At 50.9% G+C, this 57,671-nt stretch carries 43 protein-coding genes (2 of these 43 cut by a window edge); 6 read left to right on the forward strand and 37 right to left on the reverse strand.

The genetic code is table 11. The annotated features are described in order from the left end of the window. Positions 1–59, forward strand: partial view of a GlsB/YeaQ/YmgE family stress response membrane protein gene (locus AC6B99_RS05105; protein WP_056033793.1) — the final stretch only. It extends 196 nt beyond the left edge of the window; only the last 59 of its 255 coding nucleotides appear in the window; the start codon falls outside the window, past its left edge; the stop codon is at positions 57–59. A gap of 406 nt (positions 60–465) precedes the next feature. Next, positions 466–834, forward strand: a complete 369-nt coding sequence (locus AC6B99_RS05110) for a helix-turn-helix domain-containing protein (protein ID WP_056033790.1) — start codon at positions 466–468, stop codon at positions 832–834. A gap of 10 nt (positions 835–844) precedes the next feature. Here the strand turns inward: AC6B99_RS05110 and AC6B99_RS05115 are convergent, their stop codons facing one another. From AC6B99_RS05115 to AC6B99_RS05200, 18 genes are all read right to left on the reverse strand, one after another. Then, entirely contained in the window at positions 845–1,927 is a 1,083-nt protein-coding gene (locus AC6B99_RS05115; RefSeq protein ID WP_494862481.1) for a hypothetical protein, read from the reverse strand. A gap of 108 nt (positions 1,928–2,035) precedes the next feature. Then, positions 2,036–4,165 (reverse strand): S-layer homology domain-containing protein, encoded by a 2,130-nt coding sequence (locus tag AC6B99_RS05120; protein ID WP_155973035.1) that lies wholly within the window; start codon positions 4,163–4,165, stop codon positions 2,036–2,038. Positions 4,166–4,400: 235 nt separating this feature from the next. Then, the gene (locus AC6B99_RS05125) at positions 4,401–5,732 is read right to left on the reverse strand and encodes a UDP-glucose dehydrogenase family protein (RefSeq protein ID WP_496662909.1); all 1,332 of its coding nucleotides are present in this window, start codon (positions 5,730–5,732) and stop codon (positions 4,401–4,403) included. 38 nt (positions 5,733–5,770) lie between these two features. Next, on the reverse strand, positions 5,771–7,525 hold the full coding sequence (locus AC6B99_RS05130; protein ID WP_496662910.1) for a phospho-sugar mutase: 1,755 nt from the start codon (positions 7,523–7,525) through the stop codon (positions 5,771–5,773). Positions 7,526–7,538: 13 nt separating this feature from the next. Beyond that, a complete protein-coding gene (locus AC6B99_RS05135; protein WP_056033776.1) occupies positions 7,539–8,972 on the reverse strand; it encodes a sugar phosphate nucleotidyltransferase in 1,434 nt (477 codons plus the stop codon). 325 nt (positions 8,973–9,297) lie between these two features. Next, a complete protein-coding gene (locus AC6B99_RS05140; protein WP_056033773.1) occupies positions 9,298–10,287 on the reverse strand; it encodes a glycosyltransferase in 990 nt (329 codons plus the stop codon). 27 nt (positions 10,288–10,314) lie between these two features. Next, positions 10,315–11,622: an oligosaccharide flippase family protein gene (locus AC6B99_RS05145; protein ID WP_494862485.1), complete on the reverse strand. Its 1,308-nt coding sequence runs from the start codon at positions 11,620–11,622 to the stop codon at positions 10,315–10,317. 1 nt (position 11,623) lies between these two features. After that, complete coding sequence (locus AC6B99_RS05150; protein WP_056033766.1) at positions 11,624–12,961, reverse strand: UDP-N-acetylglucosamine 1-carboxyvinyltransferase; 1,338 nt, start codon at positions 12,959–12,961, stop codon at positions 11,624–11,626. A 200-nt stretch (positions 12,962–13,161) separates the two neighbouring features. Continuing rightward, positions 13,162–14,037 (reverse strand): UDP-N-acetylmuramate dehydrogenase, encoded by an 876-nt coding sequence (gene murB / locus AC6B99_RS05155; protein ID WP_494881761.1) that lies wholly within the window; start codon positions 14,035–14,037, stop codon positions 13,162–13,164. Between the two features lie 35 nt (positions 14,038–14,072). Continuing rightward, complete coding sequence (locus tag AC6B99_RS05160) at positions 14,073–15,374, reverse strand: glycosyltransferase (protein ID WP_496662911.1); 1,302 nt, start codon at positions 15,372–15,374, stop codon at positions 14,073–14,075. Continuing rightward, complete coding sequence (locus AC6B99_RS05165; protein ID WP_056033758.1) at positions 15,367–16,524, reverse strand: glycosyltransferase; 1,158 nt, start codon at positions 16,522–16,524, stop codon at positions 15,367–15,369. The genes AC6B99_RS05160 and AC6B99_RS05165 overlap by 8 nt, the downstream gene beginning before the upstream one ends. Then, on the reverse strand, positions 16,524–18,023 hold the full coding sequence (locus AC6B99_RS05170) for an O-antigen ligase family protein (RefSeq protein WP_496662912.1): 1,500 nt from the start codon (positions 18,021–18,023) through the stop codon (positions 16,524–16,526). The genes AC6B99_RS05165 and AC6B99_RS05170 overlap by 1 nt, the downstream gene beginning before the upstream one ends. Positions 18,024–18,027: 4 nt before the next feature. Further along, positions 18,028–19,167 carry a glycosyltransferase family 4 protein gene (locus tag AC6B99_RS05175; RefSeq protein WP_046233572.1) on the reverse strand — a complete coding sequence of 380 codons (1,140 nt, stop codon included), beginning with the start codon at positions 19,165–19,167 and terminating at the stop codon, positions 18,028–18,030. 199 nt (positions 19,168–19,366) lie between these two features. Beyond that, positions 19,367–20,032: a sugar transferase gene (locus tag AC6B99_RS05180; protein WP_081418743.1), complete on the reverse strand. Its 666-nt coding sequence runs from the start codon at positions 20,030–20,032 to the stop codon at positions 19,367–19,369. Next, positions 20,029–20,946 carry a UTP--glucose-1-phosphate uridylyltransferase GalU gene (gene galU, locus AC6B99_RS05185; RefSeq protein ID WP_056033922.1) on the reverse strand — a complete coding sequence of 306 codons (918 nt, stop codon included), beginning with the start codon at positions 20,944–20,946 and terminating at the stop codon, positions 20,029–20,031. The genes AC6B99_RS05180 and galU overlap by 4 nt, the downstream gene beginning before the upstream one ends. 609 nt (positions 20,947–21,555) lie before the next feature. Next, entirely contained in the window at positions 21,556–22,233 is a 678-nt protein-coding gene (locus tag AC6B99_RS05190; RefSeq protein ID WP_056033748.1) for a CpsD/CapB family tyrosine-protein kinase, read from the reverse strand. After that, positions 22,214–22,966 (reverse strand): YveK family protein, encoded by a 753-nt coding sequence (locus AC6B99_RS05195; RefSeq protein WP_056033745.1) that lies wholly within the window; start codon positions 22,964–22,966, stop codon positions 22,214–22,216. Before AC6B99_RS05195 ends, AC6B99_RS05190 begins: the two co-directional genes overlap by 20 nt. Before the next feature lie 365 nt (positions 22,967–23,331). Then, complete coding sequence (locus tag AC6B99_RS05200; protein ID WP_496662913.1) at positions 23,332–23,778, reverse strand: hypothetical protein; 447 nt, start codon at positions 23,776–23,778, stop codon at positions 23,332–23,334. Positions 23,779–24,831: 1,053 nt separating this feature from the next. Between AC6B99_RS05200 and AC6B99_RS05205 the strand changes: the two genes are divergently transcribed. From AC6B99_RS05205 to AC6B99_RS05215, 3 genes are all read left to right on the forward strand, one after another. Next, positions 24,832–26,646: an HSP90 family protein gene (locus AC6B99_RS05205; protein WP_056033737.1), complete on the forward strand. Its 1,815-nt coding sequence runs from the start codon at positions 24,832–24,834 to the stop codon at positions 26,644–26,646. 27 nt (positions 26,647–26,673) lie between these two features. Continuing rightward, on the forward strand, positions 26,674–27,729 hold the full coding sequence (locus AC6B99_RS05210; RefSeq protein WP_496662914.1) for a hypothetical protein: 1,056 nt from the start codon (positions 26,674–26,676) through the stop codon (positions 27,727–27,729). A 72-nt stretch (positions 27,730–27,801) separates the two neighbouring features. Next, the gene (locus AC6B99_RS05215) at positions 27,802–28,854 is read left to right on the forward strand and encodes a hypothetical protein (RefSeq protein WP_235533120.1); all 1,053 of its coding nucleotides are present in this window, start codon (positions 27,802–27,804) and stop codon (positions 28,852–28,854) included. Between the two features lie 132 nt (positions 28,855–28,986). On the opposite strand, the gene AC6B99_RS05220 is transcribed toward AC6B99_RS05215, so the two are convergent. Beyond that, entirely contained in the window at positions 28,987–29,544 is a 558-nt protein-coding gene (locus AC6B99_RS05220; protein WP_081418742.1) for a stalk domain-containing protein, read from the reverse strand. 415 nt (positions 29,545–29,959) lie between these two features. On the opposite strand from AC6B99_RS05220, the gene AC6B99_RS05225 reads away from it, so the two are divergent. Then, positions 29,960–31,690, forward strand: coding sequence for a methyl-accepting chemotaxis protein (locus AC6B99_RS05225; protein ID WP_494881781.1), 1,731 nt, complete (start codon positions 29,960–29,962; stop codon positions 31,688–31,690). 89 nt (positions 31,691–31,779) lie between these two features. On the opposite strand, the gene AC6B99_RS05230 is transcribed toward AC6B99_RS05225, so the two are convergent. The 18 genes from AC6B99_RS05230 to AC6B99_RS05315 form a co-directional block, all read right to left on the reverse strand. Beyond that, entirely contained in the window at positions 31,780–35,526 is a 3,747-nt protein-coding gene (locus AC6B99_RS05230; RefSeq protein WP_496662915.1) for an S-layer homology domain-containing protein, read from the reverse strand. 266 nt (positions 35,527–35,792) lie between these two features. Next, on the reverse strand, positions 35,793–37,769 hold the full coding sequence (locus tag AC6B99_RS05235) for an AraC family transcriptional regulator (RefSeq protein ID WP_496662916.1): 1,977 nt from the start codon (positions 37,767–37,769) through the stop codon (positions 35,793–35,795). A gap of 177 nt (positions 37,770–37,946) precedes the next feature. After that, positions 37,947–39,038 carry a Gfo/Idh/MocA family oxidoreductase gene (locus AC6B99_RS05240; RefSeq protein WP_494862512.1) on the reverse strand — a complete coding sequence of 364 codons (1,092 nt, stop codon included), beginning with the start codon at positions 39,036–39,038 and terminating at the stop codon, positions 37,947–37,949. Positions 39,039–39,151: 113 nt separating this feature from the next. Continuing rightward, positions 39,152–40,021 (reverse strand): sugar phosphate isomerase/epimerase family protein, encoded by an 870-nt coding sequence (locus tag AC6B99_RS05245; protein ID WP_496662917.1) that lies wholly within the window; start codon positions 40,019–40,021, stop codon positions 39,152–39,154. A gap of 24 nt (positions 40,022–40,045) precedes the next feature. After that, entirely contained in the window at positions 40,046–41,581 is a 1,536-nt protein-coding gene (locus AC6B99_RS05250; protein ID WP_496662918.1) for an ABC transporter substrate-binding protein, read from the reverse strand. A 76-nt stretch (positions 41,582–41,657) separates the two neighbouring features. Next, the gene (locus tag AC6B99_RS05255) at positions 41,658–42,551 is read right to left on the reverse strand and encodes a carbohydrate ABC transporter permease (protein WP_056033703.1); all 894 of its coding nucleotides are present in this window, start codon (positions 42,549–42,551) and stop codon (positions 41,658–41,660) included. A gap of 12 nt (positions 42,552–42,563) precedes the next feature. Beyond that, positions 42,564–43,433: an ABC transporter permease gene (locus AC6B99_RS05260; RefSeq protein ID WP_056033917.1), complete on the reverse strand. Its 870-nt coding sequence runs from the start codon at positions 43,431–43,433 to the stop codon at positions 42,564–42,566. Between the two features lie 707 nt (positions 43,434–44,140). Beyond that, positions 44,141–44,668 carry a hypothetical protein gene (locus AC6B99_RS05265; protein ID WP_496662919.1) on the reverse strand — a complete coding sequence of 176 codons (528 nt, stop codon included), beginning with the start codon at positions 44,666–44,668 and terminating at the stop codon, positions 44,141–44,143. Between the two features lie 143 nt (positions 44,669–44,811). Then, positions 44,812–45,330, reverse strand: a complete 519-nt coding sequence (locus AC6B99_RS05270) for a hypothetical protein (RefSeq protein WP_496662920.1) — start codon at positions 45,328–45,330, stop codon at positions 44,812–44,814. A gap of 49 nt (positions 45,331–45,379) precedes the next feature. Beyond that, positions 45,380–47,530, reverse strand: a complete 2,151-nt coding sequence (locus tag AC6B99_RS05275; protein ID WP_494862522.1) for an ABC transporter transmembrane domain-containing protein — start codon at positions 47,528–47,530, stop codon at positions 45,380–45,382. A 207-nt stretch (positions 47,531–47,737) separates the two neighbouring features. Further along, entirely contained in the window at positions 47,738–49,366 is a 1,629-nt protein-coding gene (locus AC6B99_RS05280) for a response regulator transcription factor (RefSeq protein WP_056033692.1), read from the reverse strand. Beyond that, a complete protein-coding gene (locus tag AC6B99_RS05285) occupies positions 49,363–51,108 on the reverse strand; it encodes a sensor histidine kinase (protein WP_056033689.1) in 1,746 nt (581 codons plus the stop codon). The genes AC6B99_RS05280 and AC6B99_RS05285 overlap by 4 nt, the downstream gene beginning before the upstream one ends. A gap of 215 nt (positions 51,109–51,323) precedes the next feature. After that, complete coding sequence (locus AC6B99_RS05290) at positions 51,324–52,544, reverse strand: acyl-CoA dehydrogenase family protein (RefSeq protein ID WP_496662921.1); 1,221 nt, start codon at positions 52,542–52,544, stop codon at positions 51,324–51,326. A 20-nt stretch (positions 52,545–52,564) separates the two neighbouring features. Then, positions 52,565–53,935, reverse strand: coding sequence for an NtaA/DmoA family FMN-dependent monooxygenase (locus AC6B99_RS05295; RefSeq protein ID WP_494881801.1), 1,371 nt, complete (start codon positions 53,933–53,935; stop codon positions 52,565–52,567). Positions 53,936–53,984: 49 nt separating this feature from the next. Beyond that, entirely contained in the window at positions 53,985–54,974 is a 990-nt protein-coding gene (locus tag AC6B99_RS05300; protein ID WP_056033682.1) for an ABC transporter ATP-binding protein, read from the reverse strand. Then, the gene (locus AC6B99_RS05305; RefSeq protein ID WP_494862530.1) at positions 54,958–56,061 is read right to left on the reverse strand and encodes an oligopeptide/dipeptide ABC transporter ATP-binding protein; all 1,104 of its coding nucleotides are present in this window, start codon (positions 56,059–56,061) and stop codon (positions 54,958–54,960) included. The genes AC6B99_RS05300 and AC6B99_RS05305 overlap by 17 nt, the downstream gene beginning before the upstream one ends. Before the next feature lie 47 nt (positions 56,062–56,108). After that, positions 56,109–57,011, reverse strand: coding sequence for an ABC transporter permease (locus AC6B99_RS05310; RefSeq protein ID WP_056033679.1), 903 nt, complete (start codon positions 57,009–57,011; stop codon positions 56,109–56,111). A gap of 21 nt (positions 57,012–57,032) precedes the next feature. Next, a protein-coding gene (locus AC6B99_RS05315) for an ABC transporter permease (protein WP_496662922.1) crosses the window boundary here: on the reverse strand, positions 57,033–57,671 show its 3' portion. Its footprint extends 309 nt past the window's final position; 639 of the gene's 948 nt are visible here — the last part of the coding sequence; the start codon falls outside the window, past its right edge — the gene reads right to left on this strand; it ends in the stop codon at positions 57,033–57,035.

Genomic DNA, 57,671 nt, shown 5'->3' on the forward strand with positions numbered 1-57,671 from the left:
CAGTCGTATTGGTGTTCATTCTTAGCCTGATCTTGGCTGGACGAAGAAGACGAGCATAATTTTTTTCACCAATATTTTTTGAATAAATAAATGTAGAATAACTAAACAACCTGACGCCAGAAGGCATAATGTCAGGTTGTTTGGTTTTTCAGGCTATTTTTTTCGCAAGCATTAAACGACCATTAGCGACAAAAAGCCATGTCGAAAATCGAATATCGTGTCATAATTTGTAATAATATATACTTTATTTTTCACTATGCTCAAAAAATATATTTATTCAAGAAATTGTTCAAATTACAAGACTTGTGTTGCTGCTCTGAGGTTGTTAATCTAGACATAGGCCTAAATGATCAGCCGTTGAAAAATCTAGCATTTTACGCCTTTCGGCCGTGCTGGCATCGGTTGTAATTGGTTTTTAATATCTGTAAAATGTTTGTAGTTACCGAAGGTTAATAGGAGGTCCTCATGTTTGCTAAACGCCTTAAACAACTCAGAAAAAAAAGAAAGTACTCCATGCAGCAACTAGCGGATACCGTAGGCGTGGCTAAAAGTACCTATGCAGGCTATGAATCCGGCTATCGGCAGCCTACTTTGGAGACCATTCAAAGCATTGCGAAGAAATTGAATACGACATCCGATTATTTGCTAGGATTAACGGACTATCCTGATCAACAGGAACCGAGCAACAACGCCAAGGAGTTTTTCAATCATGAGCAGCTTCATTGGGACGGCGTTCCGCTGGAGCAGGAGGATTTAGAGCTTGTCCGGATGCTGCTTGAACGCGTTGTGCGCGACCGCACTTCATCCGGCGACCCTTCACAAAATCCTTCCTAGTCGGTGACCCTTATCCGCTTGCTTGAACAGCGTTCAGTTTGTTGATGGCGCTGCTGCGAATTTCCGCTTTAATGGATTGATATTCCTGCGTCCACGTTGATTTTTTAGCAAAGGCTATACCAGCTTCCTTATATTCTGTTTCAGCCTTGTTAATTAATGCTTGGTATTGTTTATCGCAAGAAGCCTCTGCAGCAGCAATTTTCCCCAGCAGCTCCCCTTGCAACGCCTTTTCATCCAGTTCCGAGCTTTTGTTTATTGCCGCAACAACCTGTGTCATTAGCTGATTGGCATTGCTGACGCATTTTCCTTTTAATGCCGAAAGCTGTGACTCATATTTGCTGTTGAGAGATTTGGTCTTGCTTTGAGTATCCTTCGTCTGGCTGGCTGTCTTGTTGTCCGTAGCCGTACTTGCTTTCCCGCCTGACGGCTTGCCTGGCTCATCCGTTATTGCAGTTCCGTCCGTCTTGCCAGCCGAGCTTGCCTGGGAGGAAGCCGTCTCTTGACCGTTCGCCTCCGCAGCTTGCTTGCCCTCTTCTTCCTCCTTGGCCTGCTTCGCTTTTTCCAAAATCGCCTTGCGCTTCGCATCGTCCTTTTCGCCAACCGCTTCTATCGGATAGTTCGTGTCCACGATCGCCAAATATTTACCATATTGCTTCGTAATGGAACGCAGGGCGTCAATTTCCTCCGTCGTCAGCTTAGCCAGCAGCAAATCGCGTATGGCCTGCTTTTCCTCCGTCGTCAGCTCCTCATCCGATTGCCCTAGCAAAATATACATTTCGCGGAATGAAAGCCCGGAGTTCAGCAAAATAGCAGCAACGTCCAGCGCGTCATCGGATTTGATAGTCTTGCCTGCGATTTGCTCCGCTTTGCCAACCGCACTATCGAGTGAGGACGGCAGCTCCGCCTGATTGGCCGCCCCGCCAGAGGCTGGTGCCGTGCCATCCTGCTCAGCCACTAAAGCGGCACGCCGCTGCTGGATATCCTCCAAGCTGATCGAGCTGATTTTCCAATAGAAGAAACCGACCGTACCGATAAGCAGAACAGCGATCGTTGCAGCGGTTATTAAAATCGTCTTCCAAATGCGTTTTTTCATCCTGTATCCATCCTTTCTTACGCGAAAAGAGCCGGACAAAGGTGTTATCACCTTTATCCGGCATTTGGGCCATTATGCTGCAGGTTAAAACTTGGGCTATAGCTTGAGCTATAGATTAATCAAACGATACAGCATGACCGCTGCTTCGGCGCGTGTCGTATTGGCATTGACCGGAAAGCTGCCCTGCTCCAGTGGAAGCAGGCTGTTCGCTGCCGCGAAGGCAACGCCCGCCTTCAACGATGGATGCAGGTTGTCCGCATCTTTCATATCGGCAAGTGCGGCTTTTACGTCGGATGGCACTTCTAATCCCTTCGATAGCTTCGCCGCCCTTGCAATCATCGTTGCCATTTCAGCATGCGTAATGGTTGCCTCCGGCTCGAAGCGATTGCCGCTTCGGCCTTGTACAAGGCCGTTCTTCACAGCTGCGCTCACATATGGCGCATACCATTGGCTGGCTGGCACGTCTTTGAACGTGCTGTCTGACGATGCATTTTTCAAATCCAGCGACCGAATGAGCATTTTGGCAAACTCCGCCCGCGTCACCATTTTGTTTGGATCAAAATGCAAATCCTCCACACCGTCAATAATGCCTTTGGCTGCTATCGCTTCAATTTCCTTGCCTGCCCATGCATATACGCTGTCCAGATCTTGAAAGGATGAGGGGGCAGGATTTACGATTGCGGCCGCTTGATCTACCGGATAAACAATCGAAACCTCCGTTTCAAGCGTATCCTCCAGCACCGCTTCTGTTACAGCATCTGTCGCAGCCTCGGCAACTGCCTGACCGACGTCCGGATTTACAAGACTGGGCGTTTCAGCAGGCAAAATCCCCTCCTGGGCTCCCGCTGTCAATGTCGAGCCGCTCAAATATTCGCTAAAATTGAAATAAGGCATATTCACAATATACTGGTCAATGCTGCTGCCCGTTCCCAGCTTGGCGAAGCTTTCGCCGAGCACCTTCCATACCGCTTCGCGCCGAGTCAAATAGTTTTGCATCGCTTCAACCGGCGGCTTGAAAATGATATAGCCCTTATCGACCGTCACATACGGTGTAACGTCGAATGTATTTTCCTGCTTCCAGGTCGTCTGCAGCAGTTCTACCGCCTGGCCTAGCAGCACTTGCTTCTGCTCGGACGACGACTGCGACCACTGCGAAATGATCGTATTCATTTCCTTGTGGTATTCGGCTAGAAGGTCGTCCTCTGGTACTTCAGGCTCCTCCTTGCCGAGCGTCACTTCCTTCTCGAAAAGCACTTTGCCGAGCAGGCTTGCCCGCAGCGTCGCTTTCGCCGAAACGACCGAGCCCGGTATCGTTACTACGCCCGACTGCGCAACTTTTACATCTTTGCTGCCTGACGTTTTGGACCAGACCAGCAATTCTTTGGGAACCTCACGACCAAAAATCGAAAGCTTGTACGTATGCTTGCGGCCCTCATGGTCGATGTCCACCGTCTCCTTCGCACCCGATCGCATATAAGCAATCATCATGGAGCGGATGGCTGGAACCTCCTTCTTAAGCTGGTTGCGGAAATTGGTGACGGTATCTACCATGTCTTTTTTCGTAATGTCCAGCTTGGCTAATACAGCACTCACTTTGTAGGTCGAGGTATCGGAAAGAACCGTTTCCAGCGCATCGCCAAGCAGCTTCGTCTGCTCACTTTCGCTCGCCATTAGAAGCAGCAGCTCGGTATTGCTTTTCTCCGAAACTAGCGACGTCGTTTTTTGCTCCAGCGCATTCATAAACTGCATGGCGTCATCCACCGTGAGATGATTTTGCCTCGCAAGTGCTGCTACTGCCTGCAAAGCGCCGCTATAGGCCGGGTTTTTGCGAATCGCCTCTAAATTATCAAAAGAAGGATCATATTGCAGGCTTCCCGCCGCTACCATAAAGTCGAAAAGCGGCTGCTGAACAGAAGGGTCTATTTTGCCAGCTAGCTTATTCCATATTGGAGCAATCAATTGGCCATTGGCTTCAAAGCTGAGCGTTGCAATTTCGTCCCGCAGGTCTCTGACCTCCTGTACGTCAGCCGGATCGCCCATTTGCAAATATTGATGCAGCTCCAGCAGGCGTTTAACAAACTCACTGCTGTAAAAGGATTCGGCTGCACCCGCATGCGCCGTCTGAACAATGCCGAGCTTCTCCAGCAAGCCCCGCTCGCTGAGCGGCAATCCGGACAGCGCCGTACCCGCAACAGCTGCCGCCAGGGCAGCGGAGACGATTTTTTTCGTAAACCTCATTACGTCCTCACCTCTTCTTTCGAAAATGGAAAATCGATGTAGAAGGCTGTTGAAAAGGAACTGCACTGCGTGGAAGGCTTGGTTTCCGATCGTTATTGCCCCCTGATTTCCTTGAATTAATCCGCTTAAGCGGTCAAAATCATGGGGCAAATACGAACGCTCCCGCTTCTCCAACTCAAACCTCCCACTCCGCTTGCCTTTTCAAAAATCCTTCTAGCATTTTTTTCTTAGCTGCCTAAATCAATTCATGTATCGCAATGTCTTCGATGTTCATCATAGGTCTGCCCACCGGATAGTAGGCGAACAGCGTGCCTTCCAGCTGTTCTTTGCTGATCGCATTGCGGCCGTCAATGAGAATGGGGCTCGCCATGACGCGCTCCACTTCCTTGAGATTGAGCTTCGTGTAGTCCTCCCACTCCGTGAGCAGGCAGACAGCGTCGCAATGCTTCGCCGCATCAAGCGCGGAATCGCACCATTCAATAGAAGGGTGGTTCAGCAGCGAACGGAAATTTTCGACCGCAATGGGGTCCGTTACCCGTGGAATTGCGCCAAGCGCAAGCAGCGATTCAATAATTTCAATCGCAGGCGCTTCTCTTACATCATCGGTTTCCGGCTTAAACGCAAGGCCCCAAATCGCAACGCGTCTGCCATGCATGCTGCCTAGCGCCCGCTTGAGCTTGTCGATGACGCCGTAGCGCTGATGCTGATTGACCTCTACGACCGACTTGAGCAGCTTGAAGTCGTATTCCACATTGCCGGCAATTTGAATTAATGCCTTCGTATCTTTCGGAAAGCAGGAGCCGCCATAGCCAATGCCAGCGCGCAGGAAGGAGGAACCTATCCGGCGGTCGAGCCCCATGCCGTGGGCAACCTCCGTCACGTCCGCGCCTACTTTTTCGCAAATGTTGGCAATTTCATTGATGAACGATATTTTCGTAGCTAGAAACGCATTGGAGGCGTATTTGATCATCTCGGCGCTGCGGATATCCGTCATAATGAGCTGGTCGGTAAACGGCTTGTGCAGGCTTGTCAGTACCTCTGCTGCACGCGTGCTCTCCGAGCCGATAACGATGCGGTCTGGATTTAAAGTATCCTTGACTGCCGAGCCTTCGCGCAGAAACTCAGGAACGGAGGCGATATCGAACGGGTAATCGCTGATCGCTGCCACAATGCCGCGAACGCGTTCGTTCGTGCCGACCGGCACTGTGCTTTTCACAACAACAACCTTATAGCCGTTAAGCGCGTAGCCGATTTCACGTGCTACCAGCTCGACAAATCGCATATCCGCTTCGCCATTCGGCAGCGGCGGCGTGCCTACCGCAATAATGACAACATCCGCCAGAGCCATCGCTTCGGTCAAATCATCGGTGAAGGAGAGGCGTCCTGCCGCCGTATTGCTATCGGCCAGCTCTTTGAGCCCTGGCTCATAAATGGGAATTTCACCGCTGCGCAGGCGCTCAATTTTGCTTACATCCTTATCGACACAGATGACATGATTGCCTTTCTCCGCATAACATACGCCCGATACCAATCCTACATATCCCGTTCCTATCACTGTTACGTTCATCAAGCTCCAGCTCCTATCATTTATTTTGAAATTTTCTATTATAAAATGGTCTCCACATCGTAGAGCAGCGCCGTACGAATAGCTGCCAGCCTGCGCCTGCAGCGCACCTCGCTCCAATCCTTCGCTCCGTAGTAAAGCCGCAGCGACGTGCCTGCCCCGGTAGGCTGAAGCGCGCACCAAGCTCCATCCTCGAAAACATATTTGATCACATTCGCCCCCAGCTCCTGATTCGCAGCTTCCTTGCTGAAGCCGAGCGCTCGCACGCCGTGCTCCTCGGAATCGTAAATGCTGCGAATCCGCAGCGAGGAAAGCTTCTCCGGCACTTCGCCCCGCAGCTTGCGCATCACATTGCGCAGCCGCTGCGAGCCTTCAAGGCCGGGAAAGGACAGGCTGACCTGATCCTCCAAATAAAAGCCATATGCCTCATAAAGCTTGTGCAGCTGATCCCATAGTGTCAGGCCGCGGCTTTTATAAAAAGCCGCCATCTCTGTTGTGAGCAGCAGCGTCTGCATGGCATCCTTATCTCTGACGAACGCCTGCGGCAAGCAGCCGCCCGTCTCATCAAAGGCGAAAAAATATTTTCTCGCCCCAAGCTGCTCCTCCTCCGCTATGCGAGCGGCAATATGGCGGAAGCCCGGCGGCGTCTCTACGATGTGAAGACCGTAGCGTCTTGCTATCGCTGTGCTAAGCTCCGTCGTCAGCAGCGACTTGTAGAAGGCTGCTGGGTAAACCGGCTCATTGGCACGCTTCTGCGCGCAAAGATATTCAAGCAGCAAGCTGCCTAGCTGGTTCGCGGACAGCAAGCGGAACTCCCGGCTTTTGTACCGAGCCATTGCACCAAGCTGCTGCGATTCGGGATCGGTCGCCATAATCAGATCCGTCTGCTTCCGCTCGGCGAGCAGCAGCGCCCGCCCGTAAGAATTGGAATTGTTAGGGTCTGGTTCATCAATGGTCGGAAAAAGCGGGTCTGGCTGGGACTGCTCCGGCACGCTTTCCACATCGCGATAGCCCATTTGCTTCAGCAGCTCCAGCAGCGTCTGCCCTCCGCTGCCATGCAGCGGCGTATATATAACGCGCAGCCGCGAGCGCCCAGCTCGAAAGGCTGTCGGGCGAACGATAATGTCCGCTAGCTTGCTGTGGTAAGCCTTGTCCACCTCTGTACCGACAAGTACAAGCAGCCTTTGCCGCACCGCCTCCTCCGCATCCATCAGCGGAATGGCAACCTCCTCCTCAATGCCCTCCATGCGCCTTGCTACGAGTTGATTGTATTCCGGCGCCATGACAGCGCCATCTGAGCTGAACAGCTTGACGCCGTTGTAATCATAAGGATAATGGCCGGCTGTAATCATCAGCCCGGCTGCCGCTTGCAGAAAACGGACAGCGAAGGAGAGCTCCGGCGTAGGCCGGGCCTGCTCGAAAAGATAAACCTTCACGCGGTTTTTGGCCAGCACGAGCGCTGCCTGTTCCGCGAACACCCGCGATAAAATTCGGCTGTCAAAAGCAATCGCAACACCGCGCTGCTTCGCCTCCTCGCCGCCGCTGCGAATTTCCCCAGCAAGCGCCAGCGCGATGCGGCGCACCGTGTAGATGTTCATCCGGTTCGTTCCTGCGCCTACCTTCTCCCGCACGCCTTCCGGCCCAAGGTGAAGATGCTTGTAGAAGCGGTCGGTCAAATCGCCTGCTCCAAGCTCTCCGAGCTCTTTTCGAAGGTAAAAGGGCAGTTCTGCTTCCCTCCAGCGCTCGTATCTCCGATCAATCGCATAATCCAGCTGCTCTGCAATAGCATTCCTCATCCTGTTAGCTCCTTCAAATCATGCAATATTGCATAATGTCATTCCAATCCGCTTCCAGCCTGACGCTCTCCTCTTCTACAAGCTGCGTTCCTCTCATAACCTCGATCATTTCCATCGGTGTAAGGGCAAGCAGGCAGTGTCTGCTGCCTAGAGGGATGTTAATAATGTCGCCAGCCTTTACGGTCCGCAGCTGGTCATCGAGCATCATTTCGCCTTCACCGGACAAAATCGTCCACACCTCGCAGCGATTGTTATGATAGTGATAGCTGAAGTTTTTCCCTCTATCGAGGCAGACGCGCTTCGTCATGACCTCGCTGCCGTCCGGATATTTCAAATAATCAAGCACGATGTAGTAGCCCCATCTGCGTTCCTCGTACATCGGGCGCTTATCGCTATTTTTCAGCACTTCTTTAATGCGCGGGCTGGACGCTTTGTCGGAAACGAGAATGCCGTCGGGGCTAGCAGCGACGATAGCATTTTTGATGCCCAGAATCGTAATCGGAATACCCAGCTCGTTAATGACATGCGTATCCGTTGCAAGCTCTGTCGTAATATGCTCGCCAAGCTCCGACGTTCCCATTTCTTCTGTCAGCGTGTTCCAGGTGCCAAGGTCTTTCCAGCAGCCGTCAAAAGGAAGCACAGCAACCTGCTTGGCCCGCTCAACGACCTCGTAATCGAAGCTTGTTTTCACCAGCGTGCTGTATTGATTGACGAGCTCGTCGTATTGAATTGGAATCCGCTTCTCGATGAGCAGATTAATCAAATAGCCGAGCTTGAAGGCGAACACGCCACAGTTCCAAAGCGCTCCGCGCTGCATTAGCTCGGATGCCGCATCCTCGCGCGGCTTTTCAGTGAAGTGCCGAACAAGCCTGTACGAGCGGGCATTGCCTGTTTCTGCGTCATTCACTTCCGCTTCCGTGACGTCGCCTGCCGCATTAATAATCAGCTTAGGCTCGTCAGTCTCCGGCACGATGTAGCCGTATTTTTCCGATGGGAAGGTCGGTTTGACGCCCATCAGCGCCATATCGCAGCCAGAATCGCGAATGACCTGCTCAAGCTCGCTTATTTTATGGAAGAAGGCATCCTCCACATAGGGGTCAACCGGGAGAATCGTCACGACCTCATCCAGGCTGACTCCGGCAACGGAGTACAAATAAACCGCCGATAAAGCGATAGCCGGGAACGTATCCCGCCGCTCTGGTTCAATAATGAGCGGCACCGACAAGCCGGCATGCACCCGAATCATTTCCTCCTGCGCCTTGCCTGCGGCGATATAGGATGAGCTTTGCAGGCCCGTCTCGCCCAGCTGGCGCCATACCCGCTCGACCATCGATTCCTTTAGCCCGCCGGGCCCATCCAAAATACGCAAAAATTGCTTCGACCTTGCATCATTAGATAGCGGCCACAGCCGTTTACCTGAACCGCCGGATAAAAGAATCAGCTTCATTGGTTTTGCTCCTCCTTTTGCAATTGAAACTGTGGTGAAAGAAAAGCTGCGCTGCACAAGCGTAAACGACTTTGCCGTCCTCTGGCGGTAATGCTAACGTTTCGCGGTGAAATATAAGCCAAGTATAAAGAGAATACTTATACTTTCTTATATTTTGAAAAGCTTGGCTTCCGATCGCCATTACCCTTGAATTTCTTTGAATCGCCTATATAGGCGGAAATTCAAGGGTAAAAGCGAGCGCTGTCGCTTCTCCAGTCCAAGCTTTTCATTCCGCTCCGCTTTTTCACCACGCTTCTAAAACCTCAAGAATATAGCGGCACTTGCTTTACGCCGCTTTCTCTACCTTTTTCTTCACCTGACGCAGCAACAGCAGCATCGACAGCATCGCTTTTTTGCCGCCCTCGAAACGGGTCAGCACAGCTAGCAGCCCCGATAGCACGCTGCCTCTTGCCGTCCAATTTTGTTCGAGGCTGAGCTGCACGAGCCGCTTCGCTTTATCCATGTCCCGCTCATTCACAATGGCGGAAACGCCGAGATTAAACAGCTTGAGCGCCAGGCGCTTCGATCTTTTCAGAAAAAATAGGGCGTGCACGCCGTAGCGGTCAATCAGGTCGCGCCCTTCGCGAATACGAAGCTCGGCGCACTGTCTGCCCAGTTCAGCAAGATATTGCTGCACCATCATTTTTTCAACGGAGCCGCTTACGCCGTCAGGCAATGTGTATCTGCGATACAGCAGCTTCTCGACAAGCGCAAACTCCGTGACGAGCCCCATCCGCAGCCATAAATCGTAATCCTGCGTGAACTTGAACAGCTCGCGGTAGCCGCCCGCCTGCTCGTAAGCATCGCGGCGGAACATAACCTCGCCGTGGGTGTAGAAGTTATTTTGCAGCAGCTGATCGATGCCCTTAATGCCCTGCTTGTACTTGTTATAGATCGTCGTTGTATTCGTCACCTTGTTGACGTTCTCGACGATACAGCCTACGACGCCGACATCTGGCCTGCTTTGAAGCACCTTTACCTGCTCCTCAATACGCTGCGGGAACGAAATATCGCCGGAGCCGTGAATGGCTACAACCTCTCCCCTGCTCTGCTTCACCGCTTCAATGACCGAACGGGTGAAGCCGCGATTGCTGTGGCTGATCAGCCGAATGCGCGGATCTTGAAAAGCTTCCAGCGCCTGCAGCGTGCCGTCCGTCGAACCGTCATCGACCAAAATTATTTCCGTATTCGCATACGTTTGGTCAAGCAGGCTTTGAATCGACTCCTTCACTTGATTGACCCGGTTGTAATACACCGTGATGATCGATACCAGCATGTCCTCACCTCCGTTATTTCGGGCCCTTTAGCGGCTTCGCAGCTTCATGAAACGAAGGCCGATCGAGCCGATTTTACTTTTGATTTGCGCCCAGTCCTCTTTGTTCAAAATTAAAAGCCTGGACAAGCTAATGGATTCACGCCGTGCGTAAAAAATAATAAAAGCAACGCCCGCATACATGTAGCTAATGCTGGACGAAATCGATGCCCCTACCGCGCCGTATTTGGGAACGAGAATGAAATTGAGCACGACATTCATAATGAGCGCAATAACCGATACCCGCAGCGAGAACAGCGGCGCGCCTCTGCCCGACAGGTCGGAATGGATCAGCTTGAACAGCACCATCGCGATGATGCCCGGCAGCAAGTAGCGGATAACCTGTCCCGATTCGGCAAAATCTGCTCCATATAGCAGACGAATAAATAGCGGCGACATGAACCAGAAGAAGACGCCGAATACGAGAAGCACAGGCATAATGACGCGTATCAGCTTCGCTGTCCGTTCGACCGCCGCCTGACTGCTGCTTGAGCTTGCGCTGCGTGAAAATAAAATGAGCCCAATGGCAGCTGGCAGCTGCCAGATCAGCTCGGCGAGATTCGTGCCAACCGAATAGATGCCGACCTCGATGACATTCGTGAACCGCTCCAAAATAATGACGTCCACCCGGTAATTAAGCTGAATAATGAACAGCGCAAGCGCAAAGGAAAAGCCCTGCCGCATCATCTGCTGCGGAATGGGGTGAATATATTTGAACTTGAATTTCACTTCGCCAAGCAGCAGTTTCATAGAGTAGCCTAGCGTGAACGCCGCCATCAGCAGCTGTGTCAGCGCCGCTCCGAGAACGCCCATGCCAAGCGCCCAGACGAGAATAAGCAAAATGATGAAATTAAGTGCCGTCTTAATAATTTCCACCTTATTAATGCTGCCAATATTGCCTTTGCCCTGCATAATGCCGCGTAAATATTGAATCGCTAGATTGACGGGCACGGTCAGTGTACAAATGACAAGCAGCTCCCAGCTGTACTCTCCTCCATACTGGAGCAGCAAAATGCCCATCACGACAGCCACGCTGAGGGAGGATGAGATTAACCACATGAATAATAAGGTCGATACAATATCGTTATAGTTAAATAATTTTTTACCGATGAGATAAGCAGCCGCCTGCCGGATGCCAAGATCGGCGATCGTCACAACGAGCGTAGGGATGACGAGTATGGCCGTTATCATCCCCTTGCCTTCAGGACCCAGCAGTCTGGCTGTCAGTACCGAAACGATAAAAGCTCCGAATAATACAAGCAGCCGGGTGCCGATCGTTGTTAAAATCTGAAACAGCATGCTAGTGGTTCACCTTCATGATCTGCGCGCCCAGCGCTGTGAAAATTTCAGTGAAGTTGCCGTAGCCCCGCTCCAGCTGGTACAAATTCGTAATCCGGCTTGTCCCAACAGCCGCCAGCGCAGCAACCGCAACCGCCGCTCCGCCGCGAATATCGGTGGCAACCAGATCGGTGCCATACAGCTCATCTACGCCATGAATGACAGCTGTCTGTCCCGCTGCCCCATTGACGCAAAGGAAGCCGCCATCCTTCACCTCGATGTTTGCGCCCAGCTTGTTCAGCTCGTAGCAGTAGGAGAAGCGTCCGTCGAGAATCGTCTCCTTCAGCTCGCTCGTTCCACTTGCATTCATCATCAATACGGTATGCAGCGGTTGAATATCGGTATGGAAGCCCGGATAAGCAGCCGTCGTGACGTTCACCGCTTCCAGTGGACGATTCCATTCCACATAAATGCCATTGTCGATTTCTTCTATTTTCAGGCCCGCCTGCCGCCATACGGCTACTTCGGACTCCAGAATGCGGGTCGTTGCATTGCGAATCGTTGCCGAGCCTTTCGTCGCACCGACCGCTGAAATAATCGTCGAGGCGATAATGCGGTCGCTCATTACCGTAAAGTCTGCACGGTGAAGACGCGCTACGCCTGTAATTTGCAGGCTGTTCGAAGACAGCCATTCAATATTTGCCCCCATATCGTTCAGCAGCTTGATGACGTCCAGCACCTCAGGATTGCGGGCCGCGTTATGCAGCTCAACAACCGCATTCGAACGAACGGAAGCGAATAGAACGTTCAGCGTGCCGCCAAAGGTTGGATACGGGAACGTAATGACCGTCCGCTCCTTCGGCTGGCTTTCGCGCAAGTGAAGCCCGAGCTCGCTCTCCTCCATCGCAAAGCCAAGCTCCTGCAGCGCGCTTACGTGCATGTCATGCTTGCGGCTGCCAATGTTGCAGCCGCCCGGCAGCGGCAGGAATAGCGAGCTGCGCCAGTGCGCTGCCGCTCCAAGCAGCAGCAGGGAGTGGCGGATTTTGCCCGCCAGCTCCGCATTCAGCGTGCCGCCCATCCACGCGCTGCCCTTGCAGTGAAGCTCGTCGCCTTTAATCTCGACGTTTGCGCCGGAGTCGTTCAACAGCTTGATGAGCTTCGCTACGTCATTCAGCTCAAGCGGCACATTATGCAGCACGACCTCCTCATCGGAGAGGCAGGCAGCCACAATAGCGGGCAGCGCCGAGTTTTTGGCACCGGGAAGCGACACTTCACCTGAAAGGGGATAACCTCCCTCAATTAATAAATAAGGCTCCGAAATCCTTTTTGTGCCGAGCACTCTTGAATGAGCTTGTACCATATGCTTTCTCTCCCTTTTTAAAGGGGGCAGAAACAGGAACATCGCTGCGCGAAAAGGCTAGTTTCCGACCGCTGTTGCAACTTCATTTATTGGATCAACCGCTCTAGCGGTATAAATCATGCTGCAAAAATCGGACGTTCCACTTCTCCAACCAGCCTTTTCACTCCGCTCGCCTTTTTCCTCACCCTTTTGTTTTTTATTTATACGAACAGCACTTCTGGCTCCATAAGGATGCCGAGTTGCTTGGCTACTGTCGTTTGCATCAGCTCAATGAGCCGCTTTACGTCGCTGGCTGTGGCACTGCCTTGATTAATGATCCAGTTCGCGTGCACCGTACTAATCTGTGCGCCGCCAATAACAAAGCCCTTCAGTCCGACCTCTTCGATCAGTCTGCCGGGATGCGGGCCTTCGGGAGGGCTTTTGAAGGTGCTGCCCACTGTTTTGACATTGATGGGGAACTTGCCCTTGCGGATGTCCGCCGCCCGCTTCGTCGCTTCCATCACCTGCGCGGGATCGCTTGCCGCTTCAGCCCGGAAACGCGCGCTCACAATAATGTGGCGCCGATCCAGAAACCAGCTCCGGCGGAAGGAAAACTGCAGCTCCTCGGCGCTGCTCGTAATCACCTCGCCCGTGTCGCTGACATGCGTGACGCTGCTGACGACATCGCCGATTTCCTTGCCGATGCAGCCAGCATTCATAACGAGCCCCCCGCCTACGCTGCCGGGAATGCCTGCCATAAAATCGAATCCGGCGATGCCTTCATTCGCCATGGAATACGCCAGCCTTGGCAGCGCTACGCCCGCTTCCGCATACAGCTCGCCGCCTTGAAGGCCATATTCCTTCATGCCTTTGCCGACATGCATGACGACACCGTCAAAGCCCTCGTCACCCACAAGCACATTCGAGCCATTGCCGATAATGAGCAGCTTCCAGCCGAAACGCTCGCAAATCGCCGTTACAAAACGAATGTCCTCCACGCTTTTCGGAATGACGTAATAACGGCAAGGGCCGCCCACGCTCATCGTCGTAATGCGGCTTAGCGGAACATTAGCTTCGTGCACAATATGTTCGAACAAGCTCCTCCACTCCTCTATCTTCGTCTTTATCGATACTAAGCTTTGCTGCCCACGCTTCGAGCGGCTTTACTAGTTTTGCTGCTTCTTGGTGAAACGGCTGCGTCCAGCGCCGCTGCTCCTGGCAAGTTCGCTGCCCGCAGCGCCTCAGGTGCGCCTGCGCCTTTGATATGCGCATCCACGACGGCGAGCATCGTATCAATACGCGACTCCCAGTCATGCTTTTTCGCTTCGGCAACACGATCCAGGATTAACTGCTCGTAATTGTCTAGCAGCCCCTCATTCAACGCCAGCCCCAGCTGTTTGTCGAAGGCATCAGCATCTGCGGCAACATAGCAGTAGGAATAGTAATCCCTGACCGCTGGCAGCGGCGTCATGACAACCGGCTTGCCTGCTGATAAATATTCAAAAAATTTCATCGGAAACATATTCGTCGTGTATTCGTTAATGACGTTAGGCAGCAGGCAGGCATCGAAGCCTTTCAAATAACCCGGCAGCTCGCTATACGGCTTCGGCCCGATCAAATGAATGTTCGGCGTCTGGCCAAGCCGATCTGCATCGGTCCATGGGTCGCCCTCTCCCACCTGTCCAATGAACACAAAATGCACATGAGGGTTGCGGGACGCGACCGTTTCGATTAATGCCAAATCCAGCTTGTAGCCGCTTATAGCACCAATGAAGCCGACCTTGGGACCCTTCATCCGCAAAAGCTCCGCAGGAATGGCCGTGTCTGGCGACAACGCCTTGTTAAAATGATTGAATTCCGCTACATTCGGGCTGTAATAAGTGCTTTCGTTGATCGCCTTGCGCGTCTCATACAGATTGGGTGCCGTAGCAAAAACAACATCGACATCCTCCACCAGCCGCGCTTCCTGCTCCTTAATAATTTGCTCGGGCATGCCGGGCTGCGCGGAAATTTCGTCTACGCAGTGGTAAACCGACAGCTGCTCGCTCATATTCAGCAGCGGCTGCGTCAGCGGATTGTATGTCCACAGCACGTAATCCTCCATCCCAAGCTTCCGGGCGAAATGCTTCACATACTGCCGGACAATAAAAAAGTTCAGCTTCCGAACGAAGCTGAACCGCTGATAAGGGATGACGACTGGCGACCATACCCATAGATTTGTTTTTTTGTGCTGCAGCCCGCTAAAAAATTGACTGAGCCGCTTTATAATGCGCTTAATATCCTTGCCATTGCTTGACGGCTTGCGAAGGCCAAGCGAATTCAGATACAGCACCTGATGTCCGCGGCCCGCGAGCCTGTCGGCAATATGCTGCTTATTCGTCCAGAAGGGGTTATCCCAATCGGCGGTTGACACAATAATAAATGGCTTAGACATGCTGCTTCTCTCCAATATATTGTTTATAGAGCTGCTCCAGCTTCTCCGTCTGCAAGCGCAGATCGAACTGCTGCTCAACAAAGGCGCGGCCATTTTGTCCAATGGCTGCGCGCAGCGGCTGGCTGGTTACGAGCATATCGAGCTTTTCTTCCAGCTGGGCGGCGCTGCGCTCCTCTACCAAATAGCCGGTTTTGCCATTTTGCACTGCGTCCTTAATGCCGCCGCTGCTGGTGGCAACAACGGGAAGTCCCGTTCCGGAAGCTTCCAAAATGACCATGCCGAGCCCTTCCTGATCGCCATCCTTCGCTGTTACGCTTGGCAAGCAGAAAATATCCGAATCGCTGAGCCGCTTCAGCACCTCATGGTGGGGAATGCTGCCGAGGAACGTAATTCGCCCGCTCCCGGCTCCCGATGCAGCAAGCTCAGTCAGTGCCTGCCTCAGCGGCCCGTCTCCGGCAATGACGAGGCGCACATGCTCGCGCCGGGCTGCCAATCGGTGGAACGCTTCAATTAAATAAGCGATGCCCTTCTTCTCGGTCAGCCGGCCAACGGTCATAATCGTAATCGTGTCACGATCCGGTGCTTCCCGATAAAAAACTTTAGCCAAATCGATGCCGATATAATGGATTTTGATTTTTTGCTCAGGTACGCCATGCGCCATCAGCTTCTGCTTAATATGGTTTGAAACGGCAAGGAACAACGTTGTGTCCCGTACAAGCCGCTTAAACTTCATATAGTAGACGAGCCAGGAAAGCGGCCCAGGCATCAGCTTCGGCAGCCGTGTAATATCGTACCCGTGAAACGTAGCGAACAGCGGAATGCCGCGCTCCTTGCAGACGGGAACCGCATAGACCGCATCTACCCCGAAGTGGGCATGCACAAGCTCAATCTCGCGCTGCTCAACGATTCGGTTAATATGGCGCGTGGAGGTAACGGTCAGCGTGTAAAGCAGCTTCGTCAGCTTCTTCTGAAGCGATGATCCTGCCGCGCCAACAATGGTGTTGATGCTCCATTGATTAGGGAATTTATCGCGATTCGCGACCTCCCGGGTAATGACCTCCACCTGCACATTCCGATATTGATTCAACTGCTCATAAATAAACGTTTCCGATGCAGGCAAAAAGGTATTTCTCAGTACGCCAATCCTCATCATTTTCCTCCAACTTCTGCCGTCTGCGGCATCAAAGCCCGCTCCTGAATCACTTGCCCATCGCCGCTGCCCGCCAGATTTTCGCTCTGGCTTCTGCTATCGTTGCTGCTTCGCTCTTCCTCGCTATTCTCGCGCTGCTCGTACAAGATAAGCCCCGCAAGAAAGAAGAACACAGAAGCGACCCGCAGATCATGCAGGAAAAAGTTATCAAACATTCCTTGCACGATAACGAATAACGCTGCTCCTATTACACAGCTATCGAGTGCCGAGCCTGTACGATAATAAAGGCAAATGCCGCGCCATAAAATGCCAAACAGCAGCAAAATGAGGGCAATCAGTCCAAACAGGCCGCTCCATGTCCACATAATGACAAACAAGTTATGCGGCGGATACTTGCTGCTAAAGCCGACCGTCGCTGCGTAAAATGGAAAAATCCGCTCCCAGCCGCCATAGCCAAGGCCCAGCAGCGGATGCTCGGCAAAGTTTTGGAAGGTGAACTTCCAAATATAAGCCCGGGGATCGCCTTCGATCGCATCGGCATTCAGCCTGCTCGTCAAATTCGTAATAATATCGCCCGTCACGACAAAAGGAATGATCGCTGCCGGTATGACGATCAGCAGCGACAGCTTGAACAGCTTTTGCACGCGGAACCGGATGCACACATAAGCCAGCACCACAATGCCAAGCGCGAGAACGCCAGCGCGTGATTGCGTCGCCAGCATAGCGCCTAAATAAATGAAGCAGATGCCGAGCTGCAGCAGGCCGCCCTTGCGAAGCAGCAGCGACAGTGCAATACAAAGCATCATCCCGAAAAAAACCGAAGCCACATTCGTATTAACGAACAACGTTCCCGCCTTAAAGGGGTCCAAAATGTTAGCTTTAATATCTACATTAATTAACGCCGCCAGCGTATTCGGCTCGATCAGGAAGCTCGCGATTTTCGACCTTAAAAATTGCAGCTCCTGATCAGGAACAATAATAAAATAAATGTTCAGCAGGCCAATCGGCAAATACACATGCTGGATGCCGCGAAGCGTCTGTTCAACGGAAAGCCCGCGAGCCCGGTAATAGTAGCCCGCCAGCAAAGCGAGCAAACCTATGATGGAATAAGCAATCAGCTTAAAGCCGAGCACCCGGTCCGGGGCATAAATAATGCCCACCGCCATCGCGATAAGCAAGGCAACATAATAACGAACAAGCCGCTGTGTGCGAAAATAATGCATCAGCTTTCCTTGCGAAGCCGAGCGCAGCAAAAGTATAACGAGCACGAGGCTCGACAGCGTCACCGAAACCGCAAGCGGCAAATACAACTGGTAGGCCAGCAGCGCAGGAATGACGACATAATAAATGGCGTCTTTCCTAATCGCGACATAAGCGAGCGCTCCAGCAGCAACGAACAGCAGCACGTAAACATGCTGTACGGAAGCGAGGCATATAACGCCCAGAGACAGCAGCATCGCGGCATAAAGCGCCAGCTTGTTCGGCAAACGGGCAAGCATCGAGCTAGGCCTGCACTTTCATCGGGTTAAACCGTTCATTGAAGCTGCCGCTGACGATGCTGGAAATGTGGTACAGAAACGCCTCCACCGAAAACTGCTGTGCATTTTGGCGGCAGTTCGCATCCGTCATCATCCAGGACAGCAGCTCAAACTGCCGTACCGCATCAATGACCGATTCCGCATCCTGCTTCTCAAAGAACAAACCGGTTGGATTGTTCTCGCCCAGCCCTTTGACGATATCCTGGGCACCGCCCTTGCCGTAAGCAATAACCGGCGTTCCCGCTGCCTGAGCCTCCACCATGCTAATGCCGAAGTCCTCTTCACCTGCGAAAATAAAAGCTTTAGCCTGCTGCATATGCTTAAGCAGCACGGCATTCGGCTGGTAGCCGAGCAGCTTGACGTTCGGCGTTGCCAGCTGCTTCAGCGTCTTCATCTCCGGGCCGTCGCCGATGACGATCAGCTCCTTGTCCGGCATTTTGGCAAAAGCCTCGACAACGAGATCAATCCGCTTATACGGCACAAGCCGCGAGGCAGTAAAATAATACTCTTTCCGATCCTGATTGGAGTGATTGCCGAACGCCTTCACTTCAACCGGCGGATACACTACCTGTGCCTGGCGGCGATAAATTTTGTGAATGCGCCGGGCGATGTAGGACGAGTTCGCAAGAAACACATCTACGCCGTTCGCTGTCCGCACATCCCACATGCGAATTTGGTGCAGCAGCAGCTTGGATACGAGCTGCTTCAGCTTGCCCAGCTCGCTTAAATATTGATGCTGCAAATCCCAGGCATAACGGATCGGCGTATGCACATAGGAAATATGAATTTGATCAGGGCCCGTAATAATGCCTTTCGCGACCGCATGCGAGCTGGATATGATGACATCATAGCCGGATAAGTCAAACTGCTCGACCGCCAGCGGCATAAAAGGAAGATACGTTTTGTACATTTTTTTCGCAAAAGGCAGCTGCTGAATAAAAGTTGTAATCGGCTTTTTTCCCTTCAGCATATGGCGGTCCTTTTCTTCCAGAAAATCAATTACACAGAACAGGTCCGCGTCAGGGTAAATATTCAGCAGTTGTTCTACTACCTTCTCTGAACCTGCATAGGTTACCAGCCATTCATGAACGATAGCCACTCTCATAGGGCAACTCCTTCTTCGTGCGTAGTGTCTTATGGCATATAGGGGAAAGCTGCGTGAAAAGGTTGGTCTCCGGCCGCTGTTGCAGCTTCATTTTTTGAATAAACCGCCTTTGCGGTAAAATGAAGCTGCAAAAATCGGACGCTACCGCTCCTCCAACCAACCTTTTCACTCCGCTAATCCTTTTTGCCATTTTTTGATTTCAATAAGCGCCTTTGCGCAGCAGCACGATAATGACCGTGCGATACAATATTTTCAGATCCAGCCATACGGACTGGTTATAGACGTAAAAAAGCTCAAGATCGACGCGCTCAGGATACCCGACGTCGCTGCGGCCGCTTACTTGCCAATAGCCGGTTACTCCCGGCTTGACCGATAGGAAGGGGACCGCCTTCTCTCCATATTCCTTCAGCTCGTCACGCACGATTGGGCGTGGTCCCACCAGGCTCATCTCGCCTTTCAGCACATTGATGAGCTGGGGGAGCTCGTCCAGGCTCGTTTTGCGCAGGAAGCTGCCGATTTTCGTGACGCGCGGGTCTTCGGATGGATCAAGCTTGTAGCTGTTGTCGATATATTTTTTGTACAATACCGGGTCGGCGCGCAGCCGCTGCTCGGCATCATGCAGCATAGAGCGAAACTTGATGATGCTGAACGTATTGCCCTTATGTCCAATCCGCTTCTGCTTGAAAAAAACCGTGCCCTTCGGATCGCTGATCTTAATCAGCAAAGCGACTAGCATGAACACCGGAAGCAGAAAAATAATGCCCGCGAGCGAGCATAAGACATCAATGATCCGCTTCGCTGCGGCTTGCAGCGAGAGAGTCAGCGTGCGGGCTTCCGATTTGTATTGTGGCCGATTTACACTCATACGCTATCCCTCCTCAGTGCTTTGAGCTGGCTAGCCTGCTGCTGCTCAACAATTTCCTCAAGTGCCGTCATGAGCGGAAGCTTAAGCTCCTTATTGCGCAGGGCGAAATCAATCGTCGTTAAAATAAAGCCAAGCTTTTCTCCGACATCGTAACGTTTGCCTTCAAAATCATAAGCAAAAACGCCTTCGCTTTCATTCAGCTTTTGAATCGCGTCGGTTAATTGAATCTCATCGCCTGCGCCCTTCTCCTGCAGCTCCAGAAAATCAAAAATTTCCGGCGTCAACACGTAACGGCCCATAATCGCCAAATTGGACGGGGCATGTCCCGGCTTCGGCTTCTCGACGAAACGGTTAACCTGTACAAGCCGGCTGCCTTCTACGTCCATCCCTACCGGATCGACAATGCCGTAACGCTGCGTCTGATCGACGGAAACGGTCTGAACGCCGATGACCGATTTGCCCGTCGCATCATATTGTTCAATGAGCTGCCTTGTGCAAGGCACCTCGGATTCGACGATGTCATCGCCGAGCAAAACAGCGAATGGCTCATTGCCGATAAATTTACGGGCGCACCATACAGCATGTCCCAGCCCTTTTGCTTCTTTTTGACGAATATAATGGATTGTTACATTGGAGGAACGCTGCACGGCTTGCAGCAGCTCCAGCTTGCCTTTCTCAATCAACGTGTGCTCCAGTTCAAATGCGATATCAAAATGGTCCTCAATAGCTCGCTTCCCTTTACCTGTTACGATAATAATGTCTTCGATACCGGATGCGATGGCTTCCTCGACGATGTATTGAATCGTCGGCTTGTCGACAATCGGCAGCATCTCCTTCGGCATTGCTTTTGTTGCAGGCAAGAAGCGCGTTCCAAGTCCAGCTGCAGGAATAATTGCTTTTGTCACTTTTTTCATCATCCATCACCCTATCCTTCTTCGTTTTTTTTCTTTAATTGGAAGCAGTTCATGGGAGTTAAAAGTTCCAGCTATACTCTCGTGTGCCTTGCTCCTCTCCTATACATGATCGTATAGCTCGAACTTCTAAATGCTTTCACTCCTTTTCGCCCGTTTTTCTGCACGTAATAGTGTGGAGGAGCTCGGTGAAAGGGGATCGGCGCTGCGCTTGCCCCTTTCACCTAAACTCCTCACTAAATTAAAGGGCATCTAACCCCTCCTCACCCCACACCACCGACGCTCTACGTCTAAGGCCGTTCGCGGCCCACAGCATGATCGAGTGCCTCCAGTGATATAGGTGCAGGAGACATTACCTTTAAAAACGTTAATTCTCTTTACTTGTGGTTTAAAAAAATGGTGATGAAAATGGCGAAGCGGAATGAAAGGCTTGAGCTGGAGAAGCGTAGCGTTCGCTTTTACCCTTGCGTTCCCCCCTATTAGGGGCTATTTCGAGGAATGCAAGGGTAATGGCGATCGGAAGCCAAGCCTTTCATGCAGTGGAGCTTTTTTCATTCACGCTTTTAATCATCCGATAAAGAGATTACAACTACTCAAAATGAAACCTCACACTCATTGGTAGTAATATAAATACCCTTCCGAGCTGCTCCGCTTGATTTTATTGAGTACTACCCCTAAAATCCTCGCTTTCACATGCTCCAGGCTCGCCTTCGCTTTAATGGCGACCTCCTTCTTGACTGTGCCGGAATCGATGACGAGGACGACGCCGTCGGACTTGGATGCTACGATTTGCGCATCCGTCACGACCATGATCGGCGGGGTATCGACAATGATAATGTCGTAATGCTCCTTCATTTTTTCCAGCAGCTGGTCCATTCGCTTCGATGCCAGCATCTCTGACGGGTTCGGCGGAACTGGTCCTGCCGGTAAAATGCTGAGCCCGCTCACCGAGGTGGCTTGAATCGCGGTCTCCCATTCCTTCTGATTGCTCAGCACCGAGGTTAGGCCAATTTGATTGGATACCCGGAACAGCTGATGCTGCGTCGGCTTGCGCATATCGGCGTCAATCAACAGCACCCTCTTGTTCGACTGCGCATAAGTGACAGCAATGTTGGCCGAGGTTGTGCTTTTGCCTTCATTCATCTTCGTGGAGGTGACCATCAGGGTACGAATTTCTTCCTCCAAATTGGAGAAATCAATATTCGTTCTAAGGATGCGGTAAGCCTCCGATATCGGCGACTTCGGGTTCGTTTCCGTAATGAGCGGCCAATTAGGTTTCGTACGTGACATTATTTTTCCCCCTCATCGGTCGGTCTATGGAATTGTCCTTGTGCTTGCCTAGATCAACCTCGCGAATTTTCGGAATGAGCGACAGCGTCGGCAAGCCAAGCACCGCCTGAATGTCCTCCTCCGTCTTAATCGTATCGTCGAGATAATCGAGCAGCAGCGCGAATCCAATGCCTACCAGCATAGAGAGTGCAATCGCAATCGCAATATTCATCGTCGGCTTAGGCGACACAGGAGGCGGTGTGAGCGTATGATCGGCTTCGTACAAAATCGACACATTATCAACCTGCATCAAGCTCGGCAGCTCCTGCATGAACACCTCCGATACCGCATTCGCAATGTTCGCGGCCCGGCTGTAAGAGGAATCCTTTGCAGTGACGGACATCACCTGCGTGTCGTTGACTGAGGTTACGCTAATCCGTTCAATCAGCTGGCCTGTCGTAAGGCCAAGCTCAGGATACTTCTGGGCAACCTTCCCCATCACCCTCGGCGTTCTTATAATTTCCTTGTACGTCTTCACCAGTTGAATGTTGGAGTTGATCGTGCTTAGATCCAGCTTGGCGATAATATCGTTTTGACTGCCTGTCTGATTAACGATCAGCTTGGTCGACGCCTCATATTCCGGCTGTTGAAAATAATACGAATAGATGCCTGTGGCGATCCCTGCCATGCAGACGAGCGCTGTTATCAACCAGATTCTTTTCTTCACAACGTGCCAATATTGTTTTAATTCCAATGCGTATACCTCCATAAAAAATTATTCAAAACGCGACCTATTGGGTAAAAAAAAGAGGTACCTACCATTTTCGCCGCCCAGCTGCCCGGCCCTTTTAAGCAACTTTCAGCATCGGGCAGGCAGCTATTTTACACCTTTCTCTATGATTCGACAGTTTTATCCTTTTGCGAAAATACTCAATATGAGCTTTTTCGACTTGATTATATTCATAAAGAATAACTTTTTCAAGGTGTTTTGAAAATTAGTTTTCTGAATTTTCAAAACATTCATTTAAAATATTAGGAAAGGATCTGATTTTCCCCATCCTTTCTCTATATTTCAACGCGAAACAGTAGCTTTGCCACCAGAGGACGGCTTTCGGCTGTTTACGCTTGCATAGAGGCGCTTTTCGAGAGTCTGTTCTCCGACAAAAACTGTTGGAACGAACCACCCTCAAGGACATGATCCATCATATCTTCAAACGTGCCATTAATTCCTTTTTTACGCAGCAGCAGCGTCAGCAACTCGGCTAAATCAATACGAGGCCTTGCCTCGGAAGGCACATAACGCTGCTCTTCATAATCGAATACCATTTCCTGCTTAATTGGATATTGCGCCATAAGCAGCCATTCCGTCAGGCTTCTTCCTGCGGTTCTCCCTGGTTCGGGCGCAAACATTGGATCGTCAGCAAGCTTTTTGAAAAAGGCCTTCGCTTTCAGAGAGCGCTGCTTCTGCTGCACAAGCTCGTGGAGATCATCAGCGATTTGATCGGGCTGCTCTCCCACAACGCCGTAATCATTCACCCGTCTGAGTGATTGTTGATTCGTTACCATCCTAATCCCTCCACACTTTTTTTTGAAAATATAAGCAGGCAACCTATCCAATGCGCTCTTTTTAGTATGTCGTATATTATGCGTATTGAATAAGTATAAAAGAAGAAAACCGAAAAGAGTGTCAGTTTGTGTCGAATTAAATAAATTGATCATTTAGCCCATTAACTACCCCACGCGTCCTATATCCAAATTCAGTAAATTGTTGAGGTATTGTATAACCGTGCTTTATTGTCTACAAAAGGCCACTTTCAGCATAGGTACAGCGGTTAAGCTGCATCAGGCAAAATGAGAACTTTATTGCGCTTTTTAGACGCAACAAACAGACGTTGATTCGCTAACGGCAGGCGGAGCGGCATGTCAGTTTATTTTATAGGCGCCATGCGGCATGACGGCGTTTTGGCCTTCGCTTTATTTTCAGAAAAATGAACAAAAAAACGCTTGCGCTCTGAACGAATGTTCTAAGCTTTGCAAGCGTTCTAATGTTTCAATACTCTATCCCGAATTGTCTGATTCAATAGCCGCATAAGGCTAGTTAATTAGCTTTAATATTAACCAAATTAAGAGGATCCAGAAGGGCAGCGCGAGAAGAATACCGTTTAATATGCCGACTTTTAGGCTTCCTTTGCGAAAGAACATTGTATGCCGCCTCCTTCTATTATACTGTATAGTTTTATTATACCCCATTCCTTTCCTCCTATACCGATCCAATCAGCATGCGTGACTATTTGGAAACTTTAGGTAGTCATTAAGGGGATAGGCGATGGGCCTCTTGACTCATTATGCTAAAACGGCGCTTTTTTGTCATCCTATCAGGGAGGAGACGCACCGAAAACTTTGTTCCCTATTTTACAAAAAAATAAAGCTTCCTTCTCGCTTCTTCTATTCTAGTGTCCACCTCTGCGACTATAGCTGTTTGAAAGATAGGAATTTAGGGTATAAGCTTATGGGCCAAACGGCTCATTATGCTATAAATATTGGAATTGCATGTATGGAAAATAGTAGAATAGTTAGGACGATAAAAACTAAAATCCTTCTATAATAAAGGAGAATCCGATGAGCAACGAACAAGAGTATCGCTTTCAAGTTAATTTAAGCGGAATGATTAATATACTTTCCAACCATTTATATAGCAGCCCTAATGTTTATTTGCGCGAGCTTCTGCAAAATGCGACGGATGCTATTACAGCACGAGGACAGCTTGAGCCTGGTTTTACCGGAAATGTGACGGTAGAAATTTCAGGCAGCGGCAGTGGAGCGACGATGACGGTTGAAGACAACGGCGTAGGGCTGACCGAGGAGGATATTCATCAGTTTCTAGCGATGATCGGACATTCCTCCAAGGTTGGTCAGGACTTTATTGCAAAAGAAACCTCGTTTATCGGCCGCTTCGGCATCGGTCTGCTGTCCTGCTTTATGGTCAGCGACGAAATTGTCGTTCTTACCCAATCGGTGAAGGGCGGGCCATCCATGGAATGGCGCGGCAAGCCGGACGGAACGTATACGATCCGCCAGCTGAGCACCCAGCTGGCACCGGGAACGAAAATTTATTTGCGCTGCAAGCCAGATAGCGAGCCTTATTACGAGCCGCAAATGGTTGAGGATTTACTATTCTATTATGGCGCTCTGCTGCCCTATCCGGTTAGGCTGCATGCAAATGGAGACGCGAAGACGATTAACGAGTCGCGGCCTGACTGGATTTTGCAGCCGGAGCTGGCGCGCGGCCGTCGCCGCGAGGTGCTTGCCTTCGGCGAAAAGCTGCTGGGCGAGCCGCTGCAGGATTTCATCCCGCTCCAAACAGCGAATGGCCGTACGGGCGGAATCGCCTTTATTTTGCCGCATAGTGTGAATCTGAATGCCCGCCGTTCCCATAAAGTATATCTGAAGCAAATGCTCGTCTCCGATAAAGCCGAAAATATTTTGCCGGAATGGGCGTTTTTCGTCAAATGCCTCATCTGGACAGATGAGCTTCAGCCGACGGCATCACGCGAGCATTTCTATGAGGATGAACGGCTGGAATCGGTGCGCGAGGAGCTTGGACAATCGATCCGCAATGAGCTTATGCGCATAGGCGAATATGAGCCTGACCGCTTGCAGCGCATCATTCAGCTGCATGCTTTGTCGATGAAGGCACTCGCTGCGCAGGATGAGGATTTCCTGCAAACCATTTACCGCTGGATTACATTTGAGAGCACCTACGGAGAACGAACATTTGGCGAGCTGATGGCCGATAATAAAAAAATATTTTACACGTTATCTGTTGATGAATACCGTCAAATTACCCATGTGGCCGCAGCACAATCGATGCTCGTCCTCAATGGCGGCTATATTTATAACCATGAATTGCTTGAGCGCTTGTCGATCCTTCTTCCTGAGCTGGATATGGAAAGGCTGCTGCCGGAAGATGTATCGCTGTCCTTCGAGGACTTAACGAATGAGGAGCGCAATCAATTTTACGAGCGAATTCGCCTTGCAGATGGGGCATTGCAGCGCTTCCGCTGTCAAATTCAGCTCAAACGTTTTGCTCCAGCAGAGCTTCCTGCCCTTTATACGCTGTCGAAGGAATCATCGTCGCTGCGCTCCTTGGAGAAAGCGAAGGAAAACAGCTCGGACTTGCTCGCTTCCGTACTCGGCAACCTTGGCGCGAACTTTACGGAATCGGCGTATTCGACGCTTTATTTTAACTTAAACAATCCGCTCGTCCAGAAAATTTTCACCAGTGCCGACAACCAAATGTTCACAACCGCTGCCCAAATGCTGTATACGAATGCTTTGCTGATGGGTCATTATCCGATGACGCGCCAGGAGCTTGGTGTACTGGGCCAAGGCATGGTTAAATTTATCGACTGGGGACTATCGTCGAACGCTTAAATGCTAGATGCAGAAGGAGGAACATGAATGGAACTCGATTTTGAAGATTTAATGGATCAGGCCTACGATCTGCCCCCCGGCGCAGCTAAGCTTGAGGTGCTGGAGGCTGCCGTGAGAATCGCAGATGCAGAAGGCGATACCGATAACGCCTTTGAGGCGAGAGGCGAAATTGTGGAGACGGCTATTTTTCACGGTTACCCGCTCAAAGCGATTATCGCTTTCTCTTGGCAGCTGGGACAATCTGACCATCAACCCGATCATTACGATAGCAGCGATTTAATGTGGTCCTACAAATGGATCGTCGGCAACATTTCGAATTTCCCGGAAATCCCGATGCCGCAAATTCAGGAGCTGCTGGAGGATTTGGGCAAACGCTATAAGGAGCATGGCTACAGCCGCCGCACTTATTTGTATTACCGCTCTCGCCTTGCCTTAAGCCATGGAAAGCTGAATGAAGCCAAGGATTTTCTCGAGCAGATGGTGAAGGTCGATCGGGACTATATGACTGACTGTATCGCCTGCGAGCAAAATCATATCGTGGAGCTTTACGCGCAATTGGGCGAAGATGAACAAGCTTTAAAGGCGGCAGAGCCGATTTTATCCGGCAAAATGAAATGCGCTGAGGTTCCTCATATTACACTGCCGCACCTGCTTTCGCCTTTGCTGCGTCAAGGCTCGCCAGAAGAAGCCCAAAAGCTTCATACGAAAGGCTATCGACTGGTCAAAGGCAAGCGCGATCTGCTCGCTAGCGTCGCACAGCATATTCATTATTTGACGGATGTGAATCCGGCGAAGGCGGTAGAGGCCGTCGAGCTGCATTTGGCATTTATCCTTGACCATGAGAATCCTTATGAGGTCATGCGATTTAATCTATTCACAGCACGGCTGCTGAAGAAGCTAATTAGCGAGGAAGCTGAAGTAAAGCTGCGTCTGCCAGCCTCCTTCCTCGCTGTGAATGAAGATACAAGTCTGCCCGCGCTTGCTGCGCACTTTGAAGCACTCGCGCTATCGGCAGCAAAACGTTTTGATGCTCGCAATGGCAATGATTATTATAGTAATAATGCCGCGAGCTTGCTCGTTTAACTCGCCTGATGAGGCCTCTTGGCGCTTCTATTGCCATGTATTTAACAAATAAACAGAGGAGCATCTATGGAAATGGATTTTGAGGATTTAATGAACCAGGCGTATGACCTCCCTCCCGGCGCTGCCCAGCTCGAGGTGCTGGAGGCTGCCGTTCGGCTCGCAGATGCCGAGGGTGATATCGAAAATGGTTTTTATGCGCGCCACCAAATCGTGAAAACTGCTGGATTTCATGGCTTCCCGCTGAAGGCGATTATCGCCTTCTCCTGGCAGCTAGGCCAATATGATCAAAACCCTGAGGAATATGATGGCAGAAGCTTGTTATGGCGATATAAATGGATCATCGGCACCATTTCGAATTTCCCAGAAATTCCAATGTCGCAAATTCAGGAGCTGCTGGAGGATTTGGGCAAGCGTTATAAGGAGCATGGCTACAGCAATCGCACTTATTTATATTTCCGTTCCCGGCTCGCCCTTGACCATGGCAAGCTTGATGAAGCCAAAGATTATCTCCAGCAATTTATGAAAGCATTTCGGGACCATATGAGCGATTGCATCGCCTGTGAGCAGCATTATATTGTCATGCTATATTCAAGACTGGGCGAGGATGAGCAAGCATTAAAGGCAGCGGAGCCGATTTTATCAGGGAACATGAAATGTGCTGAGGTACCTCATATTACGCTGCCGGAGCTGCTCCTGCCTATGCAGCGCCTAAACCTCCATGAGGAAGCGAAAAAAGCGCATACGAAAGGCTATCGCCTCGTCAAAGGCAAACGCGATCTGCTGGAAAGCGTCGCCCAGCATATTGAATATTTGACGGCAACCAAGCCAGCTAAAGCGATTGAGGCTGTAGAGCTGCATTTGGCTTTCGCACTTGATCATGAGAACCCTTATGAAGTGATGCTGTTTAATCTATGTACGGCACGCCTGCTGAAGAAACTGGTTCAAGAAGGATCGAATGTGATGCTTCGGCTTCCCGCCTCCTTTCTTGCGGCGCATGAAGATACCAGCCTTCCAGCGCTCGCCGCTTATTTTGAAAACCTCGCCACTGCGGCGGCACAACGTTATGATGCACGCAATGGCAATGACTTTTATAGTAAAAAGGTAGCCGATAAGCTGCTCTTATAAGGTGTCTGGCGAAGCTGCCTAGTGCACAATAAGTGTGAAACTTATAATGCTTATATTTCAAAAAAATCCCCGCAAGCGGACACTTTTTCAAGTGATCGGCTTGCGGGGATTTGTATTTGTGGACGGTTTGTCTTACATTGCTTTGGTCAACGTAATGGAATGATCGGCTTTGCCCCAATGTACGTTCCAGCCAAGCAGTTCCGTAATGAAGCGAAGCGGCACGACCGTCCTGTTGTCGGAGTTGACAAATACTTTAGCGCCTACGGATTTTTTCATGCCGTTTACTTCCATGAAGTCTTTGTTCATCCAAAATTTCAGTGTGTCGCTGCCTGCTTTGATCGTAACCAGCTGCGCTTTTTTATCCCATTTCACGTCAGCGCCAATGCCTTCGCTCAGGTAGCGAAGCGGAATATAAGTCATGCCGCTCCAGATGAATGGCTCTGTATACACCGGCTGAGTATTCGTCCAAGACGATCCATTCGTTGTGAAGTAAGCCTTCCCTTCTTCATTTGCTGATTTAATAATGGCGCCATAATCTCCTACGGCTATATAAACATTGTTTCCGTAAGCAGCGTCTTTGATTGCGCCTGCGGGCAAATCCTCCCAGCTCTTCGTTGTAAATGTATCCGGCGCAGGAGCTGCATAAATGGAAGGGGGACTAACTTGAAGCATGATGAGTAAAGCGAGCATAAAAATTCCTATTCGTGGCCATATCGATGCAGGCCATGCATCCCGCCGGATTCACACTCCTCTATGCTTCATTTATACTCTCTCTGATGACGCCACCCAGCAGCTTCTAAGCTATAAAGGAGTCAGGAAATTTCTAGCTGCAATTAAATTCGACAAATTACAACATATTACTCCAATAAATAGACGGATTACGACCTAAATTTTTATCGAAATGTGTCGAATCTTCAATCGGCCGTAAACCGCGTCCAGCAAGGCTTCATTCAAGAAAACAGCCTATCATTTTCCCCACCTCTTTTTCCCTAAGGCTTCGATACAATTATTTTTAAAACGCTCTATAAAATCGTTATGGAAAACGTGATTTTCACCGATATATAAAACATATTAGGTTAACTTTTAGAAAAGAGGGCGGGATTCTATGTTAAAACTATCTTTACGCTGGCGGCTTGCTCTGCTTGCTGCAATTCCGCTTATTGCGTATGTGCTGTCGAGCTTGTATTACCTGAACGGGCAGCAGCAAATTGTGCGTACGATGACAGAGGAGATTTATGACACATCCAATCAGGTCAATTCACTGATTTTGAACGCAGACCGTGACATGTATCAAGCTTTTCAAGCGTATTTAAAAGTGGAGTCTGGTACGTTGAACGCGGCTGAAACGGAGGAAGCCCGCAAAGAGTTGTCCGAGAATATCGCGCAGGTATCCGAACGTGTTGGAAAAGCAAACGTTATTATTGAAGCGCAATCTTTGCAAAAATTGGCATATGGTGAGTCTGGCCGCACGATTGAGGATATTTTGGGCCAGTTTCAGCCGAAATTTGAATTATGGTCCTCTGCTGCCGTACAGGCTGCTGCCGGGGACCAGCACCAGTTCCGCAATGCCGAAATTGACGACGCTTTTAAATCCAGCCGCTCCGGTATTGACGAGATTGGAGAAAGCTTAGACAAGCATTCGGAGCTGACAATAGCGGCCATCAGCAAGCAAGTAGAGCAAAATCAGCTTGTAGCTTTCATAGCAACTACTTTAGTTACGCTTCTTTTAGTCATCGTTGTTATCATCACCGTCCGTCAAATTATGCGGACAGTCCGCATCATCGTCGCAAAATCTAATCAAGTGGCAGCGGGAGATTTGACCGTGCAGCGGGATAAAAATCCTGGAACCGATGAGCTTGGCCGCATATCAGCCGCCGTCGATCATATGATTGACACGATGCGCAAGCTCATTAGCGGCATTTCGGAGTCCGCGATCGAGGTAAGCGCTGCCTCCTCCCAGCTGACAGCCGCATCCCAGGAATCGACTGAGGCGGCAGAGCATACCGCGATTCGGATTCAGGAGGTTGCTCAAAGCTCGATGGTTCAAGCAAGAACGGCGCAGGAGACGTCCCGTGCGATTGAAGAGATGGCGGTGGGCATTCAGCGGATTGCCGAAAATACAACTTCCATTGCGATGCATTCCTCTGGAACGTCGGAACAAACCGAGCAAAGCCAGCAGGCATTGAATATGCTCGTTAACCAGATGGAGGACATTCGCGCCGTCATAACAAAGCTGTCCGAAAGCATTCATTCCCTTGAGCATCGCTCGCAGCAAATCGGCAAAATCGCTCAAAATATTACCGCATTCGCCGGTCAAACGAATATTTTATCACTGAACGCCTCCATTGAGGCTGCACGTGCAGGGGATCAAGGCAAAGGGTTTGCCGTTGTGGCAGAGGAAATCCGCAAGCTGGCAGCGGCCTCGCTGGAATCAGCGGAAGGCATCAATACGCTCGTAGCTGGCACGCGCAGTGAAATTGCCAGTGCATCGAGCTATATGGCGACAACCGTTCAAGAGGTCGAAAATGGCGGCGGACAGCTGAACGTTGTGCGGGAGCGGCTTGATGCCATCTCGATCGCGATTGAGCAAATTGCGAATCAGCTCCATGATAATTCGGCTATTGCTGAGCAATTATCCGCAGGCTCCCAGCAAATTAGCGCTTCGACAGAATCAGCTGCGGCAGGCGCTGCCTCCAATTTGGAGAAAACCGATGACGTGGCGGCCGCAACAGAGGAGCAGCTTGCACAGATGGAGCATATCGCATCATCGGCCCAAGCGCTGAATCGCATTGTCGGCGATCTAGAGGCGGCAATTTCCAGCTTTAAAGTGAACTAACGAAGGCTGCGTTAAACAGAATCGTTGAAAAATAAAGCAAAAAGAGCAAGGCTCCCCCACAATCACGGGAACCTTGCTCTTTTCTTTTTCTATTGCTCTTGCAAAAGCTTGGCAATAATTGTAGCTATTTCAGCCCGATTGATCGATTGCTCCGGTTTGATGGAACCATCTTTATAACCGCTGATCAGCCCATGCTCTGAAAGCGCTTGAACCGCTTCCGCTGCCCAAGCTGAAACGCTGTCGCTATCCTTGAAGCTGCCCTCGCCGCTAGCCGTGCCAGCAGCAAGCTGCCCCTTAATCGCACGATACAAAATGACAAAAGCTTCCTCGCGGGTAATTTCCTGATTTGGCTTAAAGCTGCCATCAGCAAATCCGCTCACAATTCCTTCATTGACCAAAGCATTTACCGAACCTGCATACCAAGCTCCTTCTGACACATCGTTAAACTTCGATGAGCCCGCAGCCGCATCCAGCTTCAATAAGCGGAAAATAATCGTCATAAACTCTGCACGATTCATCTTTCTATCCGGCTGGAATGTACCATCTGGATAACCTTTCATAAGGCCTTGGGCCGTCAGCTTGCCAATTGCCGCTCCTGCCCAGTGATTGCTGACATCCGGGAATGACGGCGGATTCGTACCTGTTCCTGGATTTGTTCCCGGATCCGTTCCTGTGCCCGGCGTAGTGCCTGGATTCGTCCCATTGCCTGAGCCGCTTCCTGAGCCTGAGCCTGGATTACTGCCAGACCCCGAGCCTGGATTCGTACCCGGATTCGTACCCGGATCCGTCCCAGGGTTCGTTCCCGGATCCGTTCCGCCGCCGCTGCTTGCTTTGGCAGGCACGATAACGGAACGTACGATGACAGCGCTCGTCTGATCCGACAGCCGCGTCACTTCCAGCTCCAATTGAACCGTTGTCGCTTGCTCTGGCGGCGTAATCGTACCATCGGTACCAATTACCGCACTGTTGGAGGATTTGATTGCCACTGTGAAGCCTTCTGGGGCTTCCGGCAGCGTCAACTGTACCGCTCCTTGCGCTGGTGCCGCTATTTCGCCCAGACGGTTTGCCGCCTGCACTGCTGTCTGCTCCTTAGCAACAATCATAATCCAGCTAATTTGCGGATCAGGAGCGCCGCTGACCGCCCGACGAATCGTCAGCGCCAGCTTGCCGTCAGACACATTCACATCTTCGTAGCCAAGTACATCTCGCGAAGCGCTGAATGTATAGCTGTTCGTTTTAATTTCATCATTAATAATGATTTGAGCTTTGCGAGTGCCAGGATTATATTGCGACCATGGATCATACAAGCCGACATAAACATCGTATTCGCCATTCGCAATATCAAAACGGTACGGCAAATCATCGCCTGTTCCAGACTTTAAATAACGCAGCGAAGCGAACAAATCGCCACTAGCCGTACCAGAGGTTAATGTATTGTTACCAACATAACCCCAATTCCGGCCATTATCCGGGTCATATTGCTGATCGATCGCTTCTTTATTAATAAGCGTATCTTCCATGTAGGAAATCATGTCGTTATAATCGGCTGTCGCCGCGCCTCCGGCATGAACGAAATAAGCGCTGCGATCTGGCACCACATAAATTTGCTGTTCAATCGTTTTGGTGCTCGCCCCGCTAAGCGTACCCTTCAGCGTCACGATGCCCGGCTTGGCGAATAGCTCCGGCGTTGCATTCCAAGCAATTGCAGCCGTCGTTTGCGAACCGCCAGACACTGTAATTTGCACCGTATCGGGCAGTACAGGCACTTTGCCAATCGAGGTTTGTGTAGGCAATGGCGTATCAATCGTAATACGTCCCATTGCACTCAGCTCATCCAGCGTCCATTCATCGCGCCAGCGCAGCGCGATTTCATCATTTTGGCCAAATTCGATCGGCAGCCAAATGTAACGCGAATTTTTCAGGTCATTTTTGTCCCAGCGATCACCCATATAGAGGAACTTGCCCGCTGCTGGATCAATCGGAAGGACATGCGTGCTTTGCGAGCCAAACGTTGTAGAGCTGCCCGGCGCTACATCGCGCATAGGCTTCCATTCGCCGAAAATATCATCGGCAACGGTGTATTTGCCAAGGTTTGGATCCCAACCGGTTGCGCCGGACGTAATCATATAATATTTGCCTTGATATTTGAACAAGGCAGGCGCCTCGCGCTGTCCTCCCGGAAATACCCGGACGTAATCGACACCATATTCGGCTTTGTATACGGTATCGCGCTCGACATTGCCGTCTTTATGCCAACCGACAATATCGGTGTACTCTTCATTGAGCTTGGAGATGTACATCGTCATATTTTCCTCGCTGGAATACACGAGGTAAGCTGTGCCATCATCATCTTTGAACAGCGTCATGTCCCGCGCCATTCCCGGCTGATTAGGCTGCCCATTGTAGGTGGCATCCGCAGGAGCACGGTCCATCCGGTGGCTTTCGCCATAGACGAATGGTCCTGTTGGCGAATCGCTCAAAGCATACCCAGCTTCCGCCTTCGCATAGTTGGCTGTCGACGTTTCAGACGGGCCATCCGTATGCATCCACATCACGTATTTCCCGGTTGCATCATTGTAAATGACCTTTGGACGCTCGATAATGCGATTCGTCCCAATATCATTGAAAATGCTGGCTTGATCGGTTCTCCCTGCATAAAGCTGGGAAATAAGCGGATCATTCGTAAAATCATCCATCGACTCAATCGCAGTCAACGCCAGACCATGATCCTCCCAATTGTATAAATCGGTTGAGGAGTATACCCGAACGCCGCGTGCCGGCAAATAGCCATTGGTTTTATCCTCGCCATACCAATAATATTTTTGCGTATGCTCATCATAGATGATGCCGCCGCCATGCGCTTGAATAAGCGCACCGCTCGTATCATTCCATACCGCGCCCGGCTTAAACGATGTATTCGGCACATCCAGCGATAGCTGGGCAAGCGCCGCATTCAATGAAGCGATAGCCGAGCGAATCTGCTCCTGCACCGCCGGGTCCTGCATGTCTGTGCCATTCGCAGATAGTGCATCAAACACATCCGAAGCAGCAGCGATTGCATCATTCAGCACCTGTACGCTATAGCGTGTGTATTTCACATCCACCGCCTCGCTTTTTGCCTCATCCAGCTTATCTCCCAGATCGGACAATGGGATCGTGACATTCAGACGGACAATAATATAGCTAAGCATTGGATCATTATAATTGCTTAATGCTGCAGTAGCCGGACCTTGAACGCGAACCTGCATTTCATTGCCCGTTAGGCTTACATTTCGATAAGTAACCTCCTTCACTGCGTCATACTCGCCAATGCTGTATTCACCAGAGAGATTTGTTCCGTTCACAACCATATTGACGCTGCGGCCGCTCCACGGATTTTTGTATCCAAACGTAATATCATAGCGGTCTTCCGGCAGCTCGAATTTGTATTCGATCGCCTTATCCCTTACTTGCGTGCCATTATAATAACGCAGCGTCCCCAGTTTCGTAGAAGCATCGCCTGTTCTTGCAGCTGTTGTAGTCGTCACTAACCCCCATTTTTTACCAGTTACAGCATCCACTCCATATACCTGCTCGGTTACGGAGGAATACAGCCCAAACTTATCGGTGCCTTCTACTGTAGATGGCGTTGTGTCCCCTGCATTCACAAAATAAAGAATATAGTCGTTATCCTTCAATTGCTGCTCAGTAAAATCATCACGTACCGCTGCGCTCACACTAGCCGAATTGTCCCCATTTTGCAGCTCATCTGCCGCATAGGCAGGAACAGCAGACATGAGCATGGACAGCACCAATAAACAGGAGCATGCGGCCGAAAGCCATTTTCGCTTGTTCAATACGATGAATCCCCTCTCTGTATATAGATCACCCCAAGCATGTATGCGTTTACACAAAAAGTGCTGGAGCGTCACAATGGATTGTAACCAACCATTCGCAATCCTTCAATTGAACAATTCGGAGCAAGCTGAACCACTGCTGTTCCCGCAATTTGTTCACCCAAGTTTCATTTGTTCACACTGCGCTATTCGCGCATGTGAACGGGCATTCACTCATCAAAAAGCCAGCTGTTGTAGAACAGCTGGCTAGCTTTAATATAAAGTTGCTATGCCTTCGGCGCACCCTCGAGCAGCTTCTCCACGATAAAATCAAGCTGCTTGTCCAGCGAATAAATATCGCTGTAATACGCAAGCCCAAATTCTATTTCAACCAAACGGCCTTCTTTTACCGCCGGGATGCTGTTCCAGATCGAGTTGTCGGATAAATCATCCATACCCATCCAAGAGGAGCGGAAAATATAATCGCCCATATATTCCGGCAGCACCTCCAGCGATACGTTTTCGCCATCGCCAACTGTTGCGACATCGATTTTATCCTGAATAACTTTCGGAGCTTTCATTCCCAGGTACTCATAAATAATTTGCGAGCCGCGGCCGTACTGCTTGCTGGCGATGACCGACATTTCCTTCTTGCCGCCTTCAATAATGGAAACCGTTTTGTCATAAACGCCTGCTGCTTTCAGCTTCTCCTTGCTCTCTTCTACTTTCTTATTGAAGTTTTCCATCAGCGTATTTACTTCCTGCTCCTTGCCGAACACCTTGCCCAGCATTTTCATTCGCTCATCCGTAGTCATTTTGTCAAACGGAATGTACACCGTCGGAGCAATATCATGCAGCTTGTTATACGTATCCTCAGAAGGAGCAATAATCAAGTCTGGATCAAGCGCCAGCACTGCCTCCTGATTCGGCTCAAACCATTGGCCAAGCGTTTCAATACCCGCAAGCTCCTGCTCGAATGCCGCTCCCTCGTACACATCGGAAATACCGACCGGCTTTACGCCCATTGCCACCACATCGCCCAGCATATAAAGCGCGACGACGCGCTTCGGCTCGGCAGGTACTTCCACATCGCCTTTCTCCGTGCTGACGATGCGTGTTGCTGCTTCCGCAGGCGACGCTTGGCCGCCGTCATTTTGCGCGGGTGACGCTGATTCCGTCGCATTGCTTGGCGAAGCAGAAGCTGCGCTGTTCGTGCTCGTATTCGCAGTGCCTGATGAGCAGGCACCTAGCAATAGCGTTAACGTAAGCAACAAGCTAATAGCAAGACCCGATGTTGTATTTCTTTTCATTCGTACAGACCCTCCACGTTTATATTGATAATGATTATCATAATTACCAATATAACGCCGCACCTTGCCCATTCCAATGGATTTTTCAGATATGATGAATGGACGATCTTCTGAAAGCCGCTTGTTGCGTTCCCGCTCCTGAAAACGAACGGGCGATAAGCCGGTATGTTTTTTGAAAATTCGGCTGAAATAATACACATCCGCGTAACCAACCTCAAGCGCAATTTCATTCAGTGCCGCATCCGTTCCAATGAGCAGCTCTGCCGCACGCTTCACCCGGATTTGAATCAAATAATGGATCGGGCTTGCTCCCGTATGCTCTTTAAAGCGCATCGATAGATGCCGGGAGCTGTAATTCAGCTTTTCACCCAGCGACTCCAGCGTAATGGCCTCCTGAAAATGATCCTCTATATAGCGGATGGCCTGCGTAACGAGGTCCGGCTTGCTTACTTTAATGCCCTGCGTCTTCATTTGTCGGAGCAGCTCATGGATAAATTGATAAAATAGCCCCTTGATCTGGATGCGATCCAGATCATCCGCTTGCTGCCACGCTTTCCGAATCAAATCCAGCGGGCGAAGCAAGGGCAGCGGCTCCTGCGGCTGAAAACCATATTGCAGCGCAAATGGCTGATGCCGTTCCATTAGCCGCGCCAGCTCTTTATTGCCCGACAATGCATACACCGCACGGTATAAAAGCAAATAATATTCAAACTCTTCCTCCGCCCACACATCCAGCCGCATGCCCTTGCCGCCATGCAAAATATGAAACCGCTGCGCCTCATGCTCGTCGCCGTCCAGCTTCAAATGCCCAGCACCGCGCACACTGTAAATGAAGCCGCTTGACGGCAGCAAATAATCCTCCAACAGCTCCCCTGGCTGCATGACGACATGGCGAATATCCCATATTTTTATAGCCGCCTGGTTCCATAATTTTATATGTTCGTCCAGCTTCAATTCCCCAACCTCCCCACTCCCTGCCTTAAAAGAACCGCTCGATCTATCCCTTAGTCCCTTTATTATAATTGATAAACCTTCTCATTTACAATGAAAATAACTATAAGCTTCATTAATATGCAAAAAAGCCCGCAGCTTCGGCTAGGCCGATATCGCTGCGGGCTTCTTTGCATGCTTTTACAAATAAATCTCTTTGCCTGTCGCTGCCGATTCGTAGATCGCTTCCAAAATTTGCGTCACCACGAAAGCCTGCTCCGGCTTCACAAGCGGCTCCCTATCATGGATAACCGCCTCCAGCCACTGCCGAGCTTCCTTCGTTCCCGGATCATTCGAGCCGGGGCCGAAATACGCAATGCCGGGACCTGCAGCCGCCTTCGTTTCCATCAGCTTGCCGAACTGGACGTTGTTGAAGATCAGCTCTCCAGCGTAATCCGCGCCTTGCTTCATCTCTGCACCGCCGTTCGTGCCGTAGAGCGATGCCTTCGCTTCCTTCACATCCGTCGTATTCAAAGCCCAGGAGCTTTCAAGGAAAATCGTTGCGCCATTTTCCATCTTAATGAGGCCAAAGGCGGAATCTTCTACCTCCAGTTCCTCTGGCTTCCACGGACCGAACATATTGCCCTCCGGCTTATCCCGCAGCTTGTAGAACACCGAGCCGCTGACGGATTTCGGCTTGTAATTGTCCATAAACCATAACGCCAAATCAAGCGCATGCGTCCCAATATCGATCAGGCAGCCGCCACCTTGCTGCTCCTTGTCGGCAAATACGCCCCATGTCGGGAGCGCCCGCCTGCGGATCGCATGGGCTTTCGCCATATACACTTCACCGAGCGCGCCTTCCCGGCAAGCTTGATGCAGCGTCTGGGAATCGTCATTCCAACGGTTTTGATAGCCAATCGTCAGCTTTTTGCCTGTCCGCTCTGCCGCATCCAGCATTTTACGCGCTTCTGCCGAGTTAATCGCCATCGGCTTCTCGCACATCACATGCTTGCCCGCCTCCAGCGCATCTACTGTAATAAAGGAATGCTGCAAATTTGGCGTCAGCACATGGATGATATCAATAGAGCTATCTTCGAGCATCTGTTTATAGTCGGTATACGTTTTGGCATCCTCTGTGCCGAACTGCTGTGCCGCTTTCTCTGCCTGCTCCGGGATAATATCACAGAATGCAACCATATCAACCAAATCGCTATTGTTTTTCAGTGACGGCATATGCTTCTGAAAGGCGATGCCTCCACAGCCTATAATACCTGCTTTCAATTTCCCCATCGTTTGCAGCCTCCTAAGGTGAAACGGCTGTCGCCGTCTTTTGGCGGCAAAGCAACCGTTTCGCGATGAAATATAAGCATAGTTATAAAAGTGAGCATATAAATTCTTATATTTTAAATGAATGTGCGCAAATACTCCAGATCGTTGCGGACGCTGGCAAGCTTATCCGCTGATTTCCCTTCATTTTCAACCAATGCGTATTTCACATGGCCAAGCTCCTTGATCCTCCCATACACATGGGCAAAATCGAAAGCTCCTGTACCGAGATCGACAAAGTCCGAAGGCACGATATATTTGCGGTAAACATCCATCAGCCCAAGCCCTTCGTCGCCGTTCGCTTGAATCGATTCGAATAAATTAAGCGGGCCGGACAGCTGCTTGCTGAAATCCTTCTGATGAATCATATCGCATCGGTCGCCGACTCGCTCCATTACTGCTATGGGATCAACCCCGGCCCGCATCACCCACACGAGATCAAGCTCGAATTTTAAATGCAACGGATCGGTATGTGCGGCGAGGATATCAAACAGCGTCGTATCGCCATCCGCCTTAAATTCATGGGCGTGATTATGGAGGTAAAGCTGGAAGCCGCGCTGTGCAAGCTTGCCGCCAAGCTGCTCCAGCTGCTCGGCGAGACGCAGCGTGCTGTCACGGTCGTCCATCCATACGGATGGCAGCACCAGCGACCTACAGCCAAGCTGTTCATAATAATCCATCAGCTCATCCCAACGATGGGCGAGCAGCTCCTCGCCGGGCATCGGCCCCTCATGGGCTGCGATGGCCTTTAGGCCGGAGGCCGCCAGTTCGGCGGCAACCTCCTTGGCCGGAAACTCATCGCTGAACCGCGACATTTTCACCATATTGAAGCCTAGCATTTCCAGATGGGTATAGCCTGCTTCCGCAAGCTTGCGCAAAGTGCCGTAATAATCTTGAGCAAGCTGCTCATGGACGGAATAAATGTTAATGCCTGCTTGAATGCTCATGCTAGACCTTCACTCCTTCGAATATTATTTATTGGCTGCCGCCCACTCATCCAGCTGCTTTTGTTTTTCGGCCACGATTTTATCCATGCCTGCAGATTTCAGCTTCGCAATATATTCTGGCAAATATTTGTCCGGATCAAGCGTACCGTTTTCCAAACCAATCTTGAATTGCTCCTTCACGTTCTGAACAGCCGCCACTTCTGTTTTGACAGGGTCTGCTGTAAAGCTGAAGCCAAGCGCTTTCGATTTAACCGCCGATTTATTGAACTCATCCAGCTTCGTCCACAGATCTGCGCTGTCCCCTTCCCAAATATGGGAAAGCAATTGATTGCCCCACATCCAGCCATGCGTCGGGTTGTAAGTCGAGCTGGAGGAATCTACGCCTGCCGGGAAGCCGATAATATTGCCATCTTTCACTTCATAGTGCTTGCCTTTAATGCCGTAGTCGATCAGGTTCACAAGGTCAGCATCCGAGTAAAGCAGGTTCAGGAACATCATCGCGCGCTCAGGGTCCTCGGAGTTTCTTGCAATGCCGAACATAATGTTAGCGATCGAGGAAGTCGTCGAAATCGCTGGGGAAATACGTGCTGCAACGAGCGGTGTACCTGTAAGCAGCGACTCCTTGCTCTCATAGCCAGGCTTCATATGCGCCATGAAAGCAAACGCCTTGTTAGCCTTGATCAACTGCTCCGAAGTCGTTTGATTCGTCGAAATATCTTTAGGAATAAAGCCCGCGTTGTACCAATCTCTTGCTTTTTTCACCAAGCTCGCATATTCAGGCGTTTCATACCAGTTTACGACTTTCAGCTCGCCATCAAAGCCGACCAGTACACCATTCTCGTCGCCAAGCGGGTCGATGACGCTGCCCACCATCGATTGGATAACCGAGAAGCTTGGGCCTTCCGGCAATACAGCTGCCATGCCCGGCTCATTATCTTTAATCGTTTGGTAAACAGCCGTCAAATCATCCATCGTCTTAATTGCATTGACATCAATTTTGTATTTATCTACGATGTCTTGGCGCATAACGAGGCCATAATCTGCTGCCCAGTCACGCACGCTTGGAATAGCGTAAATTTTTCCATTCGAGGAGCCGGCTTTAATGACATCTCCGCCAACAACCTTTTGAATATCTTGTCCGTATTTTGCCAGGAGGTCATCCATCTCTACGAGCTGGCCCTTAGCAGCCTGCGTGCCAAAGTTAAGTCCTGTGCCCGTTACGAGAATATCCAGCGGCTCATTGCCCGCAAGCATCAGGTTCATCTGCTGCTGCCATGCCCCGATATCAATAGGAAGGAATTTAACGGTTGCATTGATTTTAGCTTGGGTAATTTTATTGACTTCGGCTTGAACCTCAGCCAAATCCTTCGTATTGCCGATGCTTAAGAAAGCCACCGTCATTTCATAAGGCTTGAGTTCAGACGCTCCGCCTGTTTCTCCACCTGCAGCATTCGTTGCTCCGGCATTCGATGTTGAACCGCCGCTGTTGCCGCCACATGCTGCAAGCACCAGCATAACCGTCAGCAGCAGCGCCACTATTCCATTTGTCCGTTTTCTCATCTCTGCAACCTCCCTGTTTGTTCAAGCTTGTATGCTAACCGGCTGAAAGCCGTGTGTAGCCAGACGTTTAACAGCATTAACCTTTAACAGCACCAATAACAAGCCCTTTGACGAAATATTTTTGGAAAAAAGGGTACGCACACAGCAGCGGCACTACGCCGATAACCGCCATGGCCATCCTTACCGTTTCCAGCGGAATTTGCGCACTCGCTACTTCCCCCGCATTCAGCGTTGAGGCGTTGTTCTGAATAAACTGGGCGTTGAGCAAAATCCGGTTCAGCAGGTTTTGCAAGCTGAACAGCTTGCTGTCGGTAATATAAATGAGCCCGTTAAACCAGTCATTCCAATAGCCAATCGTCTGCATAAGGCCTATCGTTGCGAGGATCGGCAGCGACAGCGGCAAAATCATCTTGAAGAAAATTTTGAATTCTCCCGCGCCGTCAATAGAAGCGGATTCAATGATCGCATGCGGGATCGAATTTTGGAAAAACGTCCGCATAATGAGGACGAAGAAACCATTCGTCAGCAAGCCGGGAATAATAAGCGCCAGCAGAGAGTTTTTCATATCGAATACTTGCGTGTAAATCAGATAAGTCGGTACGAGTCCGCCATTGAACAGCATCGTGAAAAAGACGTAAAAGGCGAGCTGCTTTTTCATTGGCATATCGCTGCGCGACATCGGGTAGGACAACAGCGCGGATATCGACAGCCCGATGAACGTTCCAATTAACGTGACGAAGATCGTAATGCCGTATGAACGCGTAATATTTTCAGCATCATTCCATAAAAACTTGTAAGCATCCAGACTCCACTCGCTAGGGAATAAGGAATAACCATCTTTGACAATGGAAGCTTCGCTCGTAAAGGAAGTTGTCAGCAGCAGCACGAATGGCATAAGACACATGAGCACTACAGCGATAAAGAAAATATGAATCGCGACTTGAAATATTTTTTCCTTCGTATTTACCATGGCCCTAACCTCCTAGAACAGCGCATTGTCGCGGTTTCGTTTACTTACAATATAGTTGGACAGCAGCACGAGCACGAAGCCAACAACGGATTGGTACAAGCCTGCAGCTGAGGACATCCCGATATCGCCAAGATTAATGAGCGCACGGTACACATACGTATCAACAACGTTCGTTGTGGAAAGCAGCTCGCCGGTATTGAGCGGTACTTGATAGAATAAACCAAAATCCGAGTAGAAAATACGTCCAATTTGCAGCAGCGTCATGATCGTAATAACAGGTGCTATAAGCGGAATCGTAATTTGCGTAATTTGGCGCCATTTGCCTGCTCCGTCGATGGTAGCGGCTTCATAATATTCCGGATCAATGCCGATGATCGCTGCAAGATAGATGATGCAGAGGTAGCCGACATTTTTCCAAACGTTAACGATGACTAGAATGACCGGCCAATATTTAGGCTCGCTATACCATGAGATAGGATCAATTCCGAAGAGCGGAAGAATCTGTTTATTTATGAATCCGGTTTCACCACTCAGCATGGCGAGTACCAAATAACCGACAATAACCATTGAGATCAAATAAGGAATGAGCACGATACTTTGATAAAAACGGGCGGCCACTTTTTTCTTTACTTCATTAAGCAAGATGGCAATGCCCACCGCTATAATCAGGTTTAGTATGATAAAAGATATGTTGTAGAGCAGCGTATTGCGGGTAATAATCCAAGCATCTTCGGTTTTGAACAAGTATTCAAAGTTTTTAAGGCCGATCCAATCGCTGGCCAAAATGCCTTTGGCAAAGTTGACATCCTTGAAAGCAATAATGAGCCCCAGCATCGGCAAGTAGTTGTTAATGAACAAATAGATGACTCCGGGAATAATCATAATGAATAATGGTGCGTAACGTTTCAGCCTTTTCAATACGGGATTTTGTGCCCGTCTTACTTCCGTCTGCTGCTCCGCTGGTTTTGCTGTCGCTGTGCTTGCAGTCGTCGCCATCGCGGTTCCCCCTTCACTTCTTCTACCTCTATCTTAGTTTTTCGCGGGCAAGCACACTACGACTAAACCGACTTCTTCGTTGTCATCTTCCGACATCTTGATAGAGCGGAACAAGGTGAAACGGTTGTCGACGTCCTTCGGCGGCGCGGCGCGTTTCAGTCCGAGAAATATAGAGAAGGGATAAAAAAAACATATCCTTTCCTATATTTGAACAAAGGCATCTGCTTTTAATAAATAGCTAAAAAGCCTGCCCTATACGATTGCGCGTACAGAGCAGGCTTCTTCTAGGCCTCTATATGGTTCTATAATTTCTAGCTATCGCAAGCTTCTCTGGCCAAAAAAGGATGAGCAGCCTTATGCTTGTGCTCTCAAGGCTTCATTTGCTTGAACGATTTTGCCAAAACCGCTGCCTTTCTTGATATCTTTCTTACCAAATCCAATTGGTGGGATCATGTGCTCGCCTCCGTTCATGATTCATTTCACTATCACTTGTAGGGAGCGCCTCTGTGAGCGCTAAATAATCAAAAGCTTGCTGCATGATAGATTAGCTGTTTGGGAAAGTAATACATACGGATAACCTTCATTATCAAAGGTTAGGGGCGAGTCCTAGCAGCTCGTTTCTGAACGTAGCCTTCGAGCTCGCTAAAGGGGATTTTGTAAAGCATAAGATGATTTACGGGTGACTTCGATGCGCCTTGCAGCGCTGTAAATTTGGACAGCAGCCTGTCAAGCTGGCGATCATCCGCCCTCACCCAAAACTGTACCTGTTGGACGCCAGGGCTCGATTCCTTCATTAATTCAATGAGCGCATTCAAGCCGTGCGCAAACAGCCTGGTGCCACGATATTCCTTGCGCATAAAAGCAATCTCGATCTGGCAAATATGCTGATCCTCATAATCATGCTCGCCCGTCCCGCAGACGAAGCCCGCAGCGCCGGCAATCTCGTAAGGCTCCTCCCTAAAAAGCAGCAGGCCTTTGCCCAAAATGAGCGGCCCTCCCATAAAGCTCAGCTTCATCGGGAAGGAATATGGCAGATTCAGTTCAGCATGATGCTGAATCAGAAACGCAGCGTACGCCTCTTCATCCATTTCAAGCGCACAGGGACGAAATATAAACGACATTAGTTCGCTTGGGCTCTCAATGCTTCATTAACCTTAACAATCTTGCCGAAACCGCTGCCTTTTTTAATGTCTTTGTTGCCAAATCCGCGTGGTGGAATCATTTGTCCGCCTCCATTCTTAGTTAATTTTTCCTACAAAAACGATTATACTGGATTGGTTTTTCTTAGCATAGTACCAATTTTTCTAATTTCACCGCTAAAAACCGTTTCTTCTCCAAGCGCTCCCTCGCGCTTATACTTCTCTTCTACAAACTTCGCATACATCCGGCAAAGACGTCTATTTTCAGACAAGGCTGCAAGACTCAGCTCCCGAACCTCCGGATGGTTTTCCAGCACTGTATGGACCAGAAAATGAAGCCCTTCTGCAAACAAGCGCGTTCCCCGATGCATTTGCTCAACAATGACCATATCCACAAAAACAACTTCCTTATTCTGAAAATCCTGCTCCGGCGTCCCATAATAAAAACCGGAAATGCTATTTACCTGGTGCAGCTCATCCAATCCTACAATGATCTGCCCCTCCGTCAAATAAGCGTACAGCAGCGACAACGTGTCCATTGTCGTATAAGCGGGATGCAAATCCCGCCTGTGCTTCAACAGAAACAAGCTGGCCTTTGCATAATCCTCATCATTTTCACACCGTTTAAAATACGCCATTTCCACCTAAAATCCCCCTCTCTTCACCTGAAAATGTTCCTGCTCTGCCGCTGCGCTACATTCTTTGCTGAAGCGTTTGCTCCAGCATATGCAGCAGCTGCGGATGCTCCTTCGTCAGCCGATGGAACGCTTCGCGGCGCATCGACAGCAGGACGCCGGAACCGGCTGCCTTTACCGTGGCGGTGCGCGGAATGTTCCGCAGCAGGGCAATTTCTCCGAAATGGTCGCCGTCCTGCAATACCGCTACCTTCTTGTCCTCTTGACCCTCAAACGCCTTCCATATTTCAAAAATGCCGCGAACGATAATATAAAACTTATCGCCCTCCTCGCCTTCCCGTACAACCGCTTCGCCTTCCCTGCACGTTTCGGAGGTGAATAATTCAGCTGCGCCTTCCAGCAGCTCGGGAGCCATTCCGGCAAAAAACGGCAGCTTCGCAAGCCGTTCTCCTCTCACCGAGGCATATCGTCCATCTCCCGATACATGGAAGCCGTGCTGCTTCTCCCATAGGCTGCTGTAAAGCCCTTGCTCCCTAAGCAGCTGCTGATGGGAACCGCTCTCTGCCACTTGACCGCCCTGAAATACATAAATTTGATCCGCATTTACGACAGAGGAGAGGCGATGGGTAACTGCTACGATCGTGCGAGTACCCTTTAATTGTTCAATAAGGTGGTTAATGTCCGCCTCAGCTGCCGGGTCCAGCGCCGATGTTACTTCATCCAGCAGCAGCAGCTGCGGCCTGCGAAGCAGAGCGCGTGCAATGGCAATGCGCTGCCGCTCCCCGCCTGATAAGGAGCCGCCTTCATGGCGAATCCAGGTGTCGTAGCCATCCGGCCAGCCTGCTATGGTATCGTGGATGCCCGCCTGCTTTGCAGCTGCAATCATGTCCGCTTCCGCGATATCGTCGCCAAGCAGCAGGTTTTCCCTCACCGTCATATGGAACAAAAACGTGTCCTGCGAAACAAGCGCAGCACGCTGTCTAAGCGAGGCTTCGCTAATGTCCTGAAGGGGAACATCTTGGATAAATATATTTCCCTGCTGGGGATCATAAAAGCGGGAGAGCAGCTGGAGCGCTGTGCTTTTGCCCGATCCGCTGGGGCCAACGAAAGCAACATAGCTGCCAGCTTCGATCTGGAGGCTGACGTCTTTCAGCTGCGGAATGCCCGCGTTGTAGCCAAAGGTGACCTGCTCCATGCGCAGGGACAAGCTCGTATCCGGCAGTAATGCAGGATGCTCAGCTGCTGGCAAATCTGGCTTGCAGGCCATCATTTCATCGATGCGCTGGAAGCTGATGTTTGATTCGATTAATTGGGGAAGGAGAAAGGCCAAATTCGAGCCCGACTGCCCCACGCTCATAAACAAGGTGAAGAAGGCGATAAAACCGCCAACAGTCATCGCATCATGAAAAATTAAATAACCGCCGAAGCCCATCATAATTCCGTTGAGCAGCAGCAAAGCCGTTAAAGGCAGCCGTTCCATTAAAGAATTGCTCATATGAAGATTCATGCCTGTCTTAAACAAAGCCGTAATTTTGTTGTCGCCCCTTATGCGAAACCGGTTTTGCTGATGCAGGCCCCGAATCGTTTTGTGCCCCTTGGCCATCTCATCGATCATATTGGAGAAGCGCTCCTGCGCCTCCTTGTACTCCCGATTCGCCCGCTCCGAGCGCTTCTGCACAAGCTGCGGCAGCACAAACATGAGAACCGAGCCCGCGAGCATGGCAAGCGTCAGCCTCCATTCCAGCGTAAACAGCATCATGAGCCCAAGCGCTACAGCAAGCAATTCTTTGAGCAGCATCGGGCTGGAGCCGCGAATCACCCGTTCAATGGAGCCCATATCAGCCGAGAAGCGGGTCACCAAATCACCAACCCGATAACGCTCGTAGAAGGGCAAGGACTGGAGCTGGATATGAGCAAACAGCTCTGTTCGCAGCTTGCGAACGACCTCTCCAGCCAGCCTGCCTAATGAATAGTCCGACACTGCACCGGCAATGACATTCAAGATGCCCCCGCCGAGCAGAATAAGCAAAATGATAATAAACGCCTGTAAGTTTCGCGGTGTAAAAGCTTCATCCACCAAATATTTCAAGCTAAGCGGCGAAGCCACTGTATAGGCTACTTCTATTAATAGTGTGAATAAGAATACGCTGCTCAGCAGCTTGTATTCGGCAAATCGGCGCATTATTTTGATCATTGCTTGCAAATCCACCAGCACCTCCGCCCTAAGTCTGATCTATTTATAGTTGAATACTGGAAAAAAAGCAATACTAATTCGCGCTCGCCCGGATGCTTTTTGGTAAACGCACAAAACCCTCCATTCCACAGCGGATGGACGATGGCTTACTGCTTGCCAGGCGCCTCGCTACCCGTGGAACTGAAGGGTTATTTTAGATTCGTAAGAGGAGAAGGGGAAAATTCAGCTTCCCTTGGCCTGCCCACTTTGCTGGAGCTTGCGATATTCCTGCGGCCCGACCGAGGTCGCTTTTTTGAACATTTTCGAAAAATGCGAATAGTTGCCGTAGCCCAGCTCATAGGCAATGCTTGTTATCGCCAGCTCCGTCTTCGCCAGCATTTGCTTGGCGAGCGCTACCCGCTCCTGCAGCAAATATTCGGAAATCGTCAGCCCTGTATCCTTCTTGAACAGGCGGGCCAAATAATCCGGATGCAGGCATACATGGCTGGCAATATCCTCACGCGATAGATCATCGCTCATATGCTTGGCGATGTAATGCTTGACCTTGTCGACGACGGTCTGCGTCTCGTCTACGCTATTCAGATTGCCGCTGACCTCATGGATAAGCACAGCTACCCACTCCGACAAATCAGTAATAGACCGGGTTACGGCATCTACCCGCTTCATCAATACCATCGCGGAAAATACCTGATGCGCCCGCAGTCCCTTGGCATGCAGCACCTGATGCACCATTTGCAGAAAATCCTCATAAAAGCTGCGCAGCCACCTGGCATCCGCCTGCCCCGACTGCTTAACGCCGTCCAAGTATTGAGCGATTTCCTCCAGCATTTCCTTCCCGCAACCAAGCTTGAGCATTTCCGCCCAGCCGCTCATCACAGGAAGCGGGGCAACATCCGTGCTGACGTCGCAATTGACGGGGCTAAGCCTTTCGTTCGTGCGCGTTACATTGCGCGACTCCATCTCAACAAGCTGCTCGTACATCTCGCATATTTCCTCTACTGGTACTGAGCTTCCCATATAGCAGCACAAGTCGCAGAAAAAATAACGATTGCACGCCTCGATATAGGAATCGATCTGCTCATGCAGCTGCTCGCCTTCCCCCTCCTGGCGAATAGGCAGTAGCGCGAGCAGCGCCCCGCTGCGCACCTGAACAATTCGCCCGAGTCCGGACCTCGCGAGTATCATTTCCTCAAAGGAATTGCGCAGCGCATATTCCATGATCTTCTCCTCGCGCAGCGTCAGCTCCTTGTGCCAGCGCTGGACGCTAATGAGCACCGGTTTATAGAGCGGCAGCTCCTCATAAGCAATGTTATGCTTCGCCAGCGCCTCTCGTATGCCGTCCTTCGTCGAAGGGATCGAGCGGCTCAGCAAATCCTGCCAGAAGCGCTCCATAAACATCGGCTGATAAGATTCCCATAGCCGGTAATAATGCTCGTACATGTCTGCAAATTGCAGCTTCTCGCGATCAAGATCGGCTTTCGCCAGCTTGTCCAGCGCGCGCTTGACCGTGCTGGCCAGCTCGGGGTAGCGGACGGGCTTGAGCATATAATCGCAGCTGCCTAGCTGAATTGCTTTTTGCGCATAGGAGAAATCAGCATGGCAAGTAAGAAACATAGCCTCTGTCTGCGGGTAATGGATTTTCACCCAATCGAGCAGCTCGAAGCCGTTGCCCTGCGGCATTTCAATATCGCAAATAAGCACATCGATTTTGCTGTCGCTCATAATTTCCTTAGCCGTTCGGATATTGTAAGCTTCATGCACAACCGATATGCCAAGCTCCTCCCATTCGACGCCTGCCTTAATGCCCCGCACCGCATGCCGCTCATCATCGACAATTAACAGCTGTCTCATCCTCGTCGTCCCCCTGTCTCTTCTGGTTGCATCGGCAGCCACAGCTCTACGATCGCCCCTTGACCTGAGCTGCCGCTTAGTGCCATGCGTGCTGCATCTTGATAAAGCAGTCCTAGCCGCTGCTTCACATTTTGAATGCCGATATGATCGCCTTCTTCATTGCTCAGCTCCATATCTCGCTGGAGAAGTGCCAGCACCTGCGGCGGGAAGCCTTCCCCCGTATCCTCGATGCGGACATAAAGCGTATCTTCATTGTGCGCTTTGGCAGTAACGGCAATGTGAACCTGCGTATCCGTATTTACCGCATGCTTAATTGTATTTTCCACAAACGATTGAATGACTAGCGGCGGGATAGGCACCCTGCCAAGACTGTCATCCGTATGGAAAGCGAAGGTCAAATCGCCCGGAAAGCGCATTTCCTGAATGCGTAAATAATTCATCGTATGGGCAAGCTCATCAGATAGAGACACGAACGACAGATTGCTGCGGAACATAAACCGGAAATATTGGACCAGGCAATGCGTCATTTCCTGAATAAGGTGATAATCCTTCACTTGGGCCAAATTATAAACAATGTTAAGCGAGTTAAGAAAAAAATGAGGATTGATTTGCAGCTGTAAATGCTTAAGCTGTGCTTTTTTGTTATTCAGCTGCTCCTCCAGCACATTAACCTTGAGCTCCTTAATTTGCGTAATCATGCGGTTGAACGATTCGTTCATCACCTCAAATTCAAATGTGGAGGACGGTTTCGTGATCCGCACATCGAGATTGCCGTCTTCGATGCGGCGCATCGCCATAATAATACGATTGACTGGAACAAGCACCAGCTTGCGCAGCAGCAGCAAAATAATCGGCAAAATGATAATGGCCCCAAAGGAGATGAGCGAGACGATGCTGCGCAAAAAGGGAAGCTTCTCCAGCACAACGCTGTCGGGAATGAGGGCGACCAGCCCAAAGCGGCCTCGTGAGGAGCGCTCGCCGACTGCGATAAATTGGTCATCGCTTCCCGTAAGCTGATAGCCTTCGTTCCCGCTGCCGCTAGGTTCAATCGAGATGCCGCCATCCAGCGGCGTATCAATAATGGGCTTCATACGGTCATCCGTCAGAAAGGCCCGGCCCTTTTCACCCAAATCAATTAAATGCAGCGGCACCATTAGCTGATCTACATTGCCCATCGCGCCTATATAAATGTCGCCGTATTGAATGACATAAGCTAAATAATCACCGTCCGCCATATGCTGGACGAACCAGTCCTTCTGCAGCGGCTTCTTGGCAAGCTTGATCATTTCTACAATGTTCTGCTCCATCACGGTTCCGGTGGCATAATCCGGCGCAACGCCAAACACGCTCATCAAATCATCATTCTCCGGCGAATAAATGAAGAACATATCCATCGACTTATAATTGGGCAATTCATTCCTCAATTGGTTTCTCAGCTGGATTTTCTCGAACGCATAGCCGTCGGGATTTTGCTCCCGCGGCTGCTCCAGTACGAGCAGGCCAGTCTCCATCGCCGCTATATTAAACAAATATTTCTCCACATCCTCCAAATTGCGGTCAATTTGGCCCATATAGAGGCTGATCAGATTTTTATTGGACTGGGCGACCTGATTCCGTACGACATTAATCGCATACAGATTGTTGTAGATCATGAAGGATACAATCGGAATGACAAGCAGCAGGAAACCGAACAAGAGCTTAAAGCGGAGCGTGCGATAAAAAAACGGATGTCTGATTTTCATGCTTTACCCCTCTCTCTTCTGCCGCTTGATCAAAGTATAGTATTTTTTGCAAGCGTTTTCAATAATATCATTATTCCTGCTTGCTTCTTCAGGCCTAGCTGGCCTAGCTAAACACTAGCTGAACACAAATAAGGAAGACCTTCCAAATGGGACATTCGGAGTGCTTCCTTGTTTATGCTTGTTCGTGCTTCATTGCGATTGATTGTATCTCCAAGCTATAGTCCCAGCTCATGCCTTCCCGCCGCCTCGCGCTGCTTGTCTACCGGGTCATGCAGCGTGAGCGTTCTGGCGTTGCGGTAATAGCGGTCGAAATTGCAGCTTCTCGTCGCTGAGCGGGCACCCATAATTTGAAAAATCGCATTCGTTACGTCGAGCGCGGTGTCGGTCGCGATGATTTTGGCATGGGACGCCGCTGCTTGAACAGCCCTGTGCAGTTCCGGCTCTCCTTGCCGTTCATTGACTGCTTGCAGCAGACGTGCGCCGCGAACTACCAGCTGCTGCGCGGAGGAGAGCTTGGCCGCCATTTCGCCTACCCGGAGCTGCGCAATCGGGTCCTCAGCCGCCGTCTTGGCCTCTGACCAAGGCCTTGCTTTCTCCTTCAAATAGTCAACAGCCTCCCGAAAAGCGCCAATCGCAATCCCGACATATTGGGCCGCAAAATGAATATGAAACTGTGCTGCAAAAAAAGGTACATGGGCGGCATAAGCGCCTGGCCCTCCCATTACATGCGCTTCTGGAATAAAAGCGTCCTCCGCAATGACGGTGCCGCTTCCGGTGCCGCGCTGCCCGATGCCGTCCCAATCATCATGGATCGTAATGCCCGCTCCATTAAGCTCCGCTATAGGCATCATATACCGTTCATCCTGATTGCCCGGCGCATCCTCGGACACCGAGCGCCAGAACGCCCATTTTGCGCCGGGCGAGCCGGTTGCAAAAATCTTTTTTCCATTCAGCCGGTAGCCGCCCTCTACTTTACGAAGCGTATTAGCCAGTACGAAACGATTCGCCCCTGCCTCGCTCCCAAAACTCCCGAATAGGTGGCCGCGCTGGACTTCCTCGAAAAAAAATCGCTGCTGCCCCGCATCCCCCATCGCATGAACCAGCTGTACCCCCGTATTGTGCAAGGCAAATACTTGCGAGGTGGACGAGCACCAGGAAGCCAGCTCCATCAGCGCCAATACGAGCAGCACAGCATCTCCCTTGTAGCCAGCGCCGAAGCCGCCGAACGCTTCAGGAACAGACAGATTTTGCAAGCCTTCGCTCTTAAGCGCAGCGAGCGAGGAATAAGGATACGCGCCTTCGTTATCCACCTGCTTGGCGGCGGGCCCAATGCTTTGCTTGCCTATTCGGCGAAGCTGGGCGAGAAGCTCCGCTTGGCGCTGCGTGTATTCGGTCTGCTCCACAAGCTGGAGGAGCAACTCGTCGTTAAACATCATCGTCTCCTACTTTCCTTCGATTAGACAAGGGCGGTCGGCGTGCGGAACGAAGCGCCTGGATGATGCTCCGGCAGTCGTGCCTCTCCTTTGCCGAACAGCCGCTCGCGGAGCGTGCCTGCTTCGTAATCGGTTTTGAACAGCCCGCGTTTTTGCAGCTCCGGGATGACCAGGTCGACAAAATCGACATAAGAGCCTGGCAGCACATACGGCTCCAGATTAAAGCCGTCCACGTCCGTTTCCTCCGTCCAGCGTTCGATTTGATCGGCAACGTCTTCTGGCGTACCGACAACGGTCAGTCCGCGAAAGCCCTTTTGCACAAAATCGTCCATGACCTCCTGCACCGTCTTCTTCGTCTTGCTGTGCTTCGTAAAACGGTCGGTATGCGTTTGGCCCATTTCGGTATGAATATTTTCAAAATAGGCGTTCGGGTCAAGCTGCGTCAGGTCGATTCCCGTCACACCAGCGTAGCTGGATAACGTCGCTTCTGCGCTCTGATGCTGCATATACTCGTCGAATTTGCGCTGCGCCTCCTCGCGCGTCTTTGCCACTACAACCGACAGCCCGGTGAACACTTTCACCGCTGCCGGATCGCGTCCATATTCTGCGGCCCGCCTGCGAATATCAGCGATCTGGTCCCGAAGCACCTCCGTCGTCGGCGCCTTGAGGAAGATGCCCTCCGCGTGCCTCGCGGCGAAAGCGCGTCCCCTTCCGGAGCTGCCCGCCTGAAAAATAACCGGCGTCCGCTGCGGGGAAGGCGTCGAAGCATGGTACCCCTCCGACTTGAAATATTTCCCTTCATGCTTCACCTTATGAACCTTCTGCGGATCAGCAAATACCCGCTTCTCGCGATCAACGAGCAGCGCATCATCCTGCCAGCTGCCCTCCCAATACTTATAGCTGACATCCATATATTCATCAGCCATATCATAACGCTCATCATGCGGCAGAAACTCGCTTCGGCCGAACAAATCGGCGGCCGATTTGCTGCTCGTCGTCACGACGTTCCAGCCGATTCGTCCCTTCGTAATATGATCCAGCGTTGAAAATCTGCGCGCATTCGCATAAGGAGCCTCATACGTCGTCGAGGTCGTCATCGTAAAAGCGAGGTGCTCGGTCGCCTGCGCAAGCGCTGGAATGAGCAGCATCGGGTCATTGCCTACTGCACCCGATGCCTCGCGGAACGCAAGCTCGGTCCTCTCCTTCGGATAGCCGTAGCTGTCAGCGAAAAACATAAAATCAAATTTGCCCCGCTCCAAAGTCCGGGCGATGTCGATCCAATAATCAATGCTGTTATAATGAATGCGATTTTGCTCGGGATGCGTCCAGATGCCTTGGGTCAAATGATTGACGGCATTCACCTCAAATACGCCCAAATGAATTTTTTTCTTCATCGTCTACTCTCTCCTATCCCTCAATAGCTTAGCTTGTGTGCAAGTGGCCTTACGCAAGATGGCACGCTGCAAAATGGCCCGGCGCAACCTCCCGTTTGAGCGGCACCTGCTTCCGGCAGGTCTCAACCGCATACGGGCAGCGCGGATGAAAAGCACAGCCGCTGACCGTCTCCAGCGGAGATGGAATGTCGCCCTGCAAAATCATCCGCTCCTTCTTTATTGCAGGGTCGGGAATCGGCACAGCGGACAGCAGCACCTGCGTGTAAGGATGCAGCGGCTGGGCGAACAGGTCGTCCGTTCTGGCCTCCTCGACCATTTTGCCTAAATACATGACGCCAATGCGATCAGATATATGGCGGATGACGCCAATATCGTGGGCGATAAATAAATACGTCAGCTTTAATTCCCGCTGCAGCTTGCGCATCAGGTTAATGATTTGCGATTGAATGATGACGTCCAGCGCCGAAACGGGCTCATCGCAGATGACGAGCCGCGGCTCAAGAATAAGAGCCCGGGCGAGTCCAATCCGCTGGCGCTGGCCGCCGGACAGCTCATGCGGCAGCCGGTCATAATGCTCCTCCTGCAAGCCCACCGTCTCCAGCATCCGCAGCGCAAGCTCCGTTCGTTCCTGCGGGCTGCCTATTCCGTGAATGATGAGCGGCTCTTCCAGCGTTCTGCCGATGGTCTTGCGGGGATTCAGCGAGGAATACGGGTCCTGAAAAACCATCTGGAGCTGCCGGCGGCTGGCCCGAAGCTGGCGGCTCGGCATGCGGTTTAAATCCTCGCCCTGGTACAGCGCTTCTCCGGCAGTAGGCTCAACGAGACGCAGCAGCGCCTTGCCGAGCGTGCTTTTGCCGCAGCCCGATTCCCCGACCAGCCCGTAGGTTTCTCCTTCATAAATGTGAAAGGAAACATCATCAACGGCTTTAACGAGACTTTTGCGAAAGGATGCCGGACGCTTCGTACTATAATGCTTGGATAAGCCTTTCACTTCCAGCAGCGGCATGGGCCCGCCTTCCTGTTCATGGATAGATGGCATGCTGCACGCCTCCTTTCGCTTCGACTCTTTCGGATGCTTCGGCTGACTCAGCTGTTTCAGCTGCTACGACTGCTCTAGCTGCTTCAGTTGCTTCGAACGCTTCAGCCAAAGTACCGGCATGCCAGCAGCGCACCATCGTTCCACTGGCAGCATCGCGCGTTAATTCCGGCACATGCTTGCGGCACTGGTCGTCTGCATAGGCGCAGCGCGGCGCAAAGCGGCAGCCCGTCGGTACATTCGATAGCGAAGGCACACTGCCTTCAATCACTTGCAAATCCTGCGTTCTGTCTCCATCCATTCGCGGTATGGCCCCCATCAGACCAATCGTATACGGATGCAGCGGACGGGCGAATAAGGTGGCGACATCAGCCATTTCAACGACCTGCCCCAAATACATGACAACGACGCGCTGGCATGTTTCCGCGACGACACCCAGATCATGGGTGATGAGCAGAACACTCATTGCCAGCTTGCGATTCAGCTCTGTTATCAGCTCCATAATTTGCGCTTGAATCGTCACATCCAGCGCTGTCGTCGGCTCGTCGGCAATAAGCAGCTGCGGCTCGCAGGCCAGTGCAATCGCAATCATGACGCGCTGGCGCATGCCTCCAGAAAGCTGGTGGGGATACTCCCACACCCGCTGCTCCGGCGAAGGAATGCCCGTCAGCTTTAGCAGCTCGATCGCTTTGCGAACCGCCTCCTTGCGTCTGATTTTCTGATGCAGCACTATAGCCTCGATAATTTGCTCGCCAATGGTGTATACCGGATTGAGCGAGCTAAGCGGGTCTTGGAAGATCATCGCAATTTCATTGCCCCGAATTTCCCGCATTTGCCGCTGCTTCAGCTCAAGCAGATTGCTGCCTGCAAATCGGATTTCCCCTTCATAGCTCACGTCATGCTTCTCATCGAGCAGCCGCAGCACGGACTGGGCAGTGACGCTTTTGCCGCATCCGGATTCTCCGACAACGCCGACGATTTCCCCACGCCTAACATCAAAGGAAACGCCATCGACTGCGGCCAGCTTCCCGCGTGCTGTATGAAAATAAGTTCGTAAAGCTTTAACCTCAAGTAAAAGCTCCTCCGGCATTTCTTCCACCCTCCTTAGTCGGACTCCAACCCGCCGGCTGCGATGCCCTATTTTTTCCCTTTACCCTGTCTAACATGAGGATCGAGCAAGTCCCTGATTCCATCCCCAAACAAATTCATCGCCAGTACCGAAATAATGAGCGCAAAGCCGGGAAACAGCGTCATCCACCAGGAGTTGTATATATACATTTTTCCATCGGCCAGCAAATTGCCGAGACTTGCCATCGGAGCCGGAATGCCTGCCCCCAGAAAGCTAAGTGCAGCTTCCACAATAATCGCCTCGGCAAAAATAAAGGAGCTCTGCACAATAAGCGGCGAAATCGTGCTGGGCATAATATGCTGCCACAAAATCCTCGTCTGTGACGCGCCTAAGGCGTGCATCGCTTCCACATAGGTTTGCTCCTTCGCGACGAGCGCGGCTGAACGGACGATTCGGGCTACCGAAGGAATGAACACGATAATCAGGCAAATAATCAGATTGGAAACGCTTGGCCCGAGCGCGGCCATAATAGCAATCGCCAGCAGTATCGCCGGAAAAGCAAACAAAGCATCCATCGTCCTCATCAGCAATTGATCCAGCCACTTGTACATGCTTGCATACAAACCGATAACAAGACCTAGAACGGCGACCGACAAAGCGACGGCAAAGCCAACCTGCGCCGATATTTGCGTGCCATGCATCACTCTGCTGAAAATGTCCCGGCCCAAATTATCCGTGCCAAACCAGTGCTGCGCGCCCGGCGGCGACAAACGGTTGACGATATCGACGTCGAGCGGGCCGTAAACGGATATCCATGGCGCAAAAAAAGAAATGAAGGCGACCACTATCATCAGCACGCTGCCCGCCGACGCTGTTTTGCTTGCCAGCAGCCTCTTGAGCAGTCCGCGCCTTCGATTGCCTATCGTGCGCTTGCGCTTTGCCAGATGCAGCGAGGGCTGTGTTTTTTCCATCCGCGCCCAGCCTCCTTTCTGTTATTTATTCAACCGAATCCGGGGATCGACGACCGCATAAAGCAGGTCAACGACCAAATTCACTAGCACATAGGTGAACGCGATGAACAGCACCAAGCCTTGAATGACGGTATAGTCCCGGCGCGATACCGAATGGACTAGAAGCTGTCCCAGTCCCGGAATGTTAAAAATGCTCTCTACGACCGCCGCGCCAGCGAGCAGCGTACCGAACGTTCCGCCAATGACCGTCAAAATGGGAATGAGCGCATTGCGCAAAATATGCTTGTATACGATGCTCCGCTCACGCAGCCCCTTCGAGCGCGCCGTCTTCACATACCCTTGGTTCATCACCTCCAGAAAGGAGGAGCGAACGATTCTGGCAATAACCGACGACATGACGACGCCGACTGAAATGCCGGGCAAAATTAAAAATTTCAAGAAATTCCAAAGTCCATCACTGATCGGCGCATAGCCGGATACCGGCAGCCATTTCAGCTGCACGGCGAACAGAAGCACCAGAAACATGCTGAGCAGGAAGCCGGGAATCGTTATGCCGAGCAGCGTATAGGCGGTCAATGCTTTATCCGCCCAGCCCCCGCGATTGACTGCCGCCCATATGCCGAAGGGCAGTGCGATGGTTATCGCAATCAGCTCGGCAAG

Source organism: Paenibacillus liaoningensis (assembly GCF_059609455.1).

Coding starts and splice junctions, on each gene's coding strand:
- AC6B99_RS05295 (WP_494881801.1), bottom strand. CDS start 53,935: ATGAAGAAAAAAATTCATTTGGGCGTATTTGAGGTGAATGCCGTCAAT.
- AC6B99_RS05165 (WP_056033758.1), bottom strand. CDS start 16,524: ATGAGGATTGGCGTACTGAGAAATACCTTTTTGCCTGCATCGGAAACG.
- AC6B99_RS05215 (WP_235533120.1), top strand. CDS start 27,802: ATGGATTTTGAGGATTTAATGAACCAGGCGTATGACCTCCCTCCCGGC.
- AC6B99_RS05280 (WP_056033692.1), bottom strand. CDS start 49,366: ATGAGACAGCTGTTAATTGTCGATGATGAGCGGCATGCGGTGCGGGGC.
- AC6B99_RS05220 (WP_081418742.1), bottom strand. CDS start 29,544: ATGCTCGCTTTACTCATCATGCTTCAAGTTAGTCCCCCTTCCATTTAT.
- AC6B99_RS05240 (WP_494862512.1), bottom strand. CDS start 39,038: ATGGGGAAATTGAAAGCAGGTATTATAGGCTGTGGAGGCATCGCCTTT.
- AC6B99_RS05285 (WP_056033689.1), bottom strand. CDS start 51,108: ATGAAAATCAGACATCCGTTTTTTTATCGCACGCTCCGCTTTAAGCTC.
- AC6B99_RS05190 (WP_056033748.1), bottom strand. CDS start 22,233: ATGTCACGTACGAAACCTAATTGGCCGCTCATTACGGAAACGAACCCG.
- AC6B99_RS05115 (WP_494862481.1), bottom strand. CDS start 1,927: ATGAAAAAACGCATTTGGAAGACGATTTTAATAACCGCTGCAACGATC.
- AC6B99_RS05120 (WP_155973035.1), bottom strand. CDS start 4,165: ATGAGGTTTACGAAAAAAATCGTCTCCGCTGCCCTGGCGGCAGCTGTT.
- AC6B99_RS05180 (WP_081418743.1), bottom strand. CDS start 20,032: ATGAGTGTAAATCGGCCACAATACAAATCGGAAGCCCGCACGCTGACT.
- AC6B99_RS05135 (WP_056033776.1), bottom strand. CDS start 8,972: ATGAAGCTGATTCTTTTATCCGGCGGTTCAGGTAAACGGCTGTGGCCG.
- AC6B99_RS05245 (WP_496662917.1), bottom strand. CDS start 40,021: ATGAGCATTCAAGCAGGCATTAACATTTATTCCGTCCATGAGCAGCTT.
- AC6B99_RS05175 (WP_046233572.1), bottom strand. CDS start 19,167: ATGAGAGTGGCTATCGTTCATGAATGGCTGGTAACCTATGCAGGTTCA.
- AC6B99_RS05140 (WP_056033773.1), bottom strand. CDS start 10,287: ATGCTGGTATCGATCATCACGGTGTATTACAACCGGGTCAATCAAGTG.
- AC6B99_RS05225 (WP_494881781.1), top strand. CDS start 29,960: ATGTTAAAACTATCTTTACGCTGGCGGCTTGCTCTGCTTGCTGCAATT.
- AC6B99_RS05305 (WP_494862530.1), bottom strand. CDS start 56,061: ATGCCGGAGGAGCTTTTACTTGAGGTTAAAGCTTTACGAACTTATTTT.
- AC6B99_RS05145 (WP_494862485.1), bottom strand. CDS start 11,622: ATGCTGTTTCAGATTTTAACAACGATCGGCACCCGGCTGCTTGTATTA.
- AC6B99_RS05255 (WP_056033703.1), bottom strand. CDS start 42,551: ATGGTAAATACGAAGGAAAAAATATTTCAAGTCGCGATTCATATTTTC.
- AC6B99_RS05150 (WP_056033766.1), bottom strand. CDS start 12,961: ATGGTACAAGCTCATTCAAGAGTGCTCGGCACAAAAAGGATTTCGGAG.
- AC6B99_RS05300 (WP_056033682.1), bottom strand. CDS start 54,974: ATGCCATCTATCCATGAACAGGAAGGCGGGCCCATGCCGCTGCTGGAA.
- AC6B99_RS05125 (WP_496662909.1), bottom strand. CDS start 5,732: ATGAACGTAACAGTGATAGGAACGGGATATGTAGGATTGGTATCGGGC.
- AC6B99_RS05260 (WP_056033917.1), bottom strand. CDS start 43,433: ATGATTATTCCCGGAGTCATCTATTTGTTCATTAACAACTACTTGCCG.
- AC6B99_RS05110 (WP_056033790.1), top strand. CDS start 466: ATGTTTGCTAAACGCCTTAAACAACTCAGAAAAAAAAGAAAGTACTCC.
- AC6B99_RS05265 (WP_496662919.1), bottom strand. CDS start 44,668: ATGTCGTTTATATTTCGTCCCTGTGCGCTTGAAATGGATGAAGAGGCG.
- AC6B99_RS05290 (WP_496662921.1), bottom strand. CDS start 52,544: ATGATGTTTAACGACGAGTTGCTCCTCCAGCTTGTGGAGCAGACCGAA.
- AC6B99_RS05170 (WP_496662912.1), bottom strand. CDS start 18,023: ATGCTTGCCCGTTTGCCGAACAAGCTGGCGCTTTATGCCGCGATGCTG.
- AC6B99_RS05205 (WP_056033737.1), top strand. CDS start 24,832: ATGAGCAACGAACAAGAGTATCGCTTTCAAGTTAATTTAAGCGGAATG.
- AC6B99_RS05210 (WP_496662914.1), top strand. CDS start 26,674: ATGGAACTCGATTTTGAAGATTTAATGGATCAGGCCTACGATCTGCCC.
- AC6B99_RS05130 (WP_496662910.1), bottom strand. CDS start 7,525: ATGAGGAATGCTATTGCAGAGCAGCTGGATTATGCGATTGATCGGAGA.
- galU (WP_056033922.1), bottom strand. CDS start 20,946: ATGAAAAAAGTGACAAAAGCAATTATTCCTGCAGCTGGACTTGGAACG.
- AC6B99_RS05160 (WP_496662911.1), bottom strand. CDS start 15,374: ATGTCTAAGCCATTTATTATTGTGTCAACCGCCGATTGGGATAACCCC.
- AC6B99_RS05310 (WP_056033679.1), bottom strand. CDS start 57,011: ATGGAAAAAACACAGCCCTCGCTGCATCTGGCAAAGCGCAAGCGCACG.
- AC6B99_RS05250 (WP_496662918.1), bottom strand. CDS start 41,581: ATGAGAAAACGGACAAATGGAATAGTGGCGCTGCTGCTGACGGTTATG.
- AC6B99_RS05200 (WP_496662913.1), bottom strand. CDS start 23,778: ATGGTAACGAATCAACAATCACTCAGACGGGTGAATGATTACGGCGTT.